Origin of the sequence: Hoyosella sp. YIM 151337, from assembly GCF_026041215.1 — a bacterium.
In the GTDB taxonomy this organism is placed as follows: Bacteria; Actinomycetota; Actinomycetes; order Mycobacteriales; family Mycobacteriaceae; genus Hoyosella.
Genome location: NZ_JAPEIQ010000006.1, coordinates 515,805 through 572,437, shown reverse-complemented (window position 1 = coordinate 572,437; position 56,633 = coordinate 515,805). Strand labels below are relative to the sequence as shown.

Genomic DNA, 56,633 nt, shown 5'->3' with positions numbered 1-56,633 from the left:
GGCCGTTGGTGATGAGAATGTTGCCGGGGCTGACGTCGCGGTGCAGCAGTCCGGTGTCGTGGGCAGCTGCTAGTGCATTCGCGACTTGAGCGCCGATCTGCGCGGCGAGCATCGATGTGAGCCGAGTGCGCAGCGCCAGTGCGTGGGCCAGACCGATGGAGGGCACGTATTCCATGACCATCCAGGGGTCGTCGCCGTCGAGTGCGACGTCATAGAGGTCAACAATATTGTCGTGGGCTAGTCGTGCGACGGCACTGCCTTCACGCAGTGCGCGGCTGCGGGCTTCGGCGATGGCGGCCTTGGGAAGCCCTGGTGTTGCGATGGCCGGTTTGACGACGACATCGCGATCAAGGATTTGATCCTTCGCAAGCCATGGTGCGGCGCTGCCGGTGCTTCCGATTCTGGAACGCAGCCGATAGCGGCTTGCCACCAAGTAGCCGGATCCAGCTGCGCGGCGCGCTTGTTCCAGGTTCGTCATTCTCCAGAATGTAGTGGTGAGGTAGGGTTTCGCGACAGCGAGCAGGGGCAACTGTGATCAGGGCAGTGCGAAGTTGTAATGCAGTTGATGCGCTGAGCCCCTTCTTTTGTGACCTGTTACTCACTAGCCGATCAACGCCACTCGCAATTGTCAGACCCCTGAGGTTTACTAGAACTATCGAACTTGTGTTCGATAGTGAGGTTGCGCCTTCCCCGCGCCCACGCACCATTTGAGTCCAGGGGAGAGGTATGTCCTTTTGCTCGCAGAATTTGGCGACGCTGCCGCGGCAGGAGCAGATAGAGCAGCTGCGCCGCAGGATGGCGGCTGTACCTGGCCGGGTGGGCGCAGTAGCTCCGCAGTCACTGGCAGCGGCACAAGCTCCAGAGGCCACTCCGGAGCTTGCGCCGCGGACGGGCGGATTGCCTGTCCCGGGGCCTTTCGAGGAGCTCTTTCCTGGCCGGTTCCTCGCGAAAGGCTCGGTGGTGGGCTTAACGGGATCTCGGTTCGCGGTGCTAGGGTTTATCGCTTCGGTCACGGCAGCGGATGGGCATGTAGCGGTAGTGGGGCTGCCGGAGCTGAGTTTGTTAGCGGTCGCGGAGATGGGGGGTGATCTCCGCCGGGTCGCGGTGATCCCCGATCCTGGACCGGATCCTGTGGAAGTCGCGGCAGTGTTGCTCGACGGGGTCGATTTGGTGGTTCTTGGGCTGTGTGGTGTGCAGGTGTCGTATACGCGGGCGCGTGCTGTCACTGCTCGCGTGCGCAGCAAAAATGCTGTGCTCGCGATCGTGGACGGCCAGTGGCCAAATCCGGAGGTAGCGCTGGAAAGCCAGATATGCGGCTATCGCGGATTGGGGCGCGGGCATGGCCGGATACGGGGTCTCAGTCTGGCTGTGCAGGCAAGCGGCCGTTCGTTTCAGCAGCGGCGCTCGACGATGCGGCTGACGTGCATGGCGGGCCGAGTCCGATGGGAGGCGGAGGAAACAATAACCGCTCCCGTTTCGTTCCCGGATGCCTCTGCTCTTGGGGTGGGGTCATGACGGATCATGATGTCCGGGTACTAGCGTTGTGGTGTCCCGATTGGCCTGCTGTGGCGGCGGCCGCGGAGGCGGATGTGCCGCCGGATCAGCCGATTGCGGTGATGCTCAGTAATCGAGTGCGGGCGTGTTCGGCGACGGCGCGCAGACAGGGTGTGCGCCGTGGTATCCGGCGGCGAGAGGCACAAGCTCGTTGTCCGCACTTGCACGTCGTTACCGCGGATGAAGGTCGTGATAATCGCCGATTCGAGCCAGTCGCTGCCGCCGTGGACGCAATTGTTCCTGGCACTGAGATTGTCCGGGCTGGCTTGCTGGTGCTGCCCGCACGGGGCGTATCGAGATACCTCGGTGGAGAGGAAGCGGCAGCGGAGAAGCTCATCGATGCTGTCGCGGCAGTAGGTGTGGAGTGTCAGGCGGGAATCGCGGACCAGATTTTCACTGCAGTACTTGCTGCCAGGCGTGGGCAGATCGTCCTGCCCGGTGGTGACGCAGCGTATCTCTCTTCGCTGCCTATCGGCGAGTTAACGGTGGAACCGGGGTTCATCGCTGGTGAGGAACTTGCTGGGTTGTTGCACCGGCTTGGAATACGCACGATCGGCCAGTTCGCGGCCATCGAACCGCGTTACGTGGCATCCAGGTTCGGTACGGATGCGATTCTGGCGCACCGGCGTGCTCGCGGTGAGCCTGATCGTCCGCCGTCGGGTCGTGCGCTTCCTCCTGATCTTGACGTTGCCCAACGATGTGATCCGCCGGTTGAACGAGTCGATATGGCAGCGTTCGCGGGTCGAGCGCTTGCCCTGCAACTACACGAGAAGCTGGCTTCTGCGAATGTCGCCTGCATGCGCTTGCGGGTACATGCGATTACGGGGAACGGTGAGGAGCACGCGCGCGTGTGGCGCTGCGCTGAGCCGTTGACGCCTGAAGGGACAGCGGACCGGATCAGGTGGCAGCTTGACGGCTGGCTTACCGGTCACCATGGCAGTGCGCCGACGGCAGGAATTACTCAGTTGCGGCTCGAACCCGTGGAAGTTGTCAGTTCAGGTGCGCTGCAACTGGGTTTATGGGGCGGCGTGGGTGAGGGCGAGGAGCGGGCCCGGCGTGCATTGATCCGGGTGCAAGGGCTCCTCGGTGGTGATGCAGTGCGGGTGGGCGTCCCTAGTGGGGGGCGAAGTCCCGCGGAGCGGGTAACGCTAGTGGCGCTCGGTGATGAACAAATTCCACACGCTGACCCAGACGCGCCGTGGCCAGGTGTGCTGCCTGAACCGGCACCGTCGGTGGTATTCACCCCCTGCCTGGAGGTCCAAGTGCTTGACGAAACACGTCACACAGTCCGTGTCACAGGAAGGGGGTTACTTGCGTCCGAACCCAGAATCATCGAGTGGGGGAGGCAATGGTCACCCGTCGTGGCGTGGGCGGGGCCGTGGTGCACGGACGAAAATTGGTGGGACGCCGCTTCCGCTGACCGAGTAGCCCGCCTGGAAATCCTCACAGAAGACGGCAGTGCGCTACTCGTCAAGTGCACCGCAGGCGAATGGAAACTCGAAGGCCGCTGGGAGTGAGGTCAGATCAAGGGAAGTAGCTGGGGATCAACTCAAGGATCTGAAGCACTGCACCAAAGTTCTGCCAGACGAGGTCGCGGACGATCGCATCAATCTGATCGATCGGAGGCAACATGTGAAGACCTTTCTGATCGGATGTAACTGAACACCAGTATGGGGAATTACTGCCCACATGTCTTCTGATCAAACGACACGATGACCCGACTATGGCCGTTATGTGCCGTATGTACTACCTGTGATAGCAAATGTCTCATATGGTGGACACTCTCCGCTCGTTACGCCCTCCGTTTCGGGATCACTCACTCGCGTCGGTGGCGCGTTCGATGATGATGCGCGCGAACGCGTCCGGCGCCTCTTCGGGGATCCAGTGCCCAACGTTATCCAGGACCTCAAGCTTGTAGGGAGCTGAAACGTAGTCGGCAGTAAGCTCCGCTCCTTTGCGGCCGATTGCCGGATCGGCCCGTCCCCACACATGGGTGGTCGGGACATCGATGCGTTTCGCAGCACCGTTCTGTCCAGTGAAGGCCATCGCACGGAACCAGTTGAGCCCGCCAGTGAGTGCCCCATCGGCAACGATTTCACTGCGGAAAGCTTCTATCTGTGCCGGGGTCATGCCGGACTTGCGCAATGCGATTTCGATTGCTGCAGGGAACTGCGTCATAGTGATCTCGGGAATGATCGGAGCCTGAAAAAGCAGAACATACGATGAACGTGCGAGTTGATCGCTGCGCAGCATCGACGCGGCGAAAGCGCCGGGGTGAGGCGCCGATGCGGTTGTCAGCGTGCTGACACGTTCAGCGTGCTGAGAGGCCAGCGTCCATGCCACAAGAGCCCCCCAGTTGTGCCCGACAAGATGCACTCTTTCGGAGCCGATCGCCTCGACGAGGGCGATGACATCTGCGACGAGTTCGCCCATGCGGTAGGCCATGCGGCCTCTTGGGCGCGCGCCTTTCGAATAACCTCGCTGGTCAGGCGCGTAGGTGCGGTAGCCGTGAAGATTGAGCTGATCCATCACGGCTACCCAGCACGAGCTGCGTTGCGGGAAGCCATGCAGGAGTACGACCGGGTCGCCATCCGCCGGTCCCGTATCCAGTACGTCGAAAGTGAAGCCCGCATGCGTGTACTGGTGTAACCGCTCCGTCATCCTTTCGACTCTAGGTGGCTCACCCGCGAGGAGGGGCGGGTTGAGCCACCTAGGTTTGTCATGCGTCGATCGCTTGCTTATCCGACGCTGGGCCACTGACTTGGATCTTGCGTGGTTTGGCTCGCTCGGCAACAGGAAGCGATACGCGAAGGACACCATTCTCATAGCTGGCTTCTATCGCGTGAGTATCGAGGTTGTCGCCGAGGAAGAGTTGCCGACTGAAAACCCCGCGAGGACGCTCGGCAGCGAGCATTTCCCGTCCGTCTTCGCGGTCGGGCCGTTCGGCGTGCACCGTCAGCACGTTGCGTTCGATGTCGAGGTCGAGTGAGTCCTTGTCAATGCCTGGAAGGTCGAACTCAACGACAAACTTGTCACCTTCGCGCCAGGCATCCATCGGCATGACGGCAGGCCGGGCAGGTGTGCCGAGGACTTGCTGTGCCAGGCGGTCAAGTTCTCGGAATGGATCGGTACGCATGAGCATCTTTTCCACCTCCTTATTGGTGAGACTTGCTAGAGAAAACCTTATGGCATCTCTTATAGTTTTTTTAGCACTACGGTGGTGCTTGCACAAGAGTCTTTCGCGGAATGAGGAGGAATGATGGCTGACGGCCCCCTTGGCTCCGCGCGCGGTGTATACGCGATATCGGTTGCCGCAGAACTATCAGGCGTCGGGGTGCAGATGCTGCGCCATTATGAGCGCCTTGGCCTGTTGTCGCCGCAGCGCACCGCTGGGGGTACGCGGCGCTACAGCGAAGACGACCTCGCGGTGCTCTCGCGCATCGGTGAACTCGTTTCCGGCGGGGTAAACCTGGCGGGTGTAGCGCAGATCCTCGCGCTTGAGGAGCGCAACCGCGAACTCACCGCTGAGATTGCCCGCCTGCGGCGCAGTCGGCTTCAGCGATAGCGGGCAAATCACTTCCTTCAATCGAACATGTGTTCTATAGTGATGGTGTCAGGGTGACTTCCCCGCCCTGCAGTGAAGTGGTGGCAAGGCGAGCCTGCGCCTGGCCTCAGTCGAAGGGGGAAGTCTGCCGTGAGCTGGTTCAACGGACCGCCAACTTGGGCGGAACTCGAACGCATCCTGTCGAGCCGTCCCGCACCAATCCGTAAAGAGGAGCCTGGGAACGGAAATGACAGCCCTGCTTGGACGCGGAAGCGGACGGCGTACGAGCCTCCTGTGTTACCCCGCACAGCGCGGAGTACTCCATACGCGGAGTTGCATGCGCACACGGCTTTCAGCTTTCTGGACGGTGCCTCGATGCCAGAAGAGATGGCTGAACACGCGGCCAGGCTCGGACTGAAAGCCCTCGCCATCACCGACCATGATGGGCTTTACGGAGTGGTGCGGTTTGCGGAAGCTGCCCAGGAACTCCAAATCGGTACAGTTTTCGGTGCAGAATTGGGCCTCGACGCCATCAATCCGCGCACGGGAGAACCTGATCCGGACGGCACCCACCTGCTCGTGCTCGCTCAAGGCCAGGAAGGATATCGGAGGCTATCTCGCCAGCTTGCTGAAGCGCACCTTGCTGGCGGAGAGAAAGGCAAGCCGCGGTATGACATCGATCGGCTTACCGATGCGGCCCAAGGGCACTGGCAAATTCTGACCGGATGCAGGAAAGGCCATGTGCGAAAAGCGCTTGCGCATGGCGGGCCAGAATCCGCTGAGCATGCGTTGCGCCAGCTCATCGATCGTTTCGGCACTGTAGCTCTAGAACTCACAAGAACAGGTCTGCCCGATGACGATGAGCGCAATGACCTCCTTTACGAGCTAGCGCAGAAATATCGTCTGCCCGCTGTAGCGACAACTGCTGCCCACTTTGCGCGGCCGGATAGGTCTCGACTGGCTGCAGCGATGGCGGCGGTCCGGGCCCGGCGCAGCCTTGACGAGGTAAACGGCTGGCTGCCGCCAGCAGCACACGGCTTCCTCCGTTCTGGGGAAGAAATGGCGCACCTTTTCGCGCGTTACCCGGGGGTGGTTCAGACCGCCGCTGATATTGGTGCGCAGTGCAGCTTTGATTTGCGCTTGATCGCCCCGCAACTGCCTCCATTCGGCGTACCGAAAGGGCATACAGAGGACAGCTGGCTGCGCGAGATCACCATGCGGGGCGCCCGTGAACGGTACGGCGCGGCGCACCCGAAAGCCCATGCGCAGATCGAACACGAGCTGCGCATCATCAAGCAGCTGGGTTTCCCGGGCTATTTCCTGGTTGTGCATGACATTGTGTCGTTCTGTAAACGCAACAACATCCTGTGCCAGGGCCGGGGGTCAGCAGCAAACTCCGCCGTGTGTTATGCGATCGGCATCACCAATGTCGACGCAGTCGCGAATGGGCTGCTGTTTGAACGTTTCCTTGCACCGGAGCGTGACGGCCCACCCGATATCGACCTGGATATCGAGTCTGACCGGCGGGAGGAAGCGATTCAGTACGTCTATCAGAAATATGGGCGTACGCATGCCGCTCAGGTCGCGAATGTCATCACTTACCGGGGCCGCTCCGCGGTGCGTGATATGGCGCGTGCGCTGGGCTTTTCCCAGGGGCAGCAGGATGCGTGGAGTAAGCGTGTCGACCGGTGGAGTGGCGTACGCAACGACGATGAGGATTGGGGTATCCCCAAACCGGTACTCGATCTCGCCGCGCAGATTGAAGGATTCCCGCGGCACCTCGGAATTCACTCAGGCGGCATGGTTATCTGCGACCGTCCTGTGGCGGACGTATGCCCGGTCGAATGGGCGCGGATGGAGAACCGCAGTGTTCTGCAATGGGACAAGGATGACTGTGCCGCTGTAGGGCTAGTCAAGTTCGATCTTCTCGGACTGGGCATGCTCTCAGCGCTGCACTACGCCATGGACCTTGTGGCGGAACACAAGGGCGTCCAGGTGGATCTCGCCAAAATCGACCTCACCGAAGAAGCGGTATACGAAATGCTGCAGCGCGCCGACTCGGTTGGGGTTTTCCAGGTGGAGTCGCGGGCTCAGATGGCTACGCTGCCGCGGCTCAAACCACGGAATTTCTTCGACCTTGTCGTGGAAGTCGCGCTGATCCGGCCGGGACCCATCCAGGGCGGATCCGTTCACCCCTACATCCGCCGGCGCAACGGGCAAGAACCGGTTACCTACGATCACCCCGCATTGGAGAAGGCATTGAAGAAGACACTGGGAGTGCCGCTGTTCCAGGAACAACTCATGCAAATCGCTGTTGATGTTGCGGGATTCTCGCCCGCTGAAGCAGACCAGTTGCGTCGGGCGATGGGATCCAAGCGTTCACCTGAACGCATGGAACGGTTGAAAGCACGTTTCTACGAAGGTATGCGCGAGAAGCACGGTATTACGGGTGAAGTTGCGGACCGGGTCTACGAAAAGCTCTACGCCTTCGCTAATTTCGGCTTTCCCGAAAGTCACTCGCAGAGTTTCGCTGCGCTCGTCTTCTACTCTTCCTGGTTCAAACTCCACCATCCTGCGGCGTTCTGTGCAGCATTGTTGCGCGCCCAGCCGATGGGCTTCTACTCGCCGCAGTCTCTCGTCGCCGATGCGCGACGGCACGGCGTCACAGTTCATGGGCCAGATGTGAATGCCAGTCTCGCGCACGCGACCCTCGAAAACGAGGGGACGGAGGTGCGTATCGGCCTTGCATCTGTGCGGGGGATCGGCAAAGAGAAAGCCGAAGAAATTGTGCGAGAACGTGAACGCGGCGGCGCATACACTGTGTTGCTTGACCTTGCGGGGCGAGTTGAGCTCACCACTGCACAAATCGAATCACTGGCCACAGCAGGCGCTTTCGAATGCTTTGGGCTTACCCGCCGCGAAGGACTGTGGGCAGCTGGTGCCGCTGCGGAAGAACGCCCAGGCAAACTGCCAGGTATGGGGCCATCGGTGGACGCGCCACCACTGCCGGGTATGAGCTACGCAGAACTCGCCGCAGCTGATGCATGGGCAACGGGTATAACGCCAGACAATTATCCGACAGAATTCGCGCGGCCAGAGCTGAAGCGACTCGGAGTGGTCCCCGCAAATCAGCTATTGAGAGTCCCTGACGGTTCGCGAGTGCTCGTCGGTGGAGCCGTGACACACCGACAGCGGCCAGCAACAGCAGCGGGAGTTACCTTTATCAACCTTGAAGACGAAACAGGGATGGTCAATGTGGTGTGCTCGGTCGGTTTATGGAAGCGCTACCGCGTCCTGGCGCATACCGCCCCAGCTCTTTTGGTGCGCGGCAAAATTCAGAACGCCGAAGGTGTTGTAACCGTGGTAGCCGACCGGCTCGAGCAACTGGAGCTCCGGGTGAAAGCGAAATCGAGAGACTTTCATTGAGCAGACCTTTCATGATCGCGCGATCCGCTCCCAGCCGATAGCGTCGGGAACATGCGCACCGTTATGTCTCGAGTGGCGGCTTGGCTCGCCGGGCTGCTTGCGGTAGTCCTTCTCGTGCAACGTGAATGGACGCCGAATGGCCTCATGGCCGACCGGTGGTTCGCCCTTCCGCACCAGTCGCTGTACGTCGCAGGCGTATTGGCGCTGCTCAGTGGTGTTGCGGCGGCGCACTTGCTATCAGGAGTTGATCTCTGGGTGCGGGCGGCAACGGTCACTGGTTCCGCGATCGCACTCATGCTCGCGCAAGTGTTGCTGAGCCCCGGGGTCATTTTCGGCGGGATTTTAGTTGGAGTGTTTCTTGCGGCTGTGCTGTCCGCGCGGCCGGGCGATGCCGGGCACAGCGTCGCCGTGATCGCCGGTGTGGTTACGGGCTATGTGGCGATGGCGGTTGCACATCTCGATCTTGCGACTCCGCGCCGGTACGCCGACTACATCGTGCAGTCAGAGCCGGTGCTAGGGCTGCTCGGAGCGCTGGGTCTGGTGACACTCATTGTCGCGGCGCTCGCACGGCGAACCCCAGGCGACCGCCGCATCGTTGTAGGTGCCGTGATTCTCGCGGCAACCGGACTTTTGCTCGTCGCGATACCGCTCCCCGGCAACACTGCTGTAAGCATCGCCCGGGTGGCAATCGCAGCGGTTGTCACCGCCCTTGTCGCGCTGTGGCTTGGCGGCCGCGGGGGTATCTTCCTCATCGTCTGCATGGTCGTTGCCGGGGCGGCGTTCCCGGTGCTTCAGAGCGGGCTCAACGTTGAGGTGGCTGGCGCCGCTGTTGTCGCCGTCTGCGTGCTCGTGGGTGTTGTGGCTGGACTTAGATTGGCGCATCCGCTCGCAAGCATTGCAGCGCCACTGCTCGTGGCCGCAGCCGCGCTCCTAGGCGCTCAATTCCAGCAAATCTATTTTCTCTTCGCGATCGCAGCGGCTGCGGGGTACGCCATCACCGCAGCATTTCCACGTGGGAAGAACCTGACTATGTATGCAATCCTCGGGGTTGGCTCACTGTTCGCTGGGCCGGTCGCTGCGGTGTCGTATGCGCAGATGGCCGTGGAATTTGGCTGGACAGCATACGCGCCACCAGGTACGCCGTATCTATCGCACGTGCAATTCTCGTATTTCGGCGCTTCGCAACCCGTCGTAGTCGCCGTGGTCTGCGTCGTGGCAGCGTCTAGTATCGCGACAACGTGGTGGTTAACGCGTCGATTAGTTTTAGACAGCTAGCGCGCATCCTCCACCAGGAACACTGGACAACGCTCGGCTGCAGCGGCGAACGAGTCAGGTTCGGGACTTTCGACGACCCCGGTGCGCACGAAGAATTGCACGCCGTGCGGGACTTCGCGGGGGAACGCTCGAAGGATCGGCCCACGCGCGTGAAGCGGTACCTCGGTCAATCGGACGGCACGGCGTTTCCTCCCTCGCGAAAGCACGCCTTCGCCCTGTGCACGCACGTTCTTCACCCAGTCTGCCCGGTCGAAACCCGCAACGATGTAGCGGCTTCCGTCGACGGTGAGCGGCGAGACAGGCGTCGACTTGATAGCTCCAGACTTGCGGCCCCGTACGGAAAGGACGTGCATGGTGCCGACGGATATGCCGAGTCGCTGTAAGGCAATGACGACGCGATTCACCGGCTTGAGTCTTCGCCGCAGCCGGTCGATTTGGTGAGCGTCTCTCATAGCGTTTGCTCCTTTGTGTGTGCTTCATGCCATCGGAGGGCAGAGAGGGGCCAGGGAAGTGCGCCGGATTCGATGTCGTAGGCGACACCATAGAGCCACCTGATCTCGCACTCACGCATGCACTGCGCATACTCGCTTTCGAGAGTGACGGCGCGTGGAAGAGGGCTGCGGCCTGCCGCCAGTTCGCTTTCGGTCTGTGCAGCGAGGATCGCGGCGCGCGCCCGTAGTGATTGGGCAGCAGTCGGGGGCGGCAGGACGAGAATGTGTGCCAGTGCGGCGGGAAATCGGGGGAACTCGTTGCCAGGTTCCTTCAAGAACTCCTCGACGAGTTCGCGGAGCTTCCTTTCACCGTCTGGAGTTATTGAATAGACGGTTCGCTCTGGCCGTGCACCTTGCTGCCCTGTTTCAGTTGGCGCAACCAGTCCAGCCTTCTCCAGCCGGGCGATGGCGTCATATAAGGACCCGCCCCGCATGCGAACCACATCGTCTACGCGCCGTTCGCGAAGGGTAGCGGTCATGTCATAGGGATGGCGCGAGCGTTCAGCGAGCAGTGACAGAACAGCAACGGTGAGCGGTGTATCGAGCGCGCGGAAGCCAGCCACATGCCTAGAGTAATTAGTCGAACTCGATTAGTCGAGTTCGACTAATTAGGAGAGTGGTGGAGGTACGAAGGGAACCGGTCCACTGCAAGGCAGGAGTATCAGCGGGCCAACTTCGCAGAGCGCCCAGGCAATGAACTGGCCGAGTTGAAACGCCTGCTCACCTGTGTAAGGAAAGAACATTGCCGCACTCCCATTCCCGGTAGACGCTTCGGTGTTCGGATTGCCCGATAGTAGCGCCAGAGCCGGCGCTGGGAGTCTGAATCCGTGCCCGAAGTGAGTAATCAGTGTGAGTCAAGTAGAGTCCCGTCACTATGAATCGCACCGACACGATTTCTCCTCAGCCTGTCACTTTTTACGGGCATGGTGGACTGCGCCTTGCGGGCGACGAGTGGGGTCGCGACACGGGGTACAAGATCGTCCTTCTTCTGCACGGTGGCGGGCAAACCAGGCATTCGTGGAAAGAGACAGGTGAGCGTCTCGCGGCGCGCGGATTCCGGGTGGTAGCTCTCGATGCCCGCGGGCACGGCGAGAGCGAATGGGCAGATGCAGGCGGTTACAGCCTCGAACTGTTCGCTGCCGACGTTGTTGCAGTAGTCAAACAACTCGGTGAGCCCGTCTCCATCGTCGGTGCCAGCCTGGGTGGGCTCACGGGAATTCTTGCGGCCCATCAACTTGATGAGGCGGTGCGCAAACTCATCCTGGTCGACATCGTTCCGAAGATGGAGATGCAGGGTGGCGTTCGCATCAGGGAGTTCATGCGTCGCCACCTCGATGGCTTCTCTCATCTCGAAGACGCGGCGGATGCGATCTCGGAGTACCTGCCGCACCGCAAACGTCCCACGAACCTCGACGGTTTGCGCCGCAACCTGCGCCTGCGCGACGACGGCCGCTGGTACTGGCATTGGGATCCCAAGTTCATCGACGACCCGGCTGAGCATCTCACCGAATTGGCGGAGCGGCTTGAATCGATCGCCGCAAATCTCGGAATTCCGATCCTCGTTGTGCGGGGCGGACTTTCAGACGTCGTGAGTCGCCGAAGTGTGCACAGCTTCCTTGATGCCGTCCCGTCGGCACAGTTTGTTGAACTCGACAGCGCTGCGCACACCGCGCCGGGTGACGACAACGATGCGTTCACGTCGGTGGTAGTCGAATTCGTCTGAGGCGGTGACCCGGCGTGTAATGGCCACCAAGCTACTGACCATTACACTGCTAAAGACGGGTCCGAGACTTGGACGGTGGAAGACATGAACGATGGCGTGCCACCCGACAGTGGACAGGAAATGGCGCGCCGCCTGCTGGGTGCGACACCGGTCATGACGCTATCTGAAGCAGCTGAAGCTGCCGGCGTGACGCACGATCGCGCGCTGCGGTACTGGCGCGCGCTGGGCTTGACTGATCCGGTCGGCGACGAGCGTGTCTTCACTGACGAGGACGTGCGTGGCTTCGGAGTGTTGGCAAAACTCGAGGCTGACGTCGATCCTGAGGGAGAAATCGGAGCTGCGCTGCTGCGTGCGCTCGGGCACCACATGTCCCGCCTCGCGAGCTGGCACGTCATGGCTATGGAAGAGCGGGCCCAGCGCGCTGCGGTATCGAGCGCGGACACCTCATCTGATGTCGTCCGCACAGGTGTCTCGTACATTCTTGACCACGTCGACGATATCGACGATCTTGTCCGCTATTCGTGGCGTCGGCAACTGACCGAAATCGCGGCCTGGCGGCTTGGGCGTGACACAGAAAATGCGCAGAAGCTGATGCTGTCGGTGGGCTTCGCGGACATGGTTTCGTTTACGTCGCTGGTGCGGACACTAGCTCCGGACGAGCTCGCCCGACTGGTGACCCGATTCGAGCTAATCGCGATGGACGTGGTGCTCCGCCGGCGCGGGCGCGTGATCAAGCTCGTCGGTGATGCCGTGCTCTTTGTCGCGGATACGCCGCTGCAGGGTGCTGCCATAGCGTGTGAGCTGAGTGCAGCATTGTCGGAACGGAACCAGCTGCCGGCAGTCCGGGTCGGAATGGCGACGGGGGAGGTCGTCTCGCGGCTTGGCGATATTTTCGGGCAGCCAGTCAATGTGGCGAGCCGACTGACCGAGCAAGCCCCGCCGGGTGCGGTGCTTGTCGATGCGACGACAGCGTCCGCCGTCGAAAAAGAGTATGAAACCGAGCCGTGTGAGGTGCGAAAGATCCGTGGTGTCGGGCTTGTTGCGCCCAGCATTCTGAAAGGGGAGGCGTGACGCTCTTTGGACGGCCGTTGTACGGATGCATGGGGTTGGGTGGCGAGTGGGCCGCAGAAAAGTACGGGGCACGTGAAGTCGCACAGGCAGAGGCAGCAATCGAGACAGCTCTCGACGTTGGTATCACCGAATTCGACCACGCCGATATCTATCGTGGCGGCAAATCGGAAGCTGTTTTCGGCGAAGTCCTCGCGGGTGCCCCGGGTTTACGTGAGCAGATCCGCATCCAGACTAAGTGCGGAATCAGGCTTCCCGGAGGGCTGAGTAAAGGACTGTACGACTTGCGCGGGCAGCATATCGTCCAGAGCGTGGAGGGCAGTCTCGAGCGACTGCGGACAAACGTTATTGACACCCTGCTACTGCACCGGCCAGATCCGCTTGCCGATCCCGACGACATCAGTGAGGCATTCACGTCGCTCCACAAACAAGGCTTGGTGCGGGCCTTCGGTGTATCCAACATGGATGCACCGCAGATCGCATACCTGCAGAGCTGCCTGGACGTACCGCTCGTTGTGAACCAGCTTGAAATGAGTCTGTTCCGGCGGGACTGGATTGAGCTTGGGGTCCTGGTCAATACCGCTGATGCGACTCAAATCGGGTTTCCGCACGGGACGATTGAGTACTGTCGCATGCATGATGTGCGGCTGCAGGCGTGGGCCTCGCTGGCGCAGGGCCGGTACAGCGGCAGGCAACAGACGAATACGGAGATCGCGACCGCGGAACTAGTCCGGACGCTGGCACATACAAAGCACACCACACCGGAAACAATTCTGCTGTGGTGGCTGCAGCGGCATCCAGCCCGGATTGCTCCAGTCATCGGTACCGCCCAGCCGGACCGCATTCGTGCCTGCCGGGACGCGGTGGTGAGCGAACCCCAGCTCACTCACGAGGAGTGGTACGACCTATGGATTACGGCTCGCGGTGCGCCCCTGCCGTAGAGTCCTGGAACGGAGGGCGCAGATGAGTAGTGAACCGGAGTGGTTCCGCGCCGCGGTCGCGGCACCAGTCGATGTTGGATATACCGTGAGCGACGGTGTGAACGTCGCTTACCGGGCGTGGGGCCCGGTCGGCGCGGCTAGCGTAGTGCTCATTCACGGTGTCGCCGCCAATGCCAGCTGGTGGGACCACATCGGGCCCCAGCTTGCCCGCAATCGCCGGGTGGTAGCAGTGAGTCTCAGCGGGCACGGCGATAGCGAGCATCGTCGCACGTACAGTTACGAGCAGTGGGCGCGAGACGTTTTCGCTGTCGTCAATGAGCTCCATCTCCGCAGTCCAGTACTTGTCGCGCACAGTATGGGCGGACGCGTTGCATACGAACTCGCAACTACCGTAACTTCGTTTGGCGGCGTTGTCTTCGTGGATTCAGGTTTTGCGCGTCCGCCGTCGGAGGCACATAAGACGGGCTTCGCCGAGATGGCGCTGGGCAGCGGCAAGGTCTACCCGGATCAACGGAAAGCGGCCGCAGCCTTCCAGCCGATTGGCACCATCGAACCGATCGCCCCGTATCTGCGGCGGCATGTAGGGCTGCGGTCCGTTCGCAGGGGCCCGCGGGGGTGGACGTGGAAGTTCGATCCGGGCGTTTTCACGGCGCTGACGCGGCCCCAGGCCGTTGACCGCGCACTGCTGTCACCTGCGGCCTTGCTGCGCGCAAGCCGACGGTCGGTGATAAACGAGGAAACGCTGCGGGCAGCTGAAACGCTGCTCGGGCCAGACGCGGTATTCGCAGTAGTCGAGAGCGGCCATCACGTGATGTTCGATGCACCGCTTGAATTGGTGGGGCACATAGAAGCGTTGCTTGCCAAATGGTCGTGAAGAAAGGTGCTGCATGTCGAATGACGTGGTACTCGTAACGCGGGAAAACCACATCGTCACGTGGACGCTCAACTTGCCGGATCAGCGCAACCCGATCTCAGATCAGGCTGTGGTAGACCGGCTGACCGAACTCATCTGGGAGGCGAACCGCGACATGGACGTACGCGTTGCGATTCTCACCGGTGCGGGGAAGGGTTTTTCGTCCGGCGGGAATATCAAGCACATGGCGGACCGGCAGGGAATCTTCGGGGGTGCCCCACATCAGCAGCGCAACGGGTACCGCAACGGGATTCAGCGGATCCCGCTGGCCCTATACCATTGCGAAATCCCCGTGATCGCAGCTGTTAATGGTGCTGCGATCGGCGCGGGCTGTGACCTCGCACTGATGTGTGACATGCGGATTGCCGCCGACACTGCAGTGTTCGCTGAGAGTTTCATCAAGCTCGGAATCATCCCCGGGGATGGTGGGGCGTGGCTGCTGCCGCGAGCAGTGGGCAATGCGCGTGCCGCCGAGATGGCATTTACCGGCGATGCAATCGATGCGCAGACTGCCCTTGAGTGGGGACTCGTCTCAAAGGTCGTACCAGGGGCGGCACTCATGGGCGAGGCGCACGCACTTGCGCGGCGAGTCGCCGCAAACCCGCCACATGCGCTTCGCATGACGAAAAAGTTGCTGCGTGAAGGGCAGAAGCTCGGACTTGAAAGTCTGCTCGAACTTTCCGCCGCGATGCAGCCGCTCGCGCACCACACTAGCGACCACGTCGAGGCGGTCGAGGCGTTCATGGAGAAGCGCGCACCGCATTTCACCGGCGACTAGGCGCTCTCCGCGAGGTCCTTCAGCGCCTGTGAAACCGGAATGTCGGGTGGAATCGAGATCCCGACTTCTTCCATATTCGAGCTGATCAGCTGCCAGATCCACTGGGTCAGGAGTGTTTCGAGGCGTTGTGCGCTCAGGTCCTTGCCTTTGCTGCGCCGCCACCGATTGACCGCTGAGTCAACGAGGCCTACTAGAGCAAAGGCGAGGGGCTCTGCGATGTCAGTTTCGCGGCCCGCCGCGGTGAGCACCATGGTGAAGATTTCGCGGGCCTGCAGCGCCATCGTGGTTTTCGCTCCCGTGGCGACGTCGGGCCCGCGGGTGCCGTCCCGGGAGGAGCGGCGTCCCACGAACTGGTGCAGGTTTGGGTGATCTTTCGTCCACCCGATGTAGGTATGGACGGCACGCCGGATGAGCGACTGTGCCGTGTCCTCAATGGTGAAAGTAGGTGTGACACCGCTGAGCACGTCATCGGCGATGTGGGAGCGAATCTGGAAGTCGAGGTCCGCGCGGTCCCGGAAAAACCGGTAGATCACTGCGCGTGTCACCCCAGCGTGTTTGGCGATATCACTGACTCCCACGTCAGGGCCGATTTCTTCGATTGCGGAGACGGCCCCGTCGAGGATGCTTCTGCGCCGGTGCTCTTTGTGGGCTTCCCATCGGACGGCGCGCCGGTCCTGGGGTGCCCGGCTCTGGACTGCTTTCTGCGACACGAATATGAGAATAATCGGCCAGTCTACTTGTGTGAGACATATTGCATCACCTACATTACTGATACACCGCGTCCCACCAAGTTGGGCGCCGATGATCAGGAGTTCGTGCAATGACGCAGAACAGGGTGTTCGTCATCGGAGTGGGGATGACGAAATTCGAAAAGCCAGGCGCCGTCGAGTGGGACTACCCCGATATGGCTCGCACCGCTGGTGTAAATGCGCTGGACGACGCAGGCATCGCCTACAACGAAATCGAACAGGCCTACGCGGGGTATGTCTACGGTGAGTCGACATCGGGCCAGCGTGCGATTTACGAACTGGGCATGACCGGTGTGCCGATCGTCAACGTCAACAACAACTGTTCCACCGGCTCCGCAGCGTTGTTCCTTGCAGCGCAAGCCATCCGCGGCGGGAGTGCGGACTGCGCGCTCGCCCTCGGATTCGAGAAGATGCAGCCGGGTTCGCTCGGGTCGACCTTTGACGACCGCGAGCAGCCGATGATGCGCCACCTTATGGCCCTTGCTGAACTACAGGAATTCGCAATGCCGCCGGCGCCCTACATGTTCGGCGCGGCCGGGCGTGAACACATGGACAAATACGGAACCACGGCTGAGCAGTTCGCCAAGATTGGCGTCAAAAACCACCGGCATTCGCAAAACAACCCCTACGCACAGTTCCGTGACGCGTACAGCCTCGACGAGGTACTGAACGCTAAAGAGATCTACGCGCCGCTGACGAAGCTGCAATGCTCGCCAACCTCCGACGGGGCGGGGGCGGCAATTCTCGCCAGCGAACGGTTTGTTGACGAGCACGGGCTCAGTGGCCGTGCGGTGGAAATCGTCGGACAGGCGATGGTCACCGACCTTGCCTCCACGTTCTCGGCGAACAGCGCGATCACACTCGTCGGGGCCGACATGACCAAGACGGCAGCGCGCAAGGTCTACGACCAAGCTGGGATCGGGCCAGACGACGTCGACGTCATCGAGTTGCATGACTGCTTCTCCACCAACGAACTCATTACCTACGAAGCGCTCGGTCTGTGCGCCGAAGGGGACGGCGGAAAGCTCGTCGATAACGACGACACCACCTACGGCGGTCGCTGGGTCGTCAATCCCTCGGGCGGGCTGATCTCGAAAGGGCACCCGCTCGGTGCGACCGGCCTCGCGCAGTGTGCCGAACTCACCTGGCAACTCCGTGGAACGGCAGAAAAACGCCAAGTCACCGGAGCGAAGACCGCACTCCAGCACAACATTGGCCTCGGCGGGGCGGTAGTCGTCACCGCATACCAGCCTGCCGATCGCTGACCACAGACCTATCGAGCCCAACCCTTAAGGAGCAAACCATGGCATCAGTGTCCGTATCCAAAGTCATCCCTGTCCCGCCGGAGAAGGGCTGGGAGGCTCTCCTCGACCTCTCGCGCTGGGATGAATGGCTGAAGATGCACGTCAAGTGGAAGAGTGAACTCCCCGAAAAGCCCGGCAAAGGTACACAGATCACTCAGGTTATTTCAGTGATGGGCATGGCCAACAAGATCGAGTGGACGGTGGAGGAGTTCGAAGAAGTCGACCGTGTCCGCATCACCGGCACCGGAATGGCGGGGGTCAAGGTGGACATCTCCTTTGGCGTCGAGCCTGACGGTGACGGAACGCGCGCCACTATCGACGCTTCTTTCAACGGCACCATGATCGTCGGGCCTATCGGCAAAGCGGTGGCGAAGCACGCGCAGGCGGATCTTGACGAGTCGATCGAGAAGTTCAGCGCACTGGTGGCGTGACCAGCGATGACGGCCACCTCACAGGCTCAGCCGGTTACGTTCGACACATCGGGACTCGGTCAGTGGACTGAGACCGAACACTTCGACGTAACGGCTGAGCGCATCGCCGAATACGCCGCCGCCACTAACGATCCGATCAGCGCGCATCGTAATGGTGAGGTTGCGCCACCGGTATTCGCGGTGGTGCCGGTGTTTATGTCGATGGCGCCGGCGGCGCTTTCCGTTGCGCCAGTCGAGTTACTCATGAAACTCGTCCATGGAGAGCAGGATTTTCACTTCCATCGCCCCATTCGCCCGGGGGATCGACTCGAAGTCCGTGCGAAGCCAATCGGATTCACTGGACGCGATAACGGATCAACAGTCGTGATCTACGCGGAAACGAAGACTGATGCAGGCGATCTCGTCAACGAGCAGTGGCTCACCGCGTTCTTCCGGAAGGTCGACGCGGGACCGGCTGAGGGTGAGTCCGCCCCCGCCCATCGCTTCGATGAGTCATTGCGGAATGCCGCGCCAGCTGCGATCGTCCGTCAGCACATTGACGACGACCAGACTTTCCGGTATTCCCCGGCTTCTGGTGACCCGATGCCGATTCATCTTGACGATGAAATCGCCCGCATGTCAGGTCTTCCCGGAATTATCAACCACGGCCTGTGCACCCTCGCGTTCACATCATGGGCAGCGCTGACCGAACTCGGCCAGACAGCGCAGCTGCGACGTCTGGCGGTGCGGTTTGCGAAACCTGTCCTGCCGGGACAAGACATTGTCACGTCCTTCTATCAGTCGCCAAGCGGCTCATACGCATTCGAGACGACAGCGGACGACGGCGCACTAGTGCTGAAAGACGGCCTGGTCGATTTCGCCTGATCTAAAGGAGTTCAATAAGCATGGGATCTCTCGATGGTCGCGTCGCGATCATTACGGGTGCTGGACGCGGCATCGGCCGCGAACATGCCCTCCTGTTCGCCCGTGAAGGCGCGCACGTGGTCGTCAATGATCTCGGCGGCGCGAATGACGGCAGCGGCAGCGACACCGGCCCCGCACAGCAAGTTGCAGACGAAATAATCGCAGCCGGCGGCACCGCGATCGCGAACACCGACAACGTGGCGACCTGGGATGGCGCGGCCGCAATGGTGCAACAGGCGGTCGATGAGTTCGGCCGACTCGACATCCTCGTCAATAACGCCGGAATTCTGCGCGACGCCTATCTCGCCAGTATGGAAGAGAGCCAGTGGGATGCAGTGATCTCAGTGCACCTCAAGGGGCATGCAGCGCCGCTACGGCACGCTGCAGCGTATTGGAAAGAACAGACGAAGGCCGGCGCAGAGGTCAACGCTTCGGTCATCAACACCGCGTCCGCGTCCGGGACGTTTATGCCCAACGCGGGTCAGAGCAACTACGGCGCCGCCAAGGCGGGGATCGCCGCGCTGACTCTCGTCGCCGCTGACGAACTCGAACGCTTTGGCGTGCGTGTCAATGCGATCGCGCCAATCGCCCGAACACGCTTGACCCTCGCGACACCGGGAATGGGGGCAATCTTCGCCGCCGAGGTGCCGGAAGGTGAATTCGACGCATTCAGTCCATCCAACATTTCACCGCTCGTCGCCCGTCTGGCCAGCCCGGAATGCAAGCTCACCGGCAAGGTCTTCGCAGTTCAGGGCGGCGCGATCACCGAACTCCATGGATGGTCCGGTGGCGAGACTATTGAAACCGATGGTCCTTGGCGCATCAGCGACCTCGCTGAGCGGCTCGGGTAGGGGACAGAATGGCACGCAAATCATACGAACTCGGTCTTGGGCTTACGGATGAACACCGAGCTCTCGCGGAATCGGTAGCGTCGTTCGCCGAACGGCATATCACGGCTGATGACGTCAGGGCGGCCGTCGAAGCACCCCAGCATGATTCGCTTCCCCCGTTCTGGGACGCGCTCGGTAACCAGGATCTCCTCGGGCTGCACATCCCCGAGGAGCACGGCGGCAGTGGTGACGGCATACTCACGCTGGCCGTCGCGCTCGAGGCGTTTGCCCGGCACATCGCTCCGGGAGTCTTCGTTCCGACGGTACTTGCCAGCGCCCTGATCGCTGCCGCCGACTCCAAAGCCCGAATTGAGCTTCTTCCCGGCCTCGCAGAAGGCACACAGGCGGGCGCCGTCGTGCTGCCCGGGGCGCGCGCAGCATTCACCGCGCAGCGCACGGATGACGGTTACGTACTGAATGGCCAGGCCGATGCTGTGCTAGGCGGCGAGGCGGCCGCTGTCGCGGTTCTGCCGGTGACAGTAGGACCCGACGAACGATGGATGGCTGTCGACACCGCGGGTCTCACAGTGACGGAGCAGGACAGCATCGACTTGCTGCGCGGATCCGCCCGGATCGAAGCGCGGGACCTCATTGTGAGCGCGGACCGCGTGCTGCACGGTCTGAGCATCGAGCGAGGCCGTTCGCTGACCTCCGTTATTCTCGCCGCCGAGGCCCTCGGGATCATGTCGTGGTGTGTCACGACGGCCGCAGAGTACGCGAAGACCCGTGTGCAGTTCGGCCGTCCCATCGGACAGTTCCAGGGTGTGAAACATAAATGCGCGCTGATGGGTGTCGAGCTAGAAAAGGCCCGTGCGGTGGTATGGGATGCGGCTAGCGCGCTTGACAAAGGCGATAGCACGGCCGGGTTCGCGGCCGACATCGCTGGGCTGGTGGTGCCAGACGCTGCGGTTCGAGTCACGCAAGACTGTATTCAGGTGCATGGCGGCATCGGGTTCACCTGGGAACACGACGCCCACCTGTACTATCGGCGCGCGCTCGCGATTCGCGGTGCACTGGGCACTAGGGAAGAGCGCGCTGATCGTGTCGCGGTGCAAGCGCTCGCGGGCGTCACACGCGGCACTGGCATCGAACTGCCTGAAGAAGCGGAGACGATCCGGCGAGCCGTGCGCGAGGAATTGCGGACGATCGCGGCGATCAGCGATGAGGACGAGCAGCTCATCGCGCTCGGCGATGGCGGTTGGGTGCAGCCCCACCTTCCGAAGCCCTACGGGCGTGCAGCAACGCCGCTCGAACAGATCGTCATCGCGCAGGAAATCCACGCTGCGGACATCGCCTTTCCGCAGCTCCTGATGGGTGGCTGGGCGGTGCAGGCCATCGTTGCACACGGCACTGAGCAGCAGAAGCGCGACCTCGTCGTGCCGACTTTGCGCGGTGACGTCGTGTGGTGCCAGCTGTTTTCGGAGCCTGGGGCTGGTTCGGACCTCGCGTCGCTCAGCACGAAAGCGGTAAAGGTCGATGGTGGCTGGAAGGTCACCGGACAGAAAATCTGGACGACAGTCGCCCAATTCGCTGAATGGGCGATGCTCATCGCCCGCACCGACCCCGCGAAACCGAAACACGAAGGCATCACGTATTTCGTGCTGGATATGTCCACACCAGGCGTGACGGTGCGGCCACTGCGTGAAATGACCGGTTCCGCGTTGTTCAACGAGGTGTTCCTCGATGACGTCTTTATCCCAGATGAACACGTCGTCGGTGAGGTCAACGACGGTTGGCGAGTCGCCCGGACGACACTTGCAGGCGAACGCGTCGCACTCAGCCAAAAAATGGAGGCCTACGCGACCGACAAGGATCTGCTCGAATTCGCAAAGGGGCGGGCTCTGGGTCCCCACGCCCGATTCCGGGTGGGTGAACTCGTGGCCGAAAGTCAGGCGGTCGACCTGATCGGTGCACGCGTCGTGCTCAAACAACTCGCCGGCGCTGACATCGGTACGACCTCCTCTGTCGGAAAGCTCCTCGGAATGGCTCTCGGTCAGGCGATCTCGGAGTTCGTTGTGGAGGAATTGGGCCCGGCGGGCGTCGTGACAATCCCCGGTGAGCCGAGCGACAAGGCGATGGAACAGCTTATAGCCGGGCGCGCCACCACCATTTACGGAGGCACGACCGAAGTGCAGCTGAACGTCATCGGAGAGCGGATGCTCGGCCTTCCCAGAGACGCGGATAGTTAGGGCTGTGGGGTGCGGTTCGTGCCGCCCGGTAAGTTAGGGACCTGTGGCGGATTCGAAGTGGCTGCGGACATTCCACCAGTCGGCGGCGGAAGCCGAGCTTGTTTGCTTCCCTCCGGCTGGTGGCGCAGCGAGCGCTTATCACGCGCTGTCCGGCGCGCTGACTCCCACGGTGCAGGTGCTGGCGGTGCAGTACCCCGGACGCCAAGATCGGCTCGGTGATCGTCTCTGCGAGAGCATTGACGACTTCGCTAGTGCTGCCGCAGCCGAGATCAAGCAACGGAGCGGCAAGCCGCTCGCCGTATTCGGCCACAGCATGGGCGCAACAGTGGCGTTTGAGACCGCCCGGGCCCTCGAAGCTGCTGGTCTCGAACTCGCCCATCTCTTCGTTTCCGGACGCATCCCGCCGCATAGGTCACTCGGTACCTCGCTGCACCAGGGCTCCGATGGCGACCTGCTTGATCGGCTCGAAAAGCTCGCCAACGAGCCTGAGCAAGTGCAGATGCTGCGCGACATGCCGGAGATCGCCGAGATGATTCTGCCCGCGGTGCGCAGCGATTACAAAGCAGTGGAAACGTATCAGTTCTCCGGTGACACGCCCTGCTTGTCATGCCCGCTGTCAGTATTCGTGAGCGAGGATGACCCGACGGTGACGCTCGATGAGGCGAAGGAATGGGAGCGCTACAGCCGTGGTCCTTTCACGCTGGAGGTCTTTCCTGGCCGTCACTTCTATCTGGACATTCACACGGCGAAGGTGGCGGAATCGATCCGCCGCCGACTGTGATGCGGTTACACAGCCCCTGGATAGCCGTGCTGTCGCCACGCCTCATAGACCACGATCGCCGCAGCGTTTGACAAGTTCAGGGACCGTCGACCGGGGATCATCGGAATTCGCATCTGCTCGGTGACGTGCGGGTCTGTCCGTACGTCACCGGGCAGCCCTGTCGGTTCAGGGCCGAACAGCAGGATGTCGCCCTTGCGGTATTCGACGTCCGAGTGCGCTCGTGTGGCATGGGCGGTGAACGCGAAAACCCGTTCCGGCCGCAGAGATGCCCAGGCAGCTTCAAGGTCGTCATGCACAGTGACAGATGCGAGGTCGTGGTAGTCGAGTCCAGCCCGTCGCAGCTTCGGCTCGGATAGATCGAACCCGAGCGGACCCACGAGGTGAAGTTCGCAGCCAGTGCCCGCCGCAAGACGGATCGCGTTTCCTGTATTCGGCGGTATGCGCGGCTGGTAGAACATCAAACGGAACACACCGATATTGTCCGTGCGGCGGCAAATGTGTTCTGTGCCGGGTGTCGTTTTGAGCGTATCCCGCGGTTGGCAAGCGATGACCAACCGCGGTAGCACCTCCTAGCTAGCGCGTTTCGCGTGGTGGTGGTGATTTCGCTGCGGTGTTCGGGCGGGATCGAGCCAGGGCGGTGGGATAGCTTCGGGCATGCCATCTGCGCCCATCTGGATTTCCCATTCGCTGTTGTGCACGAGCGTGTGGTGGTAGGGGCAGAGAAGCGCCAAATTGGCGAGACACGTGGTACCGCCACGCTGCCAGTAGATGAGGTGGTGGGCGCGACACCACCGATACGAGCGGGTGCACCCCGGGAAGACACATCCTTTGTCGCGTACGTTCAGCGCTCTGCGCAGCCCGACTGGTGCGGTGCGCTCGCTGCGACCGAGATCAAGTAGCTCGCCGCGAGAGCCAAGCACTGCCGGAATGATTTTCGCGTCACAGGCGAGGCGGCGCGCTAACTCTGCTGGAATCGGGTGCTCGTGATTGAGTCGTGCGGAGGAGTTGAGGTCGCCGGTAAGTTGTTCGAGGGTCATCGTTACGACGATGTGCGGAGGTTCCCCAGCTTCCGTGGGCAGGTCGGCGGCGCGCTCAGCATGCTCGAGCAACTCGGCGAACGCATCTCCCAAGCGCTCTGAACCGGAGCGCATATCGGGGATGCCCTCGCTGGCGGGACGGGGCGCGGAAAGGGGGGAAAGCAATGTTTCCAGCCGCACTCCGCTTTCTTTGTCAAGCTTCCCGCTTACTCGCAGTGCGTCTCCGCTCGAACTCCATTTGAGAACCAGCTCTCGTTTCGGAGCCCGATCCTCAGTCTTCGGCGGGATGTCCTGCTCGGCGAGCGCTCTCAAATGGCGGCCGGCGGCGCGCACAGCCCCGGGATGCGCAGCACGTGAGAGTTCGGTGAGAGTGGTTTCGTGCTCGTCGCGCTGTTCCGGACCGATGTGAGGCGGGAGACCGGCCAGAATGTCGTCGATCGCGTCGAGGTGCTCGGGACTGATCTCACGTTCGTGAAATGCCAGGGCTGCGACGGGCAGCAGCGGTGGGGTCTCGTCACCTCCGATCCCACGGCCCACGCACGCTGCGAGCGCTCGACGGGTCCAGCGCCGTGCGTCACCCCGATCGAGGTGCAGTGCGTCCTGCAGCAAACCGACCATGTCACGGTAGCCGTATCGGCTAACTGTGCCCCGGGACGTGATCTCCGCGATCACTTCACACAGCCGTGATGCTGCAGCCCGCGCTGCGTCATCGAGACCGCGCAGCAGCGAGACTAGTTCGGCATCCGTTAGCTGGTACAGCTCTGGCTCGTCTTCCCCGGGCACCTCACCATTGTCGAACATTTGAGCGAATCTGTGCTAGCGTGATGTCTTTCGCTCATAGCGAAAATTCTCACTGTGCGCGGACGAGATCAGTGGCGAGCAGATCCATCAAGAGCCCGTTGCGCCACACGCCATCCTCACCGCGTGAGTACTGCCGCATGACGCCAACTGGCCGGAAGCCGACCTTGATGTACGCGCGGATCGCCGCTTCGTTGGTCGCTTCGGGGTCGATCACGATGCGGTGAAAGCCGCGCTGATCCACGAGGTATGCGCACATCACCTGAACCGCTTCGCGGCCGTAATGGTTGCCCTGTTCCTCCGGGTCAACAAACACATCGATCCCGGCGTGCCGATAGTCCGGATCATCCTCGGCGTACCACTGAATGAATCCAACGATTCGATCCCCGGTCATGATCGAGTAGGGGTGCCCATCTGTGTCGTCGGGCCAGTCGGCGCTGGGCAGCCGCCACCACCGCCGGATTGACGGGATGCTGTGCAGCTCGCGCAGTCGACCGTGATGTTCGGGCTTCGTCGGCGCCAGTGTTACTCGCGGACCGTGGATGACGGGTGTTCCCTCCTGCGTTGAATCAGGCATGTACCGAGTGTGCCTGGTGCCTGACGCATGCGGGTACTGAAACCTGGAACAATAGCGATCGTGACGGCAACAATTCTGGATGGTAAGGCTACTCGTGACGAGATCTTCACCGATCTCAAGAAGCGGGTTGACGCTTTGAAGGAGCGCGGGATTCAGCCGGGCCTCGGCACAGTGCTAGTCGGGGACGACCCAGGTTCGGCAGCGTACGTGCGCGGAAAACACGCGGATTGCGCCAAAGTGGGCGTTGCATCGATACGCCGCGACCTTCCCGCGGACATTACTCAAGAAGACTTGAATGCAGTGCTCGACGAACTCAACGCAGATCCCGCCTGCACGGGGTACATCGTTCAGCTGCCCCTGCCCAAGCATCTCGATGAGAATGCGGCACTCGAGCGTGTCGACCCGGACAAGGACGCCGATGGTCTGCATCCTATTAATCTCGGTCGGCTGGTACTCGGAAAAGCAGCGCCGCTGCCGTGCACGCCACGTGGCGTCATCCATCTTCTGCGCAGGTACAACGTGCCGATCGCCGGCGCCCGCACCGTTGTTGTTGGCCGCGGCGTCACAGTCGGTCGCCCGATCGGCCTCATGCTGACGCGGCGCTCCGAGAATGCGACTGTGACGCTGTGTCACACGGGGACTCGCGACCTGGCCGCCGAAGTGCGACGCGCTGACATAGTGATTGCCGCTGCGGGAGTGCCGAACATTATTACCGCGGACATGGTGAAGCCCGGAGCCGCGGTCCTTGATGTTGGCGTGAGCCGGGTAGCTGGCAAGCTCGCGGGAGACGTGGCGCTGGAGGTGTGGGAAGTGGCCGGATTCGTGTCGCCGAACCCCGGCGGCGTAGGGCCGCTCACGCGCGCGTTCCTCGTCACCAACGTGGTGGAGCGCGCCGAGCAAGTAGTAGCGGAACTGGCTAGCGCGCACCACAGCTGATGCAGCAGCGAGCGTTCTCCCGTGAGCACCTAAACAAGGTGATTGCGCACATTCCGCTGGCCATCATCGCGGCATTTCTGCTACTTGCCCTCATCCTGGTGATCAGTGATCGATGGCGCCGCGGAGCGTTTGTGATCGGTGTCGCGACGCTGCTCGCAGCCTGGTTCAGGCTGATACTGCCTGAAATCCAGGCGGGCCTGCTGGTTGTGCGCAGTCGGCCGTTTGATGTCGCGGCATTGGCAGCCATGGGTGCCACGATCCTGTGGCTCACGCTCTCCATCGATCCGCTCGGTACGGGCTAGCTGCAAGCTTTGGTCAACGGGGAGCGCCACTAATCACCCACAGATGCCCGAACGGGTCCCGCACCCGCCCTTGCCGCTTGCCATAGGGACGGTTCTCAACCGGAATGAGCACCTCCGCTCCCAGCTGCACCATGCGCTCTGCTGTCGCATCCGGATCCGGCACGCTGGCCGTGAGAAGCACAGGCGAGCCGCCCACGGAGTGGGGGGCGTGCCAACCCCACTCTGGGACTGCCTGCGCCAGCGCAAAAGCTGCTGAACCCAGCGCTAGTTCGGCATGGTGCACGCTGTGGTCATCCGCCACTCGCAACGTGAGCGCCGCATTAAGAGTCTCGCGATAGAAGTCAATCGCGGCGTCAGCGTCGGATACGAGCAACTTGGGCAGAAGGTTACTGGTCATGCACCGATGATTGCGGCCCCACGTGTTGCCGGTCTTGTATTTTTCGGATCTCAGGCCGTTAGGTGTTATCGGTGAGGTCCCCTTCTACCAGGTCCTTAACCTCTTTGGTGGCAGTGTCTTTAGTGGTACTACGGCGCCGCATGCCCGGGATGCGCGGGGAACTGGGGAATCGCTCAACGATATCGGAAAGCGGGCCGACGGCTGTAGCGAGCTTCGCGGCTGACCGGTCGATTCCCGCTATCGGATCATGCAGAGACTGAATGGTCGGCCCGACTTCTCCTAAGGTGACCGAAACTTCCATAAAGCGGTCGATCAGGCCGCCTTCTTCAACGACTTGGTCGAGCACGCCACCGGGTTCGAGGAGCCGGTCTAGCGCGCCGCCCTCCTCGAGTAACCGGTCGATATAGCCATCGCGCGCGAGCAGACGGTCGAGTGGCCCGTCCTTCTTGATCAGCCGGTCAACTGGGCCATCGGGCTCGAGCATACGGTCGAGGAAGCCGCCGCGTTCCAGCATCCGGTCGAGCGCACCGCCTTTGGCAAGCAGACGGTCGAGTGGCCCGTCGGTATCCAGCGCCTTATCCACGGTTCCGCCGGGTGCGAGCGCTTTGCCGAGTGGCCGCTCTTCGGATACCGCTGAAGCAAGCGTCTTTCCGGCTACAAAGAGCCCGGAAAACCCGCCGAACTTCCGCCACTTTTTCTTTGGTGCCTCATTGCGATTACCCACCGGCTCTGCTGCGGACGACATGCATGGATGCTAGCAATACGTGGCGCTGCTCAGTGCACCGTTTTCCGGGCTAGGTCCACGATGTCGCTCAGCAACACCGATATACCCTCGATGTCCGTGAGGAAGCCGTCGTGTCCCTTATCGGTATCCAGGATGCGCAATTCCTTGCATCCTGGAAGGTGCGTCGCAAGCTCCTTTTGCAACCGCAAGGGGTAAAGACGGTCCGACGTGATACCGCCAACGATGGTTGGCGTTAGGCACGCGGCCAGGGCCTTGTGAACTCCACCGCGGCCGCGGCCGACGTCGTGGCTGCTCAATGAGTCGCTCAGGACCACGTAGCTGCCAGCGTCGAACCGGCGCACAAGCTTTCCGGCTTGGTAGTCGAGGTAGCTTTGGATCGAGTACTGGCCACCGTTAACTGGGTCCACCTCACCCTGCGGGTAGTTGCCGAACCGGTCGTCGAGCTCTTCCTCACCCCGGTACGAGAGGTGCGCGATTCGGCGAGCAACGCCCAGACCGTGTTCGGGTTCGTTGCCGGTGCCGTAGTAGTCACCGCCGTGCCAGTGGGGATCGGTTTTGATCGCGAGGATTTGGGCGGATTGCGTTCCGATTTGGTCTGCGGTTGCCCGAGCGCCGACCGCGAGGACTAGTGCGGTTGCAACGCGTTCGGGATAGCTTACTTCCCACTCGAGCGCACGCGCGCCGCCCATGGAGCCGCCGAGGACAGACGCGAACCGCTCGATGCCCAGCAGGTTTGCCAGCTTGAGTTCAGCGTTGACCTGGTCCCGGATGGTTACCGCTGGAAAGCGTGAGCCCCACGCACGGCCGTCCGGTGCGAGGGAACCCGGACCAGTGCTGCCTTGGCAGCCGCCTACTGAGTTCGCGGCGAGAACGCACCATTCGTTCGTGTCGACGGGTGCACCGGGACCGATGAGTCCGTCCCACCAGCCCGGGGTGGGGTGCGTGTCATCGGCAGGTCCCGTGACGTGGGAATCACCAGTGAGCGCATGCAAAGCGAGGATCACGTTGTCGCCGCGCGGTGATACTTCACCCCAGCGTTGCACCGCGAGTGTGACGTTCGGGAGCAGTGCGCCGTTTTCCATGCGCAGCGAACCGATATCGACGTAACCAAGCGTGCCATCGGGCGCAGGCCACAGTGCAGGATCCGGTGCGCGCCACCGGGAGGGGGTGCGCACCGTTCGCTGCGTGTGCGGTCTAGGCCGGTGAACAGGGCTTACAGTCAAGACGCCGCCGCTTCGAATCCGCGTGCCAAATCGGCCACGATGTCGTCAATCCCTTCTATACCGACAGCGAGGCGAACCAGGCCAGGCGTCACTCCCGCTGCAAGCTGTTCTTCCGGTGTCAGCTGTGAATGCGTCGTCGAGGCTGGGTGAATGACAAGGGACCGCACGTCTCCGATGTTAGCGACATGGCTGTGCAGTTCTAAAGCGTTGACAAACCGCTTGCCCGCGTCGATGCCGCCGGCCAATTCGAAAGACAGCACCGCGCCCGGCCCTTTGGGGGCGATGCGCTGGGCGCGCTCGTGCCATGGGGAGGACGGCAGGCCAGCGTACTGCACTGCCGTCACGTCGTCGCGGCCACTGAGATACTCCGCCACAGCCTTCGTGTTCTGCACATGACGTTCAATGCGCAGACTCAAGGTTTCTATTCCTTGGCCGATGAGGAAGGCATTGAATGGTGAAATCGCGGCACCGATATCGCGCAACAGGGTGAGCCGGGCTTTGAGGGCATATGCGGGCGCGCCGAGTTCGCTGTAGACGAGTCCGTGGTAACTGGGGTCGGGGGTGGTGAAGCCGGGAAAACGTCCGGACGTCCAGTCGAACGTGCCGCCATCGACGATTACCCCCGCAATCGAGGTGCCGTGCCCACCGAGGTACTTCGTCGCCGAATGTACAACGATGTCGGCGCCATGCTGGAACGGCTGGATGAGATATGGCGTGGCCACCGTGTTGTCGACGATGAGCGGAATGCCGCTTTCGTGGGCAACGGCGGCGACACCCGGAATGTCGAAGATCTCGCCGCCCGGGTTCGAGATCGTCTCACCGAAGAAGGCCTTCGTGTTCTCCTTGACGGCCGCGCGCCACTCATCGGGATCATCCTGGTTTTTGATGAAGCTGACCTCGATACCGAGCTTCGGCAACGTGTAATGAAACAGGTTGTAGGTGCCGCCGTAGAGTCGGGGGCTCGCGACAACATGATCGCCCGCTTCAGCGATATTGAGGATCGCGTAGGTCTCGGCTGCCTGCCCGGAAGCGACTAGCAGTGCCGCAGCGCCGCCTTCGAGGGCGGCTATGCGCTGCTCGATGACGTCCTGGGTGGGGTTGATGATGCGCGTGTAGATGTTGCCAGGCTCCGCGAGGCTGAAGAGCGCGGCCGCATGGTCGGTGTCGCGGAAGCTGTAGGACGTCGTTTGGTAGATCGGGAGGGCGCGGGCGCCTGTGGTGGGGTCGGGGACCTGGCCGGCATGGATCTGCTTGGTTTCGAAGGTCCAGCCGGTCTGGGAAGAGTCGCTCATGGAAAGTGTTCTCCTGGATAACGCGCGGCGCCACAAGGCTGAGAATCAGCCTGATTCGAAATCGCCTTGAGTCAGTGCGCAGCCGCGCGGCCGATGGGCAGGGGGGTCTTGCAGGCCATTCGGCCTAGCGACATCGGCTCATCGTGGACCTCCGTGGGCTTCAATCCCGTTCTCCGGGCCCGCCCAGCGGACCCGCGCTTGCTATCCGTCATGCGGACAACCCGGTCATCACCCGGGGCACCCCACCGCGGCTGGAGGGTTGCCGGCCAGCAAGCCGGGGCTTCACGCTGGCGCTCATGACCTGTCGTAGATAGTAGCGTTTTCTCCCTCAAGATGCCTACCGCCCCTCTGCGGGCTCTCGCCCGGCCGAGTGTCAGGCAGTTAGGCTGAATGCGGGAATGCTGACGCAACCGCTAATGCAGTACGCTTGTCATATTTGATTTGGTCGGCCCGCACACCGCCCACTCGATATAGGTTTAAGCCGATGAACCGTGCTGGCTGGAAACGCGCCGACTGTGCTCACAAAGCGCAAACAGCGTGCCGGAACGCCGGGGACACTGCCGAGGAGGACGCGAAGCACCCATGTCCAAGATCAAGGTTGAGGGCACCATCGTCGAATTAGACGGCGACGAAATGACCCGTATCATCTGGCAGTTCATCAAGGACAAACTGATTCATCCTTATCTGGATGTGAACCTCGAGTACTACGACCTCGGCATCGAGCACCGCGACGCCACGGACGACCAGGTAACTGTCGACGCTGCGCGCGCCATTCAGAAGCACGGCGTTGGCGTCAAATGCGCAACCATCACCCCAGACGAAGCGCGCGTTGAAGAATTCGGCCTCAAGAAGATGTGGCGGTCGCCGAACGGCACTATTCGCAACATCCTTGGGGGCACGATTTTCCGTGCTCCCATCATCATTTCGAACGTTCCCCGTCTGGTCCCCGGGTGGACGAAGCCGGTCGTCGTCGGCCGCCACGCGTTCGGCGACCAGTACCGTGCGACGGACTTCAAGGTGGACCGGCCCGGCACAGTGACCCTGACCTTCACTCCGGACGACGGCAGCGAGCCCATCGAACATGAAGTCGTCAAGATGCCCGACGCCGGCGGCGTCGTGTTGGGCATGTACAACTTCCGGAAGTCGATCGAAGATTTTGCGCGCGCGTCATTCTCCTATGGTCTTCAGCAGAACTACCCGGTGTACCTGTCGACGAAGAACACCATCCTCAAGGCGTACGACGGCATGTTCAAAGACACCTTCCAGGATGTCTTCGACAAGGAGTTCAAATCCCAATTCGATGCGGCTGGGCTCACCTACGAGCACCGGCTCATCGATGACATGGTGGCCTCCGCGCTCAAGTGGGAGGGCGGCTACGTGTGGGCCTGCAAGAACTATGACGGCGACGTGCAGTCTGACACCGTCGCGCAAGGATACGGCTCACTCGGGCTCATGACATCTGTGTTGATGACACCCGATGGAAAGACCGTCGAAGCCGAGGCAGCGCATGGCACGGTGACCCGGCATTTCCGCATGCATCAGCAGGGCAAACCCACATCGACGAATCCGATCGCGTCGATCTTCGCGTGGACACGGGGGCTTGAGCATCGCGGCAAACTCGATAACACACCCGCGGTGATCGAATTCGCGCACAAGCTCGAAGACGTCGTCATCAAAACCGTGGAAGAGGGCCAGATGACCAAGGACCTGGCCATTCTTGTCGGGGGGGAGCAGGGATGGCTCACCACCGAGGAGTTCCTCGGCGCCCTCGACGACAACCTGCAGGCTGCCGTCAAAGAAATCTAAACGCGCGAGGTTCGTCCGAAGCATGAGGTATCCGCCGTAATTCGTGTCACAAGACGTGCCGGGCGGGTATTGCCATCGGGGCTTGTTCTGTTCGGATGAAGCGTGGTGAAAACGTCGCAACCGGTCCAGGCAATTGCCGAAACTCGGGGGCAGTCGCTATGGCGCGCGCCCGCCATTCTTGCGATCATGCTCGGGTCGTTCGGTATCGGTACCACGGAATTCGTTGCGATGGGTCTGCTGCCGGAGATCGCTGCCGGTATCGGCGTCACCGAGCCGGCCGCGGGGCACACGATCAGCGCGTACGCGTTCGGCGTGGTCGTGGGTGCACCCCTCATCGCGATCGGAGCGGCGAGAGTCCCGCGGCGAAGACTGCTGATCGCGCTGATGGCCGCTTTCACGGTCGGGAATGCGGCAACGGTCTTCGCGCCGAATTACGAAGCCCTGCTCGCGGCGCGATTCGTGGCCGGTCTCCCACATGGTGCGTACTTTGGTGTGGCGGCGCTCGTCGCTGCGGAGCTCGCCGGCCCCGGCGTCCGTGCGCGAGCGGTCGCACAAGTGATGCTGGGCCTGAGTATCGCCAACGTCGCGGGCGTGCCCGCCGCCACCGCACTGGGGCAGCATTTCGGCTGGCGCAGCGCCTTCGTGCTGGTGGCGGTGATCGGAGTGCTGACGGTGGTTTTCCTGAACCGCGTCGTTCCGGACGTTGCGATGCCCGCGGGTTCAAGCCCGCTGAGAGAACTCAACGGATTCCGCAATATCCAGATCTGGCTGACACTGCTCACCGGGATCGTTGGTTTCGGCGGCATGTTCGCCGTGTACACGTACATCAGCTCGACGGTGCAGCAAGAATCGGGCGTACCGCGGTCACTCGTACCAGCGGTACTGATGCTGTATGGCGCGGGAATGATCGTTGGCAACATCATCGGTGGCGTGCTTGCCGATCGCAGTCTCAAACCGGCACTGTTCGGCCTCTTCGCGGGATTGTCGGCGCTGCTCGCACTCTTCACCGTCACTGCCGGGACCGCTCCGCTCGCCCTCGTCAACCTCGTGTTCATCTCGATCTTTGGGGCGGCACTCGTGCCGGCGCTGCAGACTCGGCTTATGGATGTCGCCAGGGACGCGCAGACGCTGGCCGCCACCGCGAACCACTCGGCGCTCAACGTCGCCAATGGTGTCGGCGCGCTGCTCGGCGGCAAGGTTATCGCGGCGGGGTACGGCTACACCGCTCCGGCAGCCGTCGGGGCGGTGCTGGCGGCAGCGGGTATCGGCGTGTTCGCTGTGGCTGTCCTGCTCGAAAATGCAGGCGGACGGCGGGGCAGCGTAACGGGCTAAGGGGCCGGCACACCCCATGCCCGGCTTCCACTTCACCTATCGCTCAGCTAGCGTGCCAAGACGTGTCGACTCCAGCCAGCTTCATTGTCTCCACAGTCAACGTAAACGGGGCCCGCGCCGCGGCGAAGAAAGGCATGCTTGCCTGGCTGCATGCCGCGGAGGCTGACGTGGTGTGTCTGCAAGAGACGCGTTGCGACGAAGGTCAGCTCGCAAGCGCGCTCGCGCCAGTGCTCGCGGAGGGCTGGCATCTGACGCAAGCTCCGTCGTCGATCAAGGGACGCAACGGCGTCGCTGTTCTCACTCGGTCCGCGCCCGTCGCCACGCGCATTGGCTTCGAAGACGATGAGTTTGCCGAGTCCGGCCGTTACCTCGAGGTTGATGTACCGGGTGCTGCCGGGCCGGTGACGATAGCGAGTCTGTACCTCCCGTCTGGTGATGTGGGTACTCCACGGCAGGACGAAAAGGACCGGTTCCTCAAGACGTTCGGTGACTACCTCACCACCGTCGCGCAGCGTGCGCAGATCATCTGCGGTGACTTCAACATCGCGCATACGCAGGCCGACATCAAGAACTGGCGCGGCAATCTCAAGTCATCCGGCTTCTTGCCCCATGAGCGCGCCTGGCTCGACGGGCTAATCGGGGACGTCGGCGAGTGGATTGACGTCGTGCGCGCGGCGTATCCCGGCGCCGATGGTCCGTACACGTGGTGGTCGTACCGCGGGAAAGCGTTCGACAATGACGCCGGATGGCGGATCGACTACCAGGTCGCCACGCGGATGCTCGCTGCTCGAGCTGCCGACGCCCGCGTCGAACGTGCCCCGTCGTATGATGCGCGATGGTCCGACCATGCGCCCGTCACCGTACGTTATGCCTGATCGCTACTAGTTCAGAAAGCACGAGAGCCACATGTCGTCTCCTATGTCGCCGCAGCCCAGTACGGGCAAGCCGCGTGTTCTGTCCGGGATCCAGCCGACCGCCGACTCGTTTCACCTGGGGAACTACCTTGGTGCGCTGAAGAACTGGGTTGCGATGCAGGACGATTACGATGCTTTCTACTTCATCCCCGACATGCACGCGATCACCGTGGCGCATGACCCGAAGGCGCTGCGGGCCCGTACACGTAACGCGGCTGCACAGCTGCTGGCCACTGGTATTGATCCGTCGCGTTCGACGATTTTCGCGCAGAGCCAGGTGCCTGAGCATGCTCAGCTTGCCTGGGTACTGATGTGTATCACCGGTTTTGGTGAAGCTAGCCGCATGACGCAGTTCAAGGACAAGTCAGCGAAAGAGGGCACCGAACACTCCAGTGTGGGGCTTTTCACGTATCCGATGCTGATGGCCGCTGACATTCTGCTGTATCAGGCGCAGTATGTGCCCGTCGGTGAGGATCAGCGTCAGCACTTGGAGTTGACGCGCGACCTCGCGCAGCGGTTCAACAGCAGGTTCGGCAAGTCCTTCGTCGTCCCCAGCGCGTTCATTACCAAGGAAGCAGCGAAGATCTATGACCTGCAGGAACCGCGCGCGAAGATGAGCAAGTCCGGTCCGAGCCCGGCGGGACTAATCAATCTGCTCGATGAGCCGAAGGTGTCGGCGAAGAAGATACGTTCCGCGGTGACTGACACGGAGCGCGACATTCGCTACGATCCCGAAGCGAAGCCGGGAGTATCGAACCTGCTCGTTATCAACTCTGCGCTTTCTGGGCGTTCCGTTGCCGAACTCGAACTGCATTTTGCCGGAAAAGGTTACGGTGATCTCAAGGTCGACACCGCCGAGGTTCTCACCGAGTTCGTCGTCCCGTTCCGTGAGCGGGTTGCCGAGTATCTCGATGATCCTGCCGAGCTCGACCGCGCGCTCGATATCGGTGCGCAGCGAGCACGGTCGGTAGCGTCGGAAACGTTGGCGGCGGTATACGACAAGATCGGATTTCTCCCACCGAAGGGGTGACCGTAGTGGCGGACAAGCCGAGCTTCCTCGACAAGCAGCGCGCGAAATACCCGTGGTTTGACCATCTCATGCGGGCTGTCACGCGCTTCAACGAGCAGCACGGTGACTATTACGCCGCCGGTATCACTTACTTCAGCGTGTTCGCACTAGCCCCACTGATGCTGGTGGGCTTCGCGACGGCCGGTTTCGTGCTTGCACGTAACGAAACGCTGCTGGCTGATCTCCAAACTGCGATATCGGACGAACTCCCTGGCGGCTTTGGGGAGCAGATTGGTGAATTGCTTGAGCATGCGATCGAGCAGCGTGGCACAGCACTGAGCATCGGACTGATCCTGGCGTTATACGCTGGGCTTGGCTGGATCGGGAACCTTCGCAAAGCGCTCACGATGCAGTGGGGCATTACCCCGCCCAAACTCAACTTCATTACGACGAAGATCAGCGACCTGGGCGTGATGGCTGGTCTTTTCCTCGCGATCGGTGTTTCGCTCGGTCTCACCGCACTGAGCGCGACGCAGCTCATGGACTTTGTGTTATCCCCGTTGGGACTTTATGACGCACCAGGAGTCGGCGTCGCCGCCCGAATCGTGTCATTCCTCCTTGCTGTGGCAGCGACGTGGCTCGTATTCACCTGGGTGATCGCTAAGTTGCCCAGGTACCCGGTTGCGATACGTAGCGCGGTCCGGGCCGCACTGGGAATGGCGATCTTCTTCGAAATTTTCAAGCAATTCGGGCAGATCTACCTGACTGGTGTCATGAATAACCCGGCAGGTGCGGTGTTCGGTCCGATTATCGGCATCCTTGTTTTCGTTTACTTCACCGCTCGAGCTCTGCTCCTGTTTACCGCATGGGCGGCGACGTCATCGGAAAGCATGGAACTCGCGCCTGTGGCGCCGCCCGAGCCCGTAATGATCAACATGCCAGTCGTCGTCAGGGAAGGCAACGCGGTCGCAGCGGGTATCGCGGCGTTCGGTATTGGTGCCGCGACCGTTGTGGGGCTCTCCGCGCTGCGCCGCAAGGAACCTCAGCGCTGAATTTCACCGGTTGCGCCGGCGGCCGGCGCGTATCGCGACGTAAAGCATCAAGGCGATCAGGGCTGCGCCGCCCGCCCCGATCAGCACGCGCTGGCCGGTCTCGGGAGACGATGGGCTCGGCGGGCTGGTAAGGCCATCGTCCGCTGCGGAAACGGGGGGCGACAACGCGGGTGACTCATCGCGTGACTGGGCCTCCATGATGCTTGCGATCGCGTCGAGGGTGCCGATGCTGGCGCCTTCTGGAACGCGGAAACCGTAATCGAACAGATCAGCAATCTGCTTCCACACTGGATGCGGCTCGTTCTCGGCCTTCAGCACCGAAACGACTAGCCGGCGGCCATCGCGTTCCGCAGCCCCGACGTACGTATGGCGCGCGGCATTCGTGTAGCCGTTCTTTCCGCCGATCGAGTCTGGATACATCCAGTTCACGACGTTGTCGTTACCCATGGCGAAGCCCGGGCGATCGACATCGCCGGGCAACTCGGGGTCGGCTGGGTATCCGGGGAAGTCGATCTGATCGAGCTGCAAGTAGGCCGCAAACTCAGGGATCTGCATCGCCGCCCGGAAGATCACGGCGAGGTCGTACGCGGACGAGGACATCCCTGGGCCGTCGAGGCCGGATGGCGTTGCGGTGCGTGTGTCGAGCGCACCGAGTTCCGCCGCGTACTCATTCATCTTCCGGATCGTCTCGTCGACGCCACCGAGCTGTTGGGCAATCGCGTTTGCCGCGTCATTTCCCGACGAGAGGACCAGCGCCTGCATCAGTATTTCGTTGGTGTACACGCCTCCGGGCCCGATACCAGCACGGCTGCCCTCGATGTTGGCGTCCTCTTGAGTGCCGACGATCGTACGGCCCAGATCGATTTCGCCGAACGCGACGAGTGCAAGCAACGTTTTTATTGTGCTGGCAGGGCGGTGGCGGCCGTGCGGGTCTTTTGCAGCGAGCACCTCGCCAGTGTCGAGATCGGCGATCAGCCAGCTCTCGGCCGAGATTTCGCTGGGCGCGTCAGGCGCGTCGTCGGCGTGTGCGAGTCCGCAATACCCCAGCCCTGGACCGCCTACCGGCTGATCTGGAACTGGCAGCGGTTCGGGAGCTGATTCCCCGGCGCGAGGTTCCTCTGACGTGTCGGTGGGCGGGGGCGGAGTTTGCCGAGCCGGGCAGTCGGAGGTGTCAGGTGTCGTGAAAGGAGCCGCAGACGTCGTTGTGGGGCCCGGTATTTCTGGTTCCTGCAGCTGGGCAGCTGCAGGCGTGATCGCGAAACTCGCGGTGGCAAGTGAACCCGCTACCGCGATCGCGGCGATCCGGACTTTCCTGGACGTATGCATCGAGTTGGGAGCGTATTGCAATGCGGGAGATGTACCAACCTGAACCGCCGAAATGCGTCGGCGAACATGGTCACACTGAATACCGGTGAGTCGGTCTCCACACCAAGGGAGTGGTCATGCGGATGCTGCAACGCGGGCACGGCGGCGTGTCAGTTCACGGGGAGCTGCGGCATCAGTGCTGGGGCTTCATGCTTGGCTCGCTGTTCTTCACAGTGGGTGCCGCGCCCGGTTTCGCGAAACCGGCCGGCGCGAGCATGGCAAACGCGCTGTTCTTCACCGGTGCGCTGTTCTTCACGGCCGCCGCGTGTATCCAGCTTATGCTCAGCGAGGATGCCCGGGTGCGGCACTTGTCCGTCCCTGGTGTGCGGGCTGAGTGGTTAGCCGCGGCAGCGCAACTAGTTGGCGCCCTGCTCTTCAACGTCAGTACCAGCGCGGCCCTGCGAGTGCACCACCCGGTGGCGGATGAGCGAGCCCTCGTGTGGACGCCGGACGCGGCCGGGTCGGTGGCTTTCCTCGTCAGTGGTGCGCTGGTACTGGTGGTCGCGCGAGATGCAGGAACGATCCGTGCGATGCGGACCCGTGCGTGTTACGCCGTGTGGCTGAACTTCATCGGCTGCCTCGCATTCGCGGCTTCGGCGGTCGGTGCGTTTGTCACCGCGTCGGATGTGCCCGAGGACGCGTCGGTGGCCACGATGGGAACGTTCGCGGGTGCACTGTGCTTCTTTGCGTCGGCGTGGTTGTCACTGCCGGGACGTGAAGCCCGCCCGATCGGCGAGGGGCACACAGTGCGGCGGTGAGATTCCCGATCGGGAGCAGCCGCGACCTGCCAATGCCCTAGGATTACTTGAATGTCGATCAGCGATACCGCGAGCTTGGCGCCGCGCAAACGGCCCCGCGATCGCAAGCAGATTATCCTCGCTAAAGCGAGCAAACTGTTCATCGCGCAGGGATACCACCAGGTTTCGATGGCGGACATTGCTGATGCCGTGGGAGTGACCCCCACGGCGCTCTACCGGCATTACAAAAACAAGGAAGAACTTCTCGAACAGGTGCTGCTCACCGCTGCCGTTGGTGTCCGCGACACCGTCGTCGCAGCGTGTGCCGACGGACGTCCCACGGCCGAGGTTCTCGCCGACTTGTCGGCCTTCGCCTTCGCTGCCCGCGGGGTGCATCCGCTGCTGCGCCGGGAGGTACGGCATTTGCCTGCCTCGCAGCAGCGCGCGGTCGCGGTGCTGATCGTGGAAGCGGTACGCGCGATCGGTGGGGTGGTCGCCGCTGCCCGGCCGGACCTGACTCCACATCACTGCCGCCTCGTCGCCTGGTACCTCATCTGGATGCTTGGAAGCATCTCGTACCATCGCGTCGAGGTAGCTGAGGAGGACGGCATCCACATCCTTTGCCGCCTCGCTGGCGACATGATCGGCGCGCTGCCGGTACCGCAGCCCTACCCGCAATTGATCACCGCAGGCGAGGCGGAACGTCTAGTTCAGGCCGACGCGAGTGGTGAGCGCCGGGAGGAACTTATCGCGGCGGCTACGACCCTTTTCGGCGAACAGGGGTACGTCGCTACGACGATCGAGGATGTCGCCGCGCGTGCTGGCATGGTGGGTCCCAGCATCTACCACTACTTCCCGCGCAAATCAGACCTGCTCAAGGTCATCCTCGATCGTTGTGCCCGCTGGATCGACGGGTACATCGCGCGAGCGGTCACGGAGAGTGGCGCCCCTGACGACATCGTGCGTGCGATGATGCGTTACTACGCCGAATTCAGTGTCGCTCACCCGGGCCTCATAGCAGTGGCGGCAACCGAACCGATGCACTTGTCACCCGACATCAACGCAGGGCGCACCCGCGACATCCAGCGTGATGGCGTGGTGTCGTGGGCAACGCTCCTGCAGTATGCGCGGCCGGGCATGAGCCGTGCGGAAGCGCGGCTGCGTGTCATCGCTGCGACGACCGTCGCTAACAATGCGGTGCTGCGGAGACCCTTCGGTTTGCAGCACGCAGACGACCTCACGGCCGTCGGTCATGCGATACTCGCGGTCAGTGTGAACTAAGCAGAGCGCCGTATTCCACACCGCCGTCAACGCGCTGCGGGCTGAGCTTCACGGTCGTGCCTGTCCTCCACGCGTGTGACGCGGCCTGGGCCAAGTCGAATGCGGCCAGCGCATCGAGCCCAGTACAGCGCGGCTGCTCTCCAGTCTGCACGCACTGCGCGAACGCTTCGACTTCGGCCTGGTAGGCGAACGGATAACGCTGCTCAAAATCCGCTACGAGCGGCACTGTAGCTGAGCCGGGTGTTCGCCACTCGTAGCCGAAGCGTCTGGGGTTGTCGATGCGCAATGTCGCACGTGAACCGACGACCTCGGTGGAGCACTCGTACCCGTAACCCGCAGCCCGGCTGTTGTCGATAACGCCCAGCGCGCCGTTCTCGAAACGCACCACCACCACCGCGGTGTCGACATCGCCGATCGCGGCAAACCCCTCCGGATCGCTCAGCGAACTTCCGTAGGCACTGACCTCGACGATTTCACCGGCGATCCATCGCGCAGTGTCGAAGTCGTGAACCGTGACGTCGACGAAGAAGCCACCCGAACCCGCGAGAAACTCGGCTTTCGGTGCGATCATGTCGCGCAGCGACGTCCGGAACATGAAAACCTCGCCGAGTTCGCCGGCTTTGATCCGATGGACCCCGGCCACCCAGTCTGGGTCGAAACGCCGGTGGAAGCCAACCTGGAACTGGACGGCAGCCTTCTTCACCGCGTCGAGCACGTCGACGGTGGCGGCCCGGTCCAGCGAAATCGGCTTCTCCGAGAAGACATGCTTCCCGGCTTCCGCTGCGGCGATCGTCAGCGGTGCGTGCGTACCAGTGGGCGTCGCGATAGCGACTGCATCGATGTCGGGATTGTGCAGCAGCTCCTCATACGTCGTTGTCCATGGCACGCCGAACTGTTCGCCGATCTCCCGTGCGACGTCTTCACGAGCGTCGAACACGGCCGCCAGCTGCGCGGATGGGCAGCGGCCAGTGAGGTTGGCGAGATGAATTCTCCCCATACGACCCAGACCGGCGAGAGCTATGGATGTCTTGGTGCTCATTCGTTCGTCCTTGACATCAAGGGCCCGAAGGCATTTAGTGGACGGTCTCAGTGAGATTGCGGGAAACCGAGGTTCAGGCCGCCGTGGCTCGGATCGAGCCAGCGTTCGGTGACAACTTTGCCGCGGGTGAAGAAGTGAATGCCTTCCGCCCCATGCGCGTGCGTGTCACCGAAGAGCGACGACTTCCAGCCGCCAAAGCTGTAGTACGCCATCGGGACTGGGATCGGCACATTGATGCCGACCATGCCGACCTCGACCTCATTCTGGAAGCGCCGGGCGGCCCCGCCGTCGTTGGTGAAGATGGCAGTGCCGTTGCCGTACGGGTTTACGTTCACCAGTTCCAGTGCGTCGTCATAGCTTTCAACACGCAGGACCGACAGCACCGGGCCGAAGATTTCTTCGGTATAGCAGGTCATCTCGGGTGTGACGTGGTCGATGACGGTCGGGCCGAGCCAGAAACCGTTCTCGCCACCATCTGCCTGTACTTGGCGGCCGTCGAGGGCGATTGTCGCGCCGGCCGCTTCGCCCGCATCGATATATGATGCGACTTTATCGCGGTGCTGCTTGGTGACCAGGGGACCCATGTCGCAGTTCTTCGTGCCGTCACCGGTCTTGATGGTCTTGGCGCGTTCGTTGATCTTCGCGACGAGTGCGTCTCCTACACCGCCGACGGCAACGAGGGCGGAGATCGCCATGCAGCGTTCGCCAGCGGACCCGAAGCCTGCATTGACCGCGGCGTCAGCCGCGAGATCAAGGTCGGCATCGGGAAGAACCACCATGTGGTTCTTCGCACCTCCGAGGGCCTGCACCCGCTTGCCGTGCGCGGTCCCGGTGTTGTAGACGTACTGCGCGATCGGGGTGGAACCGACGAACGAGATCGCCTTGATGCCCGGGTTGGTGAGGAGTTCGTCCACCGACGTCTTGTCGCCCTGGACGACATTGAACACGCCCGGCGGCAGCCCCGCCTCGGCCCAGAGTTCAGCCAGCCATATCGACGCTGAAGGATCCTTCTCAGACGGCTTCAGGACGACGGTGTTGCCGGTTGCGATAGCGAGGGGGAAGAACCACATCGGCACCATCGCGGGGAAGTTGAACGGGCTGATCACGGCGACCGGGCCGATCGGCTGACGGATCGAGAACACGTCGACTTTGGTTGACGCGTTCTCGGTCATGCCGCCCTTGAGTAAATGTGGGATACCGCACGCGAATTCAACGACCTCCTGGCCGCGCGTGATCTCACCGAGGGCATCGGAGAGGACCTTGCCGTGCTCGGAGGTGATGATCTCCGCGAGTTCAGGCTTGCGCTCGTTGAGCAGCTCGCGGAACCTGAACAGGATCTGGACGCGCTTCGCGAGCGACGTGTCACGCCAAGCTGGGAAGGCAGATGAGGCCGCATCAATCGCTGCGCGGGTGTCCTCCACAGAGGCGAGCGCGACCTGCTTGGTTACTTCACCCGACGCCGGGTTGGTGACGGGAGCGGTTTTCGTGCTCGTGCCGCCGAACGGTTTGCCGTCGACCCAATGCGAAATCGTGGTGGTGTCAGTGCTGGTGGTCATGTGTGGTGATTCCTTGAAGAGTGGTGGTTATCAGGCGAGTTCGGAGGTGATCCGGTCGAGCATCCGCTTGTGGATCTCGTCGGCCTTTTCTTCCCAGCCGAAGACGCACACGGTGGCTACGCCGTCGAACTGCACGTCTCGTAAGGTGGAAAAGAAGTCCTCCCATGGCACCTCGCCATGCCCGATCTCGTTGTGCTGGTGAATCCGTACATCTGCTCCAGGCGGGTTGATGATGTACCGGTTGCCCTGGTTCGCTCGGTGGTTGTAGCAGTCGGCAATGTGCACGTGCGCGAGCTTGTCGCTAGCTTGGCGAAGCATCTCGCCCACGTTGTACGCGCCGTCGGATAGATGAAACGAATGGGGTGCGCAGTACACGTAATTCACCCACGACTTGTTGAGCCCGCGAATGATGTTCAGCGCATCAGCGTTTCGCTCGGCGAAGTCGTACGGGTGGGCCTCGAGGTTCAGCGCGATGCCGTACCGCTCAAAGACAGGGATGAGTTCCTCCATCGACCGGTAGAAAGCATGTTCTGACTCACGCGGACGGTTCGGGTCCCCGGACAACTCTGAGTTCACCAGCGGGCATTCGAGGTCATTTGCGATCTCGAGCAGCCGCTTCCAGTTGCGGACCTGCGCCCGCCGTTCTTGCTCATCAGGGGATGCCCAGTTGAATACGGGAACGAGGGTAAGTACCTGGACGCCGGTCTCTTTCATCGCTTGCTTGACGTCGGCGATTGCGGCGTCATCGGCCTTGGGATAGTGATGCCAAAAGAAGAAGTCGGCGCGCGGCGAGAGTTCGAGGTACTCGTAGCCGAGATCCGCCGCCTTGCGGACCTCATCGGCGACCGACAGTTCGGGGTGGTACATGTTGGGGTCGAGCGCGATCTTGACCACGTCGGCTCCTCTCAGGTGGTTGTCAGGCTCCAGGGATGGACGCACGTTCGGGCAACTCGATCGCGACCCGTTCGCCGGAGTTCAGTGCGCGAACGCCGGCCTCGCAAACCACCGCGGCTGCGTAGCCATCCCACGCGCGCGGGCCGTTCACGACGTAGTTGCCGCTCGCGATCGCCTTGCGGGACTGATCCGCCCATGCCTGCAATTGGCTGGCGTATGCCTGATCGAAGCGCTCCCTGAAGTCGGCGGTCACCGGCCCGCCCCAAACCCCCGGTGCGGTCTTGTGCACCGCCCCCATACCGAGGCCGATCTGGACTGAACCGCGTTCGAAGACTGCTTCAGTCCGGACCTCGTATGCGATTCCGGTGTTCACAAAAACTTCGACGTCGACCATGCGGCCGCTTTCCGTTTCGAAGATTGCGAACTGCGGATCACGCAGGTTCTCGTGCGACGTGGAGACCGGCGCAGGTGTGAGAATACGTACGGCGGTGATCTCCTCACCGAAGAGGAACCGCGTGACGTCGACCTCGTGGACCAGCGCGTCCTTGACGACCATCTCGGAATCGAAATGCGGATGGGTGGCCTTGTTGCGGTGCGCGCAGTGCAGAAGCAGCGGGGCACCGAGTTCGCCGGACTCCACAACGCCGCGAAGGTGTGCATACTCGTGGTCATAGCGGCGCATGAAGCCGACTTGGATGAGCTGCTTGCCGAGTTCGGCTTCAGCCTTCACGATCGCGAGCGAGGACTCTGCGTCGGTGGTCAGCGGCTTTTCACACAGCACCGGTTTACCGGTTTCAAGGCACGCCAGCACCTGTTTTTCATGTGCCGGGCCAGGTGTGGCGATAACGACAGCGTCCACATCGTCGGCGGCGATCGCCTCCAGTGGATCGCTGACCACACGGGCACCTGTCGAGTGGGCAACCTCCTGCGCGCGTTCGGGGGAGAAGTCGTTGATGACCGTCACTGCAACACCGCTGGTACGGTTTGCGAGGGTCTCAGCATGGTAGGTCCCCATCAGCCCGACGCCGAGGACAGCAACACGGAGTGTCATTGGTGTGGTCCTTTCAGTTCTTGTACGGCCAGCGGCGGACGGGTCCGAGTCCGCAGGCGGAAAAGTAGCCAGCGGTGCGGGCTCCGATGGGCAGAGGGATATGGGGTGCCACGGGGTACAGGTCCTGCTCGACGATCGTGAAGATGTCGCTGTCGAGCTTCGCGAGTGCATCCAACAGCGGTGGCATGTCAGGGATGCCGTGGGGCGGTTCCACCATCGCGCCGAGCTTGACGGCTTCGGAGAACGGCAGATTCTGCGCACGCACCGTTGTGAGCACTTCAGGGTCGACTTGCTTGAGGTGGACGTAGTGAACGCGCTCCGGGAATTTCCGGATGATGTCCACGTTGTCGCCATCGCAGTAGGAAATGTGGCCGGTGTCGAGGCATAGGTTCACGTACTGCGGATCGGTGTCCTGCAGGTACCGTTCCACGCGTTCCTGCGTGTCGACGTGTGTGTCGACGTGTGGGTGGAACACAAGCTCGATACCGAACTCTTCCAGCATGATCTTTGCGAGTTCATTCGACCCGTTAACCAAGTCGTTCCATTGTTGCGCCTCAAGGTCTGCAGCTTCGGTCGCCGCACCTGAATGCATGTCGGTGTATTGCTCGGGCAGGTGCACAAGATACTTCGCGCCCACGGCTTGCAGCAGCCGGGCTTCCTTGCTGAAAGTATCGATGGCCTCCTTCAGCGCATCGCGGCCGCGGTGAAGCCCGGCGAATACCGTTCCGCCGCTGACTTTCAGCTGACGCTGCTCCAACTCATCGCGTAGCCGACCGGGGTCCTGCGGCAGAAAGCCCGCCGGTCCGAGTTCGGTCCAGCTATAGCCGGCCTGGGCGATCTCATCGAGGTACTGTTGCCAGCTGACCTGGTGGTCGTCTTCAGGAAACCAGACACCCCAGGAATCGGGTGCGGTGCCGAGGGTGAGTCGAGAAAGGTCTGTCATGGACTTGTGTCCTTCACTATTCGGAGGGCGTCAGATAGTGCCGCTGCACGGACTTCCACGCGTCATAGACTTCGCGGGCTTGTTGCGTCGATTCGAGTGCCGACGTCTCTGACACGGGCACGTCCCACCAGGACTTGCTGTCAGGTGCGTTCGTCATGAGGTCACTCTCGACGTGGATCACGGTGGGCCGTGGGCTGGTCTTGGCGTGCTTGATCGCTGCGGCGAACTCTGACGCAGTGTGTGCCCGGATAACTTCCGCACCAAGGCTTTCCGCGTTTGCTGCGAGGTCGACGGGCAAGACGTCGCCGTCGAGGCGGCCGCGGTCGGAGCGGTAACGGTATTTCGTACCGAACCGCTGCGAACCGAGTTCTTCAGAAAGTGAACCGATCGACGCGTAGCCGTCGTTCTGCACGAGAACAACGTTGACGGGGACGCCCTCCTGCACCGCCGTGACGAGTTCGGTCGCCATCATCAGATAGGAGCCGTCACCGACCATGACGAACACGTCGCGGTCCGGACACGCCATCTGAATCCCGAGACCGCCAGCCACTTCGTAGCCCATGCAAGAATACGCGTACTCCACGTGATATCCCTTGCTATCGCGGGTACGCCACATCTTGTGCAAGTCGCCAGGCATTGAGCCAGCAGCGCACACCACGACGTCACGGGGATCGGTGAGTTCGTTGACCAGCCCGATGACTTCAGACTGCAGCAGTCTCCCGCTTTCGCCGGTACGGCCCGGGTGGTACGCCGACTCGACCATGGCGTCCCATTCGGCTGCGAGACTGCGGACCCGCTCCTGATACTCGTCCGTGGTGCGATACCCGTCGATCAGATCAGCGAGTGCCGTGAGTGTTTCGCGCGCATCCGCGAGAACCCCGACCGCGCTGTGCTTGCACACATCGAGTGAGCACACGTTGATGTTCACGAACTTCACGTCCGGGTTTGAGAACGCGGTTCGTGAGGCGGTCGTGAAATCGCTATAGCGGGTGCCGATACCGATGACCACGTCAGCGTCAGCGGCGAGCGCGTTGGCAGCAGTTGTGCCTGTTGAGCCGATCGCACCCACCGCGAGCGGGTGGTCGTAACGCAGCGCGCCCTTGCCCGCCTGGGTTTCTCCCACTGGGATGCCAGTCTGCTCAGCGAAGGCTCTGAGCGCCTCCGTTGCGCGCGAATAATGCACTCCGCCACCCGCAACTAGCAGTGGCTTCTGGGCTGCGCGGATGAGGTCGAGGGCACGTGCCACCTGGCCGGGCTGCGGCACGACCCGTCCGAGGTGCCAGGTGCGCTCGTTGAACAGCGCTACCGGCCAGTCGAACGCTTCAGCCTGGACGTCCTGCGGAATCGCCACGGTAACCGCGCCGGTTTCAGCCTGATCCGTGAGCACACGCATCGCCCCGAGCAACGCCGAGGGCAGCTGCTCGGGACGCCACACCCGATCGAAGAACTTCGAGACGGGGCGCAGCGTGTCGTTGACCGTGAGGTCACCTGAGTCGGGGCGCTCGAGCTCTTGCAGGACCGGGGCGCTTACGCGGGTCGCAAAGGTGTCGGCGGGGAGCAGCAACACCGGTATGCGGTTAGTCGTAGCGAGCGCCGCGCCGGTCACAAGGTTGGTGGCGCCGGGCCCGATGGACGTCGTCACCGCCCACGTCTGGAGGCGGTCCTTAGCCCGTGAGTAGGCCACCGCGGTGTGCACCATGGCTTGCTCATTGCGGCCGAGGATGTAGGGCAGCGCCTCCGGGTCCTCGAGTTCGGCCTGCAAGAGCGCCTGGCCGAGGCCTGCGACGTTGCCGTGACCGAAGATGCCGAAGCAGCCGGCGAACAGTTTCTGTCGTTCACCGTCGCGCTCGACGAATTGATTGGCGAGGAACTTGATCGTCGCTTGGGAAACAGTCAGCCGCACGGTTGGTTCGTCATTGGGAATTCTGCCCTGCGGGGTCTGGTTAATCGGTGCCACGACTATGCTCCGGAGTTGGGTCGAAGGGGGAGACGGGGGTCAACGTCCTGGCTATCCCAGGTGCCGCGGATCCACGTGTGCTGGGGATCGTCGGTAATCTTCCAGGCGCGCACCGCGCCAGGACCGGCCATGACGTTGAGGTAATACATGTGGTGGCCGGGCGCGGCGACGGACGGGCCGTGGTAGCCGTGTGGAATCAGCACGGCATCGCCGGTGCGGACCTCTTCAAGGACCTCGATGGGTCGCTCTTTGGTGCCATATACGCGCTGATAGCCGAAGCCCCGACCGGTGGTGTCGACCCCACCGGTGAACGAGCCATCACCAGGATCAGCCTCGGAGATCTCGAAGTAGTAGATCTCTTCAAGGGAGGACTCAGCCTCGGTTTCTTCGTCATGCTTGTGGCTGGGGTAGCTGGACCAATTGCCACCCGGTGTTACGACTTCGCACGCGATAAGTGAGTCCGCTTCAAATGCGTCGGCGGTGCCGAAATTACGGACCTCGCGACTGCAGTTGCCGGCGCCGCGCAACTCCACGGCGACGTCATTGGCCGCGACATAGCGCATTGGAAGTTTGTTTTTCGCGCGAGCTCCGCACAGCGCGATGCGGCCTCCTGCCTCTGTGGAAAGCGTGAATTTGCTGTCTCGGCCGACGTACACGAAATCGCTGGGACCTGTGAAGACGGAGGTGCGACCCTGGAGTGCGAACGTTCCCGCACCGTTTGCGACGGTGGCTGATCCCGCGAGGGGAATCACGATGTACTCGTCATCACGAGTCTCCAATGTGAGGCGCTGCCCGGGTTCGAGGTTGGCGATGCGCAGGCTCGATTCAGTCCAGCCTGCGGACTGCGGCGTGACTTGGAGGGCAAAGGGACCGCGCGCCGCCGCACCGTTAGGGAGGTAATAATTGCTTCGCTTCAGAGTGTCTAGCATGTGTAGTCCTTAAGGGTCACGAGATCAGCGGAGCAACGAGACTGCGGTTGCCACAGCACCTGCGACGTTGTCGTCATGTGGATAGAGCAGCGTGCGACCGACGATGAGCCCGCGAACTGACGGCAGTGCCAAAGCATTCGCCCAACTTGAATAAGTGTCGTCGGGGTCTCCGTCGGGATCTCCGCCGAGCAGCAAGGTGGGGAGTGTCGTTGCGTTCATGACGCGTTCCATCTCGTGCACCACAGGCAACTTCATCCAGGTGTACGCGGAGGTTGAGCCGAGGCCCTGGCCGATGTGGATCGACTTGATGACGGCGTCAGGACTCAGGTCGTTGCGTACCTTGCCCCCCACCCACCGGGACAAGAAGGGCTCAACCATCGCGATGAGTTCGCGCGCCGCGAGGTCGTCGATCGCTTGCGCGCACGCCTGCAGAGTTGGCAGTGTGCCTGCGTCCTCGAGTGCGATGCGGCACAGCATTTTCGCTCCGTTGAGTCCTTGCCGCGCAGTCGATTCGGCCGTTGCGCCGGTCATCCGGTCGTCGAACTCGAATGATGCGCCGGCGATGCCGCCGCGGTTCATCGACGAGAACACGACTTTGTCTTCGAGCGCACCCAAGAGAAGAAGGTCCTCAAGCACGTCGTTGGTGGCTAGGACGCCATCCACGCCGGGGTTGGCGAGTGCTTCGCGAAGCCGGTCGAGCAGTTCGAGGCGGCTCGCCATCGCGTCATGGTTGCCTCGCACCGCAAGCGCGCCCCGCGCGGGATGATCGGCAGCGACAATCATCAGTCTGCCGTCATCCCGGATTGTTGGACGACGGCCGCGGGCTGCCCATGCGCGGGTGATGGCGGAGGGTTCGGCTGCGCGAAGCGCGGTGACTTCGGCGTAGTTCGAGCAGACAGGTTTTCTGCCCGGCAGTTCAGCGAGGAGCGTGTCAGACATGGAGCGACTCCTCGTCCGGAAGGAAGGCGGTGATTTCGCCCTCTGTTGGCATTGCGGTAGAGCATTCGAGGCGCGACGCGACGATCGCACCTGCGGCGTTTGCGTGGCGCAGGACCTTCTCGAGCGGCCAGCCAGCGAGCAAGCCGTGGCATAGAGAGCCACCGAACGCATCGCCGGCGCCGAGGCCGTTGACGACGTCCACGGCAATCGGAGGTACGACGACCGAACCGGAACGGTTCTTTCCAAGCACACCTTTCGGGCCCTGCTTAACGATCGCGATTTCGACACCGAGGTCGAGCAACGCGTCAGCCGCTTTGTGCGGTTCGGTCTCTCCTACTGCAACCTCGCATTCCTCGCGGTTACCGACGGCCACAGTGATATGAGGGAGAGCTCGTTGCACCTGCTCAGTTGCCGCCTCAGCGGATTCCCAGAACATTGGGCGGTAATCGAGGTCAAGCACAGTGAATGGCCGGCGCTCGCGAGCTTCCCAGGCAGCGAAATGCGCGCTGCGGCTTGGCTCTTCGGACAGGCCGGTAACGGTCGACCAGTAGAGGCGCGCGTTGCGCACCGCACGGGCGGGAATGTCGGCTGGCGTAACTTGCAGGTCTGGCGCGCTCGGCTTGCGGTAGAAGTACAACGGGAAGTTGTCGGGCGGGAAGATCTCGCAGAACGTGACCGGTGTGGCGTACTCGCTATTTGTGATCACGTAGCGGTTCTCGACGCCGAGGCGCTGAAGTTCTTGTTTCACGTAACGGCCGAACGCGTCATCTCCGGCCCCGGAGATCAGCGCCGACCGGCGCCCGAGGCGTGCGGCCGCCACGGTGACATTGGCGGCACTACCGCCAAGAAACTTGCCAAACGAGGTGACGTCCTCAAGACCCACTCCGGTCTGGAGCGGGTAAATGTCGACTCCGCTGCGGCCGATCGCGAGAACGTCATAGACCTGACCGTCGGCCCTCGAGGTATTCGATGTGGCCGGGTCCGATCCCGATGGATTGTGTGTGACCTGCACTATTTCGCTCCCACTGTGTCGCTGCTGTTCGCTCGGTGTTGCGTTACCGCCAGGGGTACAAGCGCCACTCGTAGTTCTGACTGTGCGCCAGCACACATGCCACTGTCAAGACTTTGTCCTAACATTCGGACGTTGTGTCTTTCGATGGTATCGTGGTTTGATCAGCACTGGTGCTGTGAAGTGTCCCTGTGGCCGGGGGGCCCTCGGGATGTTCCGTCGCGGGCGTCCAAAGAACGGAGGCGTGTTGTGAGCGTGCCGCTAGAACTTCGTCTCGACCGCTCAAGCCCGCTTCCGCTGTACTATCAGCTCGCCGAGGCGATTGAGCAGGCGATTCACGAAGGCGTGCTGAATCCTGGCGACAGGGTAGAGAACGAGATCGCGCTCGCGGAGCGGCTCAACCTGTCCCGGCCGACAACGCGCCGCGCGATCCAGGAACTCGTCGACAAAGGGCTGCTCGTTCGTAAGCGCGGGGTAGGCACGCAGGTGGTGCAGGCCCCTCTGCACCGCCAGGTTGAGCTGACCAGTCTGTATGACGATCTGATGCGCGCCGGAAAGAAGCCGGGCACCACGATGCTCGAATACACCCTCCACGGAGCCGAATTGGAGGTTGCGCGCGAGCTCAACCTGCGCGCAGGGGACGATGTCGTGCTGATTCGCCGGTTGCGGCTCGCCGATCAGGAGCCGATCGCACTGATGGCGAACTACCTTCCGGCGGAGGTTGCGCCCCCAGAAGATGAACTCGCGTCTCGAGGGCTCTATGAGGCGCTGCGGGTGCGCGGCATTCACATCCGGATAGCCCGGCAGCGGATCGGCGCACAAGCCGCGTCCAAAGAGGAAGCTGAACTGCTCGACGAGCAGCTGGGTGCGCCGCTGCTTACGATGCAGCGCACGGCTTTTGACGACACCGGGAAAGCGGTGGAGTTCGGTAAACACCTCTACCGCGCCAATCGGTATTCGTTCGAGACGACGCTCGTCGGCCGTTAGCGGGTAGTCACTGGGGTGTTTGAGTGCGCGCGAGGTTCAAGCGCTGGAGTGTTCCGTTGCCTTCTCCGCCAATCCGGGACTGGATTGCCACCTGGTACGTGATGGCGTGAATGGTTGCCTTGTGTGCTGCGACTCTTGCTCGGAAAACGAGGCACAGCGGACTGCCTGAAACGCCGGGAAGTGTCTGCGGTCTCAGTGACACCGACGCGCTGTCTACCGCGGCGACGGTGGCTTCGTCATCGTCGTCCGCCACTGAGGAAGGCGCTGCGGTAACGGTGACGTCGAGTATTTGTGAGGCGGTTTCGTACGAGTTGATCGTTGTCGCGGCGACCGGCAGGTAAGACGTGAGTTCCTCGCGCCGGTGTGCTGGCGCTCGCTCCAATGAAGTTGATCGCAACCCAGCCCGTGTATGTCTCTGTGCGAACTCGGGTTGTCGATAGCGGGTCTGTGTAGGCGTACAGCTCCAGGTGGCGGGGAGATACGACATTGCCAATCGGGATCGCGACCATGGTTCTCGTGACCTTTCTTCGGGTTTGTGCTGGTTAATGCCCTTTCGACGTACTCAGCTTGCGGAAGTGCTGGGCAGGCACCCTCGGGGTGGAATTCCGAACCTTGGTGTGAAGTTGAGCGATCACTGCCAAACTTCGTCAGAATGTTAGAACAAAGTATTGACAGGACGTTGTGAGCTGAGTTACACCTAGATACATCGGTGGCGAACAAGATAGTTCAGCCCGGTTTCACATCACGAAGGGACATCCCCACATGACCGTTCACCCTCAGCGGGAGATTAGCCGGGACTCAGGCACCGGGCCGTCGCGCGCCCGCCGCCGCTGGCTGGGAATCGCCGCAGGAATCACAATTGCCGCGGTGACTGCGGCATGTTCATCGACGGGCGGCCGTCCCGAAGCAACTGGCGGCGGACTCGGAGCCGGGCAGGCCGACACCGATCCGATCACAATCGCGATGATCACCCACGCGGCGCCAGGTGACACATTCTGGGATCTCATCCGTGCTGGAGCCGAGGCGGCCGCTCAGAAGAACAATGCGACGCTTCGCTATTCGTCTGACCCGCAAGCGCCTAACCAGGCCAACTTCGTCCAGGGCGCTCTTGACGCTGGTGTCGACGGAATAGCAGTGACTCTCGCCTTCCCTGACGCGATGGCAGGTGCTGTCGACGCCGCGCATAACCGCGGTGTCCCCCTCGTCGCCTTCAATGCCGGTCTCGATGATTGGCAACGGCTCGGGGTTACCCAGTACTTTGGCCAGGACGAGACCGTGGCCGGTAACGCCGTGGGCGAGCGCCTGAATGAGGAAGGCTCGGAGCGGGCGATCTGCGTCATTCAGGAGCAGGGCCACGTCGCGCTTGAATCCCGCTGCGCGGGCGTGGCGGAAACGTTCAACGGTAACGTCGAAGTCCTCAATGTCGACGGCAGGAACATGCCCGGTGTTCGCTCGGGCATCGACGCGAAGTTGCGGCAGGATCCCAGCATCGACACGGTGATCACACTCGGCGCGCCGTTTGCCCTCACTGCGGTTGACTCTGTGGGTGATGCCGGCAGCGATGCGCGGGTAGTCACCTTCGATACCAACGCTGCACTCATTGACGCTCTCGATGCCGGAACGGTCGACTGGGCAATTGATCAGCAGCCGTTCCTCCAGGGATATCTTGCTGTCGACTCGCTGTGGCTATACCTGCTGAACGGCACCGAAATTGGCGGTGGCCAGCCGGTACTGACAGGACCGACGTTCATCGACGAGTCGAATGTCGAGTCGGTTGCCGAGGCCACCCGGGCCGGTCTGCGTTAACCGAGCTAGCGCACGGGTGCGCTGCCCCCAACCGCGCCCGTGCGCTTCCCACTGACTTCAAGGAAAGAACATGTCTGTTCAAACCACCCCCGCAGCGGCGCCGCAGCGTCCCAAAGATGAGCGCCTTGCTCAGCGCAGCTTCATGCATCGAGTTATCCTTCGGCCTGAACTCGGGTCCGTCGTTGGCGCACTGCTGATCTTCGGGTTCTTCATAGTGATGGCCCCGCCTTTCCGCAACATCGACTCTTTCGCGACCGTGCTCTACGCGAGTTCCACGATCGGCATCATGGCCATCGCGGTCGCGCTGCTGATGATTGGTGGAGAGTTCGACCTTTCGGCTGGCGTCAACGTCACGACCGGCGCCCTGGCGGCCTCGATGATCGCCTACAACCTGCACCTCAATTTGTGGCTGGGGGCGTTCCTCGCGCTCTTCGTGTGCCTCGGGATCGGTTTCGTCAACGGGTATCTCGTCACGAAAACAAAGATCCACAGCTTCCTGATCACCTTGGGCATGTTCTTGATGCTTCAAGGCGCGAACATTGCGGTAACCAAGCTCATCAGCAATGCTGTGTCGACGCCGCGCGTGTCAGACATGGAAGGCTGGGCATCTGCTCGGGCGGTCTTCTCGTCAAGCCTGAATGTCTTCGGTGTCAACATCCGCATCACGGTGCTCTGGTGGCTGCTCTTCGCCGCAGTGGCTACGTTCGTGCTCTTCAAGACGAAGTTCGGCAACTGGATCTTCTCCGTCGGTGGCAACGCGGACAGTGCACGTGCTGTCGGTGTCCCGGTCGCCCGCGTCAAGATAATCCTCTTTATGACGGTCGGCTTCGCCGCCTGGTTCTCGGGGATGCACATCCTGTTCGCATTCGACACCGTCCAGTCCGGGCAGGGCGTCACCAACGAGCTGATCTACATCGCGGCAGCGGTGATCGGCGGCTGTTTACTGACCGGCGGTTACGGCACAGCGATCGGCGCCTGCGTCGGTGCCTTCATCTTCGGTATGACGAACCAGGGCATCGTGCTCGCAGGCTGGGAACCTGACTGGTTCAAGTTCTTCCTCGGCGCGATGCTGCTCCTCGCCGTCATCGGCAACAACGAGCTGCGCAAGTATGCGGCGAACAAGTAAGGCGTAAACATGAGTACAGCAACAGAATCCACGGCTGGCGCCAAGCACGGCGGAAAAGTCCCCCTTATCGAGTTCAAGCATGTGGGCAAGCGCTACGGCAACATCGTTGCCCTGCAGGACATCAACCTGCGAGTGTTCCCTGGTGAGGTCACCGGTGTCCTCGGTGATAACGGCGCGGGCAAATCCACCCTCATCAAGATCATGGCCGGCTTGCACCAACAGACCGAAGGCGACGTTCTTGTCGATGGTGAGCCAGTTCATTTCAACTCCCCGATGGAAGCGCTTGAAAAAGGTATCGCCACGGTTTACCAGGATCTGGCTGTCGTCGCGCTGATGCCGGTGTGGCGCAACTTCTTTCTCGGGCAGGAACTCTACAAGAACAAAGTGCTCCGGTCGCTTGATGTCAAGAAGATGCGTGAGATCACCCGCGATGAGCTGTACAAGATGGGCATCGACTTGCCTGATGTGGAAGCCCCGATCGGCAGTCTCTCAGGTGGTCAGCGGCAGTGCGTCGCGATCGCCCGCGCCGTGTATTTCGGGGCGCGCGCCCTGATCCTCGACGAGCCGACAGCCGCGCTGGGCGTCAAGCAGTCCGGCATGGTGCTGCGGTATATCACCGCGGCGAAGGAGCACGGCTTCGGTGTCATCTTCATCACGCACAACCCACACCACGCGTACATGGTCGGTGATCACTTCGTCTTGCTCAACCGCGGACGGCAAACACTGGACTGCACGTACGACGAGTTGTCGCTCGAGGACTTGACTCGCCAGATGGCTGGTGGGGACGAGCTCGAGGCGCTCTCCCACGAACTGCGGAAATAGCTCACCTGAACAGATGTGAAGGGGCGCCCGCTCAGTGCGGGCGCCCCTTCGATTCCCCCTGGATCGCGCCCTGCCCCCTGTTACTGCGGGCGCGCTCACTTTCCGGATCGGAGCATAACGCAGGTCACGTGCGCACGGCGAGAAATGGTTGATCGTACAACATGGCACAGGGCTCGACTGACTAGGGGGTAAATGTCCATTAGGGGTGAATCCCCCTGTGTGCGAACGGGATGCTGCACCTCCTCCTAGCCGCAACTAGCCTGGATATGTGTTGTAAATCACTTACTAGGGGAGGCTGGTATGTACTGCATTCAGGTGTGGCCGTGGTCCGTTTTCTGCGGACTCATCGCGGACATCGTCAACATCATCACATGAAGTGCTCGCGCGAATCGAGGCACGATCGCTAAAGGCCGCCTCGCGCGCAGTGCGCGAGGCGGCCTTTAGTTTGTTACCAGTTACGGCTGAACGCAGGGTGCGTCGTACTCGACTTCTGTGGTCGCTTGCACACTATCGGCGATCATCCGGGTACCGAGTTCGACCTCCGCGTCGGGCACTGAGATCACGGCGCTCATGTCGGCGAGCGCTGGCGCTTCGCCGAACGTATGCGAGGGGAGTGCGCCTTCGTAGTCGACTTCGAGGCCGTTGATGGCGGCTCGCAGCGCGGCACGAGTGAGCTCACCGTCCTCGGCTGCCTGTTCGAGCAGCGATTTCATCGGGTAGGACCAAACCCAGCCGAAGATGTAACCCTGATTGCCAGGCAGCCGGCCATCGAGTGACTCACGGATCGCGGTGAGCGCTGCACTGTCACCGTCCCAGCCCTGCCACGGCCCGATGTGGTTGTACCGCGCGGTCAAAGCACCGATCGCCGCGGTTTCCAGCAGGCGCGGATTCCAGGTAGGAACGGAGCCAAGGAACCGGCCGTCGTATCCGCGCGCAACAGATTTCGCGACAATTTCGGCCGCCTCAGCCGGGGCTGTGGCGATCAAGACGACGTCCGGCTGCAGGCTGAGGATCTGTTCAACGGCTGCATCCTGGTTTTGCACCATCGCGTTGGGGGCGGTGTCTATTTGCCGAAGCAGTTCGACGTCGTTTGCCTCCGCCCAGCGCTCCGCGCCGACAGCCGAGTCGGATCCGTAATCTCCTGGGAAACCAACAGTGAGCAGCGTTTCGGGCATGCCGTGTTCGCCTGCGTACCAGTCGAGGCCGATGACTGACTCGGTGCAGTACGAGTAACCCGATTCGAGGATCAGTCCGCGATCGGCTTCGTCGAATTGCAGGCCAGACCACCACGAGCCGGGAACAGCAACGACGTTGGCTGCGTCCATGCTCGGCAGGACGGATTCGGTCTGCGGGGTGCCGAGACTCATCGCGAGCGCGAGGATGTGCGGCTCGATGTCCTGGTACTCGGTGGCGTGCTGATCCACGCTGTACGCGGTATTGCGGGTGTACCGCGAAATATCCACGTCGTAGCCAGCGATCCCGCCGTTTTCGTTGACGTTGCGCCAGAAGGCGAGCTGCCCCTGATGGATCTGCGCGCCGAGTTCCGCGAAGGGGCCTCCTTCGAGGTCGGACAGCACACCTAAGTAAATGCAGCCGTTGTCCGGGTTCACTGCATCGGGGCAGGGCTCCTCGGTTACTCCCACATCTGCGGTGATGTCGTCGTCGTCCACCGCTGTGCACGCTGTGCCAGCGGCAAGCGCGAGAATCGCGGGAGCAGCAATCAATCGGGCGCGCCAGCGCCGGGCTTGTGGACTCACAAGGAACCTCCTCATTCTGGCAATCTGCCGCATTTCACACACTTATCTGGAGAAT

At 62.1% G+C, this 56,633-nt stretch carries 55 protein-coding genes and 1 riboswitch (2 of these 56 cut by a window edge); of the genes, 29 read left to right on the top strand and 26 right to left on the bottom strand.

From position 1 onward, the window contains the following. On the bottom strand, window positions 1–478 hold the beginning of the coding sequence (locus ONR57_RS04145) for a serine/threonine-protein kinase (RefSeq protein ID WP_265121642.1). The gene continues 791 nt to the left of window position 1, outside the view; only the first 478 of its 1,269 coding nucleotides appear in the window; its start codon is at window positions 476–478; its stop codon lies beyond the left edge, outside the window. Between the two features lie 269 nt (window positions 479–747). Between ONR57_RS04145 and ONR57_RS04140 the strand changes: the two genes are divergently transcribed. Further along, window positions 748–1,515 (top strand): hypothetical protein, encoded by a 768-nt coding sequence (locus tag ONR57_RS04140; protein ID WP_265121641.1) that lies wholly within the window; start codon window positions 748–750, stop codon window positions 1,513–1,515. Beyond that, on the top strand, window positions 1,512–3,071 hold the full coding sequence (locus ONR57_RS04135; protein WP_265121640.1) for a DNA polymerase Y family protein: 1,560 nt from the start codon (window positions 1,512–1,514) through the stop codon (window positions 3,069–3,071). Before ONR57_RS04140 ends, ONR57_RS04135 begins: the two co-directional genes overlap by 4 nt. Window positions 3,072–3,366: 295 nt before the next feature. Here the strand turns inward: ONR57_RS04135 and ONR57_RS04130 are convergent, their stop codons facing one another. Then, complete coding sequence (locus ONR57_RS04130) at window positions 3,367–4,215, bottom strand: alpha/beta fold hydrolase (RefSeq protein ID WP_265121639.1); 849 nt, start codon at window positions 4,213–4,215, stop codon at window positions 3,367–3,369. Between the two features lie 58 nt (window positions 4,216–4,273). After that, complete coding sequence (locus tag ONR57_RS04125) at window positions 4,274–4,696, bottom strand: Hsp20/alpha crystallin family protein (RefSeq protein WP_265121638.1); 423 nt, start codon at window positions 4,694–4,696, stop codon at window positions 4,274–4,276. Window positions 4,697–4,810: 114 nt separating this feature from the next. Between ONR57_RS04125 and ONR57_RS04120 the strand changes: the two genes are divergently transcribed. From ONR57_RS04120 to ONR57_RS04110, 3 genes are all read left to right on the top strand, one after another. Beyond that, entirely contained in the window at window positions 4,811–5,119 is a 309-nt protein-coding gene (locus tag ONR57_RS04120; RefSeq protein ID WP_374116381.1) for a MerR family transcriptional regulator, read from the top strand. A gap of 129 nt (window positions 5,120–5,248) precedes the next feature. Continuing rightward, window positions 5,249–8,524, top strand: a complete 3,276-nt coding sequence (locus tag ONR57_RS04115; protein WP_265121636.1) for an error-prone DNA polymerase — start codon at window positions 5,249–5,251, stop codon at window positions 8,522–8,524. Window positions 8,525–8,575: 51 nt separating this feature from the next. Continuing rightward, window positions 8,576–9,799 carry a hypothetical protein gene (locus ONR57_RS04110; RefSeq protein ID WP_265121635.1) on the top strand — a complete coding sequence of 408 codons (1,224 nt, stop codon included), beginning with the start codon at window positions 8,576–8,578 and terminating at the stop codon, window positions 9,797–9,799. Here the strand turns inward: ONR57_RS04110 and ONR57_RS04105 are convergent. Continuing rightward, the gene (locus ONR57_RS04105) at window positions 9,796–10,251 is read right to left on the bottom strand and encodes a nitroreductase/quinone reductase family protein (protein WP_265121634.1); all 456 of its coding nucleotides are present in this window, start codon (window positions 10,249–10,251) and stop codon (window positions 9,796–9,798) included. The genes ONR57_RS04110 and ONR57_RS04105 overlap by 4 nt on opposite strands. After that, entirely contained in the window at window positions 10,248–10,853 is a 606-nt protein-coding gene (locus ONR57_RS04100; protein ID WP_265121633.1) for a PadR family transcriptional regulator, read from the bottom strand. The genes ONR57_RS04105 and ONR57_RS04100 overlap by 4 nt, the downstream gene beginning before the upstream one ends. A gap of 311 nt (window positions 10,854–11,164) precedes the next feature. Here ONR57_RS04100 and ONR57_RS04095 point away from each other — a divergent pair, with 311 nt between their 5' ends. The 5 genes from ONR57_RS04095 to ONR57_RS04075 all read left to right on the top strand — a co-directional run bounded on the left by ONR57_RS04095 (window position 11,165) and on the right by ONR57_RS04075 (window position 15,713). Continuing rightward, the gene (locus ONR57_RS04095; protein WP_265121632.1) at window positions 11,165–12,013 is read left to right on the top strand and encodes an alpha/beta fold hydrolase; all 849 of its coding nucleotides are present in this window, start codon (window positions 11,165–11,167) and stop codon (window positions 12,011–12,013) included. 84 nt (window positions 12,014–12,097) lie between these two features. Then, a complete protein-coding gene (locus tag ONR57_RS04090) occupies window positions 12,098–13,084 on the top strand; it encodes an adenylate/guanylate cyclase domain-containing protein (RefSeq protein WP_265121787.1) in 987 nt (328 codons plus the stop codon). Further along, the gene (locus ONR57_RS04085; RefSeq protein ID WP_265121631.1) at window positions 13,081–14,022 is read left to right on the top strand and encodes an aldo/keto reductase family oxidoreductase; all 942 of its coding nucleotides are present in this window, start codon (window positions 13,081–13,083) and stop codon (window positions 14,020–14,022) included. Before ONR57_RS04090 ends, ONR57_RS04085 begins: the two co-directional genes overlap by 4 nt. Window positions 14,023–14,044: 22 nt before the next feature. Then, window positions 14,045–14,896 carry an alpha/beta fold hydrolase gene (locus tag ONR57_RS04080; protein ID WP_265121630.1) on the top strand — a complete coding sequence of 284 codons (852 nt, stop codon included), beginning with the start codon at window positions 14,045–14,047 and terminating at the stop codon, window positions 14,894–14,896. A gap of 13 nt (window positions 14,897–14,909) precedes the next feature. Further along, complete coding sequence (locus ONR57_RS04075; protein WP_265121629.1) at window positions 14,910–15,713, top strand: crotonase/enoyl-CoA hydratase family protein; 804 nt, start codon at window positions 14,910–14,912, stop codon at window positions 15,711–15,713. Here the strand turns inward: ONR57_RS04075 and ONR57_RS04070 are convergent. After that, entirely contained in the window at window positions 15,710–16,423 is a 714-nt protein-coding gene (locus ONR57_RS04070) for a TetR/AcrR family transcriptional regulator (RefSeq protein WP_265121628.1), read from the bottom strand. The genes ONR57_RS04075 and ONR57_RS04070 overlap by 4 nt on opposite strands. 110 nt (window positions 16,424–16,533) lie before the next feature. Between ONR57_RS04070 and ONR57_RS04065 the strand changes: the two genes are divergently transcribed. Genes ONR57_RS04065 through ONR57_RS04040 form a run of 6 tightly spaced genes read left to right on the top strand, consistent with a single transcriptional unit; the run spans window position 16,534 to window position 22,960 of the window. Next, window positions 16,534–17,727 (top strand): lipid-transfer protein, encoded by a 1,194-nt coding sequence (locus ONR57_RS04065; RefSeq protein ID WP_265121627.1) that lies wholly within the window; start codon window positions 16,534–16,536, stop codon window positions 17,725–17,727. 38 nt (window positions 17,728–17,765) lie between these two features. Then, window positions 17,766–18,197: an SRPBCC family protein gene (locus tag ONR57_RS04060; RefSeq protein WP_265121626.1), complete on the top strand. Its 432-nt coding sequence runs from the start codon at window positions 17,766–17,768 to the stop codon at window positions 18,195–18,197. A gap of 6 nt (window positions 18,198–18,203) precedes the next feature. Then, window positions 18,204–19,061 carry a MaoC/PaaZ C-terminal domain-containing protein gene (locus tag ONR57_RS04055; RefSeq protein ID WP_265121625.1) on the top strand — a complete coding sequence of 286 codons (858 nt, stop codon included), beginning with the start codon at window positions 18,204–18,206 and terminating at the stop codon, window positions 19,059–19,061. Between the two features lie 20 nt (window positions 19,062–19,081). Beyond that, the gene (locus ONR57_RS04050) at window positions 19,082–19,951 is read left to right on the top strand and encodes an SDR family oxidoreductase (RefSeq protein ID WP_265121624.1); all 870 of its coding nucleotides are present in this window, start codon (window positions 19,082–19,084) and stop codon (window positions 19,949–19,951) included. A gap of 8 nt (window positions 19,952–19,959) precedes the next feature. Next, window positions 19,960–22,179 carry an acyl-CoA dehydrogenase gene (locus ONR57_RS04045; protein ID WP_265121623.1) on the top strand — a complete coding sequence of 740 codons (2,220 nt, stop codon included), beginning with the start codon at window positions 19,960–19,962 and terminating at the stop codon, window positions 22,177–22,179. Window positions 22,180–22,222: 43 nt separating this feature from the next. Continuing rightward, a complete protein-coding gene (locus ONR57_RS04040; protein ID WP_265121622.1) occupies window positions 22,223–22,960 on the top strand; it encodes a thioesterase II family protein in 738 nt (245 codons plus the stop codon). Window positions 22,961–22,965: 5 nt separating this feature from the next. Here ONR57_RS04040 and ONR57_RS04035 read toward each other — a convergent pair whose 3' ends face one another. The 3 genes from ONR57_RS04035 to ONR57_RS04025 all read right to left on the bottom strand — a co-directional run bounded on the left by ONR57_RS04035 (window position 22,966) and on the right by ONR57_RS04025 (window position 25,372). Further along, window positions 22,966–23,430 carry a tRNA (cytidine(34)-2'-O)-methyltransferase gene (locus ONR57_RS04035; RefSeq protein ID WP_265121621.1) on the bottom strand — a complete coding sequence of 155 codons (465 nt, stop codon included), beginning with the start codon at window positions 23,428–23,430 and terminating at the stop codon, window positions 22,966–22,968. Window positions 23,431–23,529: 99 nt separating this feature from the next. Continuing rightward, on the bottom strand, window positions 23,530–24,798 hold the full coding sequence (locus ONR57_RS04030) for an HNH endonuclease signature motif containing protein (protein ID WP_265121620.1): 1,269 nt from the start codon (window positions 24,796–24,798) through the stop codon (window positions 23,530–23,532). Window positions 24,799–24,847: 49 nt separating this feature from the next. Further along, complete coding sequence (locus ONR57_RS04025) at window positions 24,848–25,372, bottom strand: GNAT family N-acetyltransferase (protein WP_265121619.1); 525 nt, start codon at window positions 25,370–25,372, stop codon at window positions 24,848–24,850. A gap of 60 nt (window positions 25,373–25,432) precedes the next feature. Here ONR57_RS04025 and ONR57_RS04020 point away from each other — a divergent pair, with 60 nt between their 5' ends. Together ONR57_RS04020 and ONR57_RS04015 are read left to right on the top strand one after the other, a co-directional pair. After that, window positions 25,433–26,308: a bifunctional methylenetetrahydrofolate dehydrogenase/methenyltetrahydrofolate cyclohydrolase gene (locus ONR57_RS04020; protein ID WP_265121618.1), complete on the top strand. Its 876-nt coding sequence runs from the start codon at window positions 25,433–25,435 to the stop codon at window positions 26,306–26,308. Then, a complete protein-coding gene (locus tag ONR57_RS04015) occupies window positions 26,308–26,610 on the top strand; it encodes a DUF3017 domain-containing protein (protein WP_265121617.1) in 303 nt (100 codons plus the stop codon). The genes ONR57_RS04020 and ONR57_RS04015 overlap by 1 nt, the downstream gene beginning before the upstream one ends. A 13-nt stretch (window positions 26,611–26,623) precedes the next feature. Here ONR57_RS04015 and ONR57_RS04010 read toward each other — a convergent pair whose 3' ends face one another. From ONR57_RS04010 to ONR57_RS03995, 4 genes are read right to left on the bottom strand one after another with little or no spacing between them, the layout of a single operon-like run. Further along, window positions 26,624–27,007 carry a VOC family protein gene (locus ONR57_RS04010; RefSeq protein WP_265121616.1) on the bottom strand — a complete coding sequence of 128 codons (384 nt, stop codon included), beginning with the start codon at window positions 27,005–27,007 and terminating at the stop codon, window positions 26,624–26,626. Between the two features lie 58 nt (window positions 27,008–27,065). Beyond that, a complete protein-coding gene (locus ONR57_RS04005; protein ID WP_265121615.1) occupies window positions 27,066–27,752 on the bottom strand; it encodes a hypothetical protein in 687 nt (228 codons plus the stop codon). A gap of 29 nt (window positions 27,753–27,781) precedes the next feature. Next, window positions 27,782–28,927 carry a homoserine O-acetyltransferase gene (locus ONR57_RS04000; protein ID WP_265121614.1) on the bottom strand — a complete coding sequence of 382 codons (1,146 nt, stop codon included), beginning with the start codon at window positions 28,925–28,927 and terminating at the stop codon, window positions 27,782–27,784. Between the two features lie 44 nt (window positions 28,928–28,971). After that, on the bottom strand, window positions 28,972–30,267 hold the full coding sequence (locus tag ONR57_RS03995) for a bifunctional o-acetylhomoserine/o-acetylserine sulfhydrylase (protein WP_265121613.1): 1,296 nt from the start codon (window positions 30,265–30,267) through the stop codon (window positions 28,972–28,974). Window positions 30,268–30,456: 189 nt separating this feature from the next. After that, window positions 30,457–30,569: riboswitch (SAM riboswitch) on the bottom strand. A 280-nt stretch (window positions 30,570–30,849) separates the two neighbouring features. Between ONR57_RS03995 and ONR57_RS03990 the strand changes: the two genes are divergently transcribed. From ONR57_RS03990 to ONR57_RS03970, 5 genes are all read left to right on the top strand, one after another. After that, the gene (locus ONR57_RS03990) at window positions 30,850–32,073 is read left to right on the top strand and encodes an NADP-dependent isocitrate dehydrogenase (RefSeq protein WP_265121612.1); all 1,224 of its coding nucleotides are present in this window, start codon (window positions 30,850–30,852) and stop codon (window positions 32,071–32,073) included. A gap of 105 nt (window positions 32,074–32,178) precedes the next feature. Further along, entirely contained in the window at window positions 32,179–33,405 is a 1,227-nt protein-coding gene (locus tag ONR57_RS03985; RefSeq protein ID WP_374116380.1) for an MFS transporter, read from the top strand. A gap of 62 nt (window positions 33,406–33,467) precedes the next feature. Next, window positions 33,468–34,280, top strand: coding sequence for an exodeoxyribonuclease III (locus tag ONR57_RS03980; RefSeq protein ID WP_265121611.1), 813 nt, complete (start codon window positions 33,468–33,470; stop codon window positions 34,278–34,280). Window positions 34,281–34,311: 31 nt separating this feature from the next. Continuing rightward, window positions 34,312–35,349: a tryptophan--tRNA ligase gene (gene trpS, locus ONR57_RS03975; protein ID WP_265121610.1), complete on the top strand. Its 1,038-nt coding sequence runs from the start codon at window positions 34,312–34,314 to the stop codon at window positions 35,347–35,349. 5 nt (window positions 35,350–35,354) lie between these two features. Beyond that, window positions 35,355–36,380, top strand: coding sequence for a YhjD/YihY/BrkB family envelope integrity protein (locus ONR57_RS03970; RefSeq protein WP_265121609.1), 1,026 nt, complete (start codon window positions 35,355–35,357; stop codon window positions 36,378–36,380). Window positions 36,381–36,383: 3 nt separating this feature from the next. Here ONR57_RS03970 and ONR57_RS03965 read toward each other — a convergent pair whose 3' ends face one another. Beyond that, window positions 36,384–37,706, bottom strand: coding sequence for a D-alanyl-D-alanine carboxypeptidase family protein (locus ONR57_RS03965; protein WP_265121608.1), 1,323 nt, complete (start codon window positions 37,704–37,706; stop codon window positions 36,384–36,386). A gap of 116 nt (window positions 37,707–37,822) precedes the next feature. On the opposite strand from ONR57_RS03965, the gene ONR57_RS03960 reads away from it, so the two are divergent. After that, entirely contained in the window at window positions 37,823–38,503 is a 681-nt protein-coding gene (locus ONR57_RS03960) for a hypothetical protein (protein WP_265121607.1), read from the top strand. 51 nt (window positions 38,504–38,554) lie between these two features. Then, window positions 38,555–39,763: a TetR/AcrR family transcriptional regulator gene (locus ONR57_RS03955; RefSeq protein ID WP_265121606.1), complete on the top strand. Its 1,209-nt coding sequence runs from the start codon at window positions 38,555–38,557 to the stop codon at window positions 39,761–39,763. On the opposite strand, the gene ONR57_RS03950 is transcribed toward ONR57_RS03955, so the two are convergent. Genes ONR57_RS03950 through iolC form a run of 9 tightly spaced genes read right to left on the bottom strand, consistent with a single transcriptional unit; the run spans window position 39,750 to window position 49,996 of the window. Further along, window positions 39,750–40,802, bottom strand: coding sequence for a Gfo/Idh/MocA family oxidoreductase (locus ONR57_RS03950; RefSeq protein WP_265121605.1), 1,053 nt, complete (start codon window positions 40,800–40,802; stop codon window positions 39,750–39,752). The two genes, ONR57_RS03955 and ONR57_RS03950, sit on opposite strands and share 14 nt — an antisense overlap. Window positions 40,803–40,849: 47 nt before the next feature. Next, window positions 40,850–42,358, bottom strand: coding sequence for a CoA-acylating methylmalonate-semialdehyde dehydrogenase (locus ONR57_RS03945; RefSeq protein ID WP_265121604.1), 1,509 nt, complete (start codon window positions 42,356–42,358; stop codon window positions 40,850–40,852). 30 nt (window positions 42,359–42,388) lie between these two features. Further along, the gene (locus ONR57_RS03940) at window positions 42,389–43,252 is read right to left on the bottom strand and encodes a sugar phosphate isomerase/epimerase family protein (RefSeq protein WP_265121603.1); all 864 of its coding nucleotides are present in this window, start codon (window positions 43,250–43,252) and stop codon (window positions 42,389–42,391) included. 22 nt (window positions 43,253–43,274) lie between these two features. Continuing rightward, window positions 43,275–44,303 (bottom strand): Gfo/Idh/MocA family protein, encoded by a 1,029-nt coding sequence (locus ONR57_RS03935; protein ID WP_265121602.1) that lies wholly within the window; start codon window positions 44,301–44,303, stop codon window positions 43,275–43,277. 13 nt (window positions 44,304–44,316) lie between these two features. Further along, window positions 44,317–45,246 carry a sugar phosphate isomerase/epimerase gene (locus tag ONR57_RS03930; RefSeq protein ID WP_265121601.1) on the bottom strand — a complete coding sequence of 310 codons (930 nt, stop codon included), beginning with the start codon at window positions 45,244–45,246 and terminating at the stop codon, window positions 44,317–44,319. A 16-nt stretch (window positions 45,247–45,262) separates the two neighbouring features. Then, window positions 45,263–47,203 carry a 3D-(3,5/4)-trihydroxycyclohexane-1,2-dione acylhydrolase (decyclizing) gene (iolD, locus tag ONR57_RS03925; protein WP_265121600.1) on the bottom strand — a complete coding sequence of 647 codons (1,941 nt, stop codon included), beginning with the start codon at window positions 47,201–47,203 and terminating at the stop codon, window positions 45,263–45,265. 2 nt (window positions 47,204–47,205) lie between these two features. Next, the gene (gene iolB / locus ONR57_RS03920) at window positions 47,206–48,132 is read right to left on the bottom strand and encodes a 5-deoxy-glucuronate isomerase (RefSeq protein ID WP_265121599.1); all 927 of its coding nucleotides are present in this window, start codon (window positions 48,130–48,132) and stop codon (window positions 47,206–47,208) included. Between the two features lie 24 nt (window positions 48,133–48,156). Beyond that, window positions 48,157–49,071, bottom strand: coding sequence for an aldolase (locus ONR57_RS03915; RefSeq protein ID WP_265121598.1), 915 nt, complete (start codon window positions 49,069–49,071; stop codon window positions 48,157–48,159). Continuing rightward, a complete protein-coding gene (gene iolC / locus ONR57_RS03910; protein ID WP_374116394.1) occupies window positions 49,064–49,996 on the bottom strand; it encodes a 5-dehydro-2-deoxygluconokinase in 933 nt (310 codons plus the stop codon). The genes ONR57_RS03915 and iolC overlap by 8 nt, the downstream gene beginning before the upstream one ends. Window positions 49,997–50,329: 333 nt before the next feature. On the opposite strand from iolC, the gene ONR57_RS03905 reads away from it, so the two are divergent. Continuing rightward, window positions 50,330–51,067 (top strand): GntR family transcriptional regulator, encoded by a 738-nt coding sequence (locus ONR57_RS03905; RefSeq protein ID WP_308198642.1) that lies wholly within the window; start codon window positions 50,330–50,332, stop codon window positions 51,065–51,067. Between the two features lie 7 nt (window positions 51,068–51,074). Here the strand turns inward: ONR57_RS03905 and ONR57_RS03900 are convergent, their stop codons facing one another. Further along, entirely contained in the window at window positions 51,075–51,464 is a 390-nt protein-coding gene (locus tag ONR57_RS03900) for a hypothetical protein (RefSeq protein ID WP_265121596.1), read from the bottom strand. Between the two features lie 365 nt (window positions 51,465–51,829). Here ONR57_RS03900 and ONR57_RS03895 point away from each other — a divergent pair, with 365 nt between their 5' ends. From ONR57_RS03895 to ONR57_RS03885, 3 genes are all read left to right on the top strand, one after another. Further along, complete coding sequence (locus tag ONR57_RS03895; RefSeq protein WP_265121595.1) at window positions 51,830–52,873, top strand: substrate-binding domain-containing protein; 1,044 nt, start codon at window positions 51,830–51,832, stop codon at window positions 52,871–52,873. A gap of 142 nt (window positions 52,874–53,015) precedes the next feature. Further along, window positions 53,016–53,999, top strand: coding sequence for an ABC transporter permease (locus tag ONR57_RS03890; protein WP_374116393.1), 984 nt, complete (start codon window positions 53,016–53,018; stop codon window positions 53,997–53,999). Between the two features lie 9 nt (window positions 54,000–54,008). Beyond that, complete coding sequence (locus ONR57_RS03885; protein WP_265121593.1) at window positions 54,009–54,821, top strand: ATP-binding cassette domain-containing protein; 813 nt, start codon at window positions 54,009–54,011, stop codon at window positions 54,819–54,821. Window positions 54,822–55,276: 455 nt separating this feature from the next. Here the strand turns inward: ONR57_RS03885 and ONR57_RS03880 are convergent, their stop codons facing one another. Together ONR57_RS03880 and ONR57_RS03875 are read right to left on the bottom strand one after the other, a co-directional pair. Further along, window positions 55,277–56,578, bottom strand: coding sequence for an ABC transporter substrate-binding protein (locus ONR57_RS03880; RefSeq protein ID WP_265121592.1), 1,302 nt, complete (start codon window positions 56,576–56,578; stop codon window positions 55,277–55,279). A gap of 42 nt (window positions 56,579–56,620) precedes the next feature. Then, a protein-coding gene (locus ONR57_RS03875; RefSeq protein ID WP_265121591.1) for a branched-chain amino acid ABC transporter permease crosses the window boundary here: on the bottom strand, window positions 56,621–56,633 show its final stretch. The gene runs 1,199 nt beyond the window's last position; the window shows 13 of its 1,212 coding nt (coding positions 1,200–1,212); its start codon lies off the right edge, out of view; the stop codon is at window positions 56,621–56,623.

Bases quoted from the DNA above. Each gene is read 5' to 3' on its own strand.
- ONR57_RS04135 (WP_265121640.1), top strand. From the start codon at position 1,512: ATGACGGATCATGATGTCCGGGTACTAGCGTTGTGGTGTCCCGATTGG.
- ONR57_RS04130 (WP_265121639.1), bottom strand. From the start codon at position 4,215: ATGACGGAGCGGTTACACCAGTACACGCATGCGGGCTTCACTTTCGAC.
- ONR57_RS04125 (WP_265121638.1), bottom strand. From the start codon at position 4,696: ATGCTCATGCGTACCGATCCATTCCGAGAACTTGACCGCCTGGCACAG.
- ONR57_RS04120 (WP_374116381.1), top strand. From the start codon at position 4,811: ATGATGGCTGACGGCCCCCTTGGCTCCGCGCGCGGTGTATACGCGATA.
- ONR57_RS04110 (WP_265121635.1), top strand. From the start codon at position 8,576: ATGCGCACCGTTATGTCTCGAGTGGCGGCTTGGCTCGCCGGGCTGCTT.
- ONR57_RS04105 (WP_265121634.1), bottom strand. From the start codon at position 10,251: ATGAGAGACGCTCACCAAATCGACCGGCTGCGGCGAAGACTCAAGCCG.
- ONR57_RS04095 (WP_265121632.1), top strand. From the start codon at position 11,165: ATGAATCGCACCGACACGATTTCTCCTCAGCCTGTCACTTTTTACGGG.
- ONR57_RS04090 (WP_265121787.1), top strand. From the start codon at position 12,098: ATGAACGATGGCGTGCCACCCGACAGTGGACAGGAAATGGCGCGCCGC.
- ONR57_RS04080 (WP_265121630.1), top strand. From the start codon at position 14,045: ATGAGTAGTGAACCGGAGTGGTTCCGCGCCGCGGTCGCGGCACCAGTC.
- ONR57_RS04075 (WP_265121629.1), top strand. From the start codon at position 14,910: ATGTCGAATGACGTGGTACTCGTAACGCGGGAAAACCACATCGTCACG.
- ONR57_RS04065 (WP_265121627.1), top strand. From the start codon at position 16,534: ATGACGCAGAACAGGGTGTTCGTCATCGGAGTGGGGATGACGAAATTC.
- ONR57_RS04060 (WP_265121626.1), top strand. From the start codon at position 17,766: ATGGCATCAGTGTCCGTATCCAAAGTCATCCCTGTCCCGCCGGAGAAG.
- ONR57_RS04055 (WP_265121625.1), top strand. From the start codon at position 18,204: ATGACGGCCACCTCACAGGCTCAGCCGGTTACGTTCGACACATCGGGA.
- ONR57_RS04050 (WP_265121624.1), top strand. From the start codon at position 19,082: ATGGGATCTCTCGATGGTCGCGTCGCGATCATTACGGGTGCTGGACGC.
- ONR57_RS04045 (WP_265121623.1), top strand. From the start codon at position 19,960: ATGGCACGCAAATCATACGAACTCGGTCTTGGGCTTACGGATGAACAC.
- ONR57_RS04030 (WP_265121620.1), bottom strand. From the start codon at position 24,798: ATGTTCGACAATGGTGAGGTGCCCGGGGAAGACGAGCCAGAGCTGTAC.
- ONR57_RS04025 (WP_265121619.1), bottom strand. From the start codon at position 25,372: ATGCCTGATTCAACGCAGGAGGGAACACCCGTCATCCACGGTCCGCGA.
- ONR57_RS04015 (WP_265121617.1), top strand. From the start codon at position 26,308: ATGCAGCAGCGAGCGTTCTCCCGTGAGCACCTAAACAAGGTGATTGCG.
- ONR57_RS04010 (WP_265121616.1), bottom strand. From the start codon at position 27,007: ATGACCAGTAACCTTCTGCCCAAGTTGCTCGTATCCGACGCTGACGCC.
- ONR57_RS04005 (WP_265121615.1), bottom strand. From the start codon at position 27,752: ATGTCGTCCGCAGCAGAGCCGGTGGGTAATCGCAATGAGGCACCAAAG.
- ONR57_RS03995 (WP_265121613.1), bottom strand. From the start codon at position 30,267: ATGAGCGACTCTTCCCAGACCGGCTGGACCTTCGAAACCAAGCAGATC.
- ONR57_RS03990 (WP_265121612.1), top strand. From the start codon at position 30,850: ATGTCCAAGATCAAGGTTGAGGGCACCATCGTCGAATTAGACGGCGAC.
- trpS (WP_265121610.1), top strand. From the start codon at position 34,312: ATGTCGTCTCCTATGTCGCCGCAGCCCAGTACGGGCAAGCCGCGTGTT.
- ONR57_RS03965 (WP_265121608.1), bottom strand. From the start codon at position 37,706: ATGCATACGTCCAGGAAAGTCCGGATCGCCGCGATCGCGGTAGCGGGT.
- ONR57_RS03960 (WP_265121607.1), top strand. From the start codon at position 37,823: ATGCGGATGCTGCAACGCGGGCACGGCGGCGTGTCAGTTCACGGGGAG.
- ONR57_RS03955 (WP_265121606.1), top strand. From the start codon at position 38,555: ATGTCGATCAGCGATACCGCGAGCTTGGCGCCGCGCAAACGGCCCCGC.
- ONR57_RS03950 (WP_265121605.1), bottom strand. From the start codon at position 40,802: ATGAGCACCAAGACATCCATAGCTCTCGCCGGTCTGGGTCGTATGGGG.
- ONR57_RS03945 (WP_265121604.1), bottom strand. From the start codon at position 42,358: ATGACCACCAGCACTGACACCACCACGATTTCGCATTGGGTCGACGGC.
- ONR57_RS03935 (WP_265121602.1), bottom strand. From the start codon at position 44,303: ATGACACTCCGTGTTGCTGTCCTCGGCGTCGGGCTGATGGGGACCTAC.
- ONR57_RS03930 (WP_265121601.1), bottom strand. From the start codon at position 45,246: ATGACAGACCTTTCTCGACTCACCCTCGGCACCGCACCCGATTCCTGG.
- iolB (WP_265121599.1), bottom strand. From the start codon at position 48,132: ATGCTAGACACTCTGAAGCGAAGCAATTATTACCTCCCTAACGGTGCG.
- ONR57_RS03915 (WP_265121598.1), bottom strand. From the start codon at position 49,071: ATGTCTGACACGCTCCTCGCTGAACTGCCGGGCAGAAAACCTGTCTGC.
- ONR57_RS03895 (WP_265121595.1), top strand. From the start codon at position 51,830: ATGACCGTTCACCCTCAGCGGGAGATTAGCCGGGACTCAGGCACCGGG.
- ONR57_RS03890 (WP_374116393.1), top strand. From the start codon at position 53,016: ATGCATCGAGTTATCCTTCGGCCTGAACTCGGGTCCGTCGTTGGCGCA.
- ONR57_RS03885 (WP_265121593.1), top strand. From the start codon at position 54,009: ATGAGTACAGCAACAGAATCCACGGCTGGCGCCAAGCACGGCGGAAAA.